Annotated in this window: 46 protein-coding genes; 26 read left to right on the top strand and 20 right to left on the bottom strand. The window is 62.9% G+C overall.

Translation table 11 applies throughout. The features are described 5' to 3' along the window. The 3 genes from AC0GNR_RS16345 to fba all read left to right on the top strand — a co-directional run. On the top strand, window positions 1-780 hold a 780-nt coding region (locus AC0GNR_RS16345), incomplete at its 5' end, for a type I glyceraldehyde-3-phosphate dehydrogenase (RefSeq protein ID WP_472901961.1). Window positions 781-790: 10 nt separating this feature from the next. Beyond that, window positions 791-1,984 carry a phosphoglycerate kinase gene (locus AC0GNR_RS16340; RefSeq protein WP_472901960.1) on the top strand — a complete coding sequence of 398 codons (1,194 nt, stop codon included), beginning with the start codon at window positions 791-793 and terminating at the stop codon, window positions 1,982-1,984. Between the two features lie 156 nt (window positions 1,985-2,140). Continuing rightward, window positions 2,141-3,208 carry a class II fructose-bisphosphate aldolase gene (gene fba, locus AC0GNR_RS16335; RefSeq protein WP_472901959.1) on the top strand — a complete coding sequence of 356 codons (1,068 nt, stop codon included), beginning with the start codon at window positions 2,141-2,143 and terminating at the stop codon, window positions 3,206-3,208. Between the two features lie 460 nt (window positions 3,209-3,668). Here fba and AC0GNR_RS16330 read toward each other — a convergent pair whose 3' ends face one another. From AC0GNR_RS16330 to AC0GNR_RS16320, 3 genes are all read right to left on the bottom strand, one after another. Next, window positions 3,669-4,283 (bottom strand): c-type cytochrome, encoded by a 615-nt coding sequence (locus AC0GNR_RS16330; protein WP_472901958.1) that lies wholly within the window; start codon window positions 4,281-4,283, stop codon window positions 3,669-3,671. Window positions 4,284-4,356: 73 nt separating this feature from the next. Continuing rightward, entirely contained in the window at window positions 4,357-5,637 is a 1,281-nt protein-coding gene (locus AC0GNR_RS16325) for an FCSD flavin-binding domain-containing protein (protein WP_472901957.1), read from the bottom strand. 11 nt (window positions 5,638-5,648) lie between these two features. Continuing rightward, complete coding sequence (locus AC0GNR_RS16320; RefSeq protein WP_472901956.1) at window positions 5,649-5,957, bottom strand: c-type cytochrome; 309 nt, start codon at window positions 5,955-5,957, stop codon at window positions 5,649-5,651. A gap of 382 nt (window positions 5,958-6,339) precedes the next feature. Between AC0GNR_RS16320 and AC0GNR_RS16315 the strand changes: the two genes are divergently transcribed. The 11 genes from AC0GNR_RS16315 (at window position 6,340) to AC0GNR_RS16265 (ending at window position 15,720) form a co-directional block, all read left to right on the top strand. Next, the gene (locus tag AC0GNR_RS16315; RefSeq protein ID WP_472901955.1) at window positions 6,340-6,756 is read left to right on the top strand and encodes an ArsR/SmtB family transcription factor; all 417 of its coding nucleotides are present in this window, start codon (window positions 6,340-6,342) and stop codon (window positions 6,754-6,756) included. A 64-nt stretch (window positions 6,757-6,820) separates the two neighbouring features. Continuing rightward, complete coding sequence (soxC, locus tag AC0GNR_RS16310; RefSeq protein ID WP_472901964.1) at window positions 6,821-8,092, top strand: sulfite dehydrogenase; 1,272 nt, start codon at window positions 6,821-6,823, stop codon at window positions 8,090-8,092. After that, window positions 8,092-9,180 (top strand): c-type cytochrome, encoded by a 1,089-nt coding sequence (locus AC0GNR_RS16305; protein ID WP_472901954.1) that lies wholly within the window; start codon window positions 8,092-8,094, stop codon window positions 9,178-9,180. The genes soxC and AC0GNR_RS16305 overlap by 1 nt, the downstream gene beginning before the upstream one ends. A 106-nt stretch (window positions 9,181-9,286) precedes the next feature. Further along, window positions 9,287-9,625 carry a c-type cytochrome gene (locus tag AC0GNR_RS16300; RefSeq protein ID WP_472901953.1) on the top strand — a complete coding sequence of 113 codons (339 nt, stop codon included), beginning with the start codon at window positions 9,287-9,289 and terminating at the stop codon, window positions 9,623-9,625. Between the two features lie 34 nt (window positions 9,626-9,659). Further along, complete coding sequence (gene soxY, locus AC0GNR_RS16295) at window positions 9,660-10,115, top strand: thiosulfate oxidation carrier protein SoxY (protein ID WP_472901952.1); 456 nt, start codon at window positions 9,660-9,662, stop codon at window positions 10,113-10,115. A 58-nt stretch (window positions 10,116-10,173) separates the two neighbouring features. Beyond that, complete coding sequence (gene soxZ, locus AC0GNR_RS16290) at window positions 10,174-10,485, top strand: thiosulfate oxidation carrier complex protein SoxZ (RefSeq protein ID WP_472901951.1); 312 nt, start codon at window positions 10,174-10,176, stop codon at window positions 10,483-10,485. Between the two features lie 123 nt (window positions 10,486-10,608). Beyond that, complete coding sequence (gene soxA, locus AC0GNR_RS16285) at window positions 10,609-11,376, top strand: sulfur oxidation c-type cytochrome SoxA (protein ID WP_472901963.1); 768 nt, start codon at window positions 10,609-10,611, stop codon at window positions 11,374-11,376. Between the two features lie 15 nt (window positions 11,377-11,391). After that, on the top strand, window positions 11,392-12,042 hold the full coding sequence (gene soxX, locus AC0GNR_RS16280) for a sulfur oxidation c-type cytochrome SoxX (protein ID WP_472901950.1): 651 nt from the start codon (window positions 11,392-11,394) through the stop codon (window positions 12,040-12,042). 126 nt (window positions 12,043-12,168) lie between these two features. Further along, the gene (gene soxB, locus AC0GNR_RS16275; RefSeq protein ID WP_472901949.1) at window positions 12,169-13,893 is read left to right on the top strand and encodes a thiosulfohydrolase SoxB; all 1,725 of its coding nucleotides are present in this window, start codon (window positions 12,169-12,171) and stop codon (window positions 13,891-13,893) included. Window positions 13,894-14,019: 126 nt separating this feature from the next. Continuing rightward, the gene (locus tag AC0GNR_RS16270) at window positions 14,020-14,703 is read left to right on the top strand and encodes a CoA pyrophosphatase (RefSeq protein WP_472901948.1); all 684 of its coding nucleotides are present in this window, start codon (window positions 14,020-14,022) and stop codon (window positions 14,701-14,703) included. An 81-nt stretch (window positions 14,704-14,784) separates the two neighbouring features. Continuing rightward, window positions 14,785-15,720, top strand: a complete 936-nt coding sequence (locus tag AC0GNR_RS16265) for a CobD/CbiB family protein (protein ID WP_472901947.1) — start codon at window positions 14,785-14,787, stop codon at window positions 15,718-15,720. Window positions 15,721-15,746: 26 nt separating this feature from the next. Here the strand turns inward: AC0GNR_RS16265 and rsgA are convergent, their stop codons facing one another. Genes rsgA through AC0GNR_RS16250 form a run of 3 tightly spaced genes read right to left on the bottom strand, consistent with a single transcriptional unit; the run spans window position 15,747 to window position 18,391 of the window. Further along, window positions 15,747-16,733: a ribosome small subunit-dependent GTPase A gene (gene rsgA, locus AC0GNR_RS16260; RefSeq protein WP_472901946.1), complete on the bottom strand. Its 987-nt coding sequence runs from the start codon at window positions 16,731-16,733 to the stop codon at window positions 15,747-15,749. A gap of 32 nt (window positions 16,734-16,765) precedes the next feature. After that, window positions 16,766-17,086, bottom strand: a complete 321-nt coding sequence (locus AC0GNR_RS16255) for a 4a-hydroxytetrahydrobiopterin dehydratase (RefSeq protein WP_472901945.1) — start codon at window positions 17,084-17,086, stop codon at window positions 16,766-16,768. Between the two features lie 15 nt (window positions 17,087-17,101). Next, entirely contained in the window at window positions 17,102-18,391 is a 1,290-nt protein-coding gene (locus tag AC0GNR_RS16250; protein ID WP_472901944.1) for a M48 family metallopeptidase, read from the bottom strand. Window positions 18,392-18,491: 100 nt separating this feature from the next. Between AC0GNR_RS16250 and orn the strand changes: the two genes are divergently transcribed. The 3 genes from orn (at window position 18,492) to AC0GNR_RS16235 (ending at window position 23,131) form a co-directional block, all read left to right on the top strand. Continuing rightward, a complete protein-coding gene (gene orn, locus AC0GNR_RS16245) occupies window positions 18,492-19,094 on the top strand; it encodes an oligoribonuclease (RefSeq protein ID WP_472901943.1) in 603 nt (200 codons plus the stop codon). A gap of 105 nt (window positions 19,095-19,199) precedes the next feature. Beyond that, window positions 19,200-20,786: an inorganic phosphate transporter gene (locus AC0GNR_RS16240; RefSeq protein WP_472901942.1), complete on the top strand. Its 1,587-nt coding sequence runs from the start codon at window positions 19,200-19,202 to the stop codon at window positions 20,784-20,786. A gap of 404 nt (window positions 20,787-21,190) precedes the next feature. Further along, window positions 21,191-23,131, top strand: coding sequence for a DEAD/DEAH box helicase (locus AC0GNR_RS16235; RefSeq protein WP_472901941.1), 1,941 nt, complete (start codon window positions 21,191-21,193; stop codon window positions 23,129-23,131). A 129-nt stretch (window positions 23,132-23,260) separates the two neighbouring features. Here the strand turns inward: AC0GNR_RS16235 and AC0GNR_RS16230 are convergent, their stop codons facing one another. From AC0GNR_RS16230 to AC0GNR_RS16215, 4 genes are all read right to left on the bottom strand, one after another. Then, window positions 23,261-23,863 carry a response regulator gene (locus AC0GNR_RS16230; RefSeq protein ID WP_472901940.1) on the bottom strand — a complete coding sequence of 201 codons (603 nt, stop codon included), beginning with the start codon at window positions 23,861-23,863 and terminating at the stop codon, window positions 23,261-23,263. A gap of 228 nt (window positions 23,864-24,091) precedes the next feature. Continuing rightward, window positions 24,092-24,910, bottom strand: a complete 819-nt coding sequence (locus tag AC0GNR_RS16225; protein WP_472901939.1) for an OmpA family protein — start codon at window positions 24,908-24,910, stop codon at window positions 24,092-24,094. 16 nt (window positions 24,911-24,926) lie between these two features. Continuing rightward, window positions 24,927-25,742 (bottom strand): motility protein A, encoded by an 816-nt coding sequence (locus AC0GNR_RS16220; protein ID WP_472901938.1) that lies wholly within the window; start codon window positions 25,740-25,742, stop codon window positions 24,927-24,929. Between the two features lie 88 nt (window positions 25,743-25,830). Then, window positions 25,831-26,742 carry an NAD(P)-dependent oxidoreductase gene (locus tag AC0GNR_RS16215; RefSeq protein WP_472901937.1) on the bottom strand — a complete coding sequence of 304 codons (912 nt, stop codon included), beginning with the start codon at window positions 26,740-26,742 and terminating at the stop codon, window positions 25,831-25,833. A gap of 96 nt (window positions 26,743-26,838) precedes the next feature. On the opposite strand from AC0GNR_RS16215, the gene AC0GNR_RS16210 reads away from it, so the two are divergent. Continuing rightward, window positions 26,839-27,723, top strand: a complete 885-nt coding sequence (locus AC0GNR_RS16210; protein ID WP_472901936.1) for an alpha/beta hydrolase — start codon at window positions 26,839-26,841, stop codon at window positions 27,721-27,723. A 196-nt stretch (window positions 27,724-27,919) separates the two neighbouring features. Here the strand turns inward: AC0GNR_RS16210 and AC0GNR_RS16205 are convergent, their stop codons facing one another. Then, window positions 27,920-28,897 carry a GMP reductase gene (locus AC0GNR_RS16205; protein WP_322303625.1) on the bottom strand — a complete coding sequence of 326 codons (978 nt, stop codon included), beginning with the start codon at window positions 28,895-28,897 and terminating at the stop codon, window positions 27,920-27,922. Window positions 28,898-29,144: 247 nt separating this feature from the next. On the opposite strand from AC0GNR_RS16205, the gene AC0GNR_RS16200 reads away from it, so the two are divergent. Continuing rightward, window positions 29,145-31,574: a UvrD-helicase domain-containing protein gene (locus tag AC0GNR_RS16200; RefSeq protein WP_472901935.1), complete on the top strand. Its 2,430-nt coding sequence runs from the start codon at window positions 29,145-29,147 to the stop codon at window positions 31,572-31,574. 168 nt (window positions 31,575-31,742) lie between these two features. Here the strand turns inward: AC0GNR_RS16200 and AC0GNR_RS16195 are convergent, their stop codons facing one another. Continuing rightward, the gene (locus AC0GNR_RS16195; protein WP_472901934.1) at window positions 31,743-32,717 is read right to left on the bottom strand and encodes a porin; all 975 of its coding nucleotides are present in this window, start codon (window positions 32,715-32,717) and stop codon (window positions 31,743-31,745) included. 493 nt (window positions 32,718-33,210) lie between these two features. Then, the gene (locus AC0GNR_RS16190) at window positions 33,211-33,489 is read right to left on the bottom strand and encodes a hypothetical protein (RefSeq protein ID WP_472901933.1); all 279 of its coding nucleotides are present in this window, start codon (window positions 33,487-33,489) and stop codon (window positions 33,211-33,213) included. A gap of 249 nt (window positions 33,490-33,738) precedes the next feature. On the opposite strand from AC0GNR_RS16190, the gene AC0GNR_RS16185 reads away from it, so the two are divergent. The 3 genes from AC0GNR_RS16185 (at window position 33,739) to AC0GNR_RS16175 (ending at window position 38,828) form a co-directional block, all read left to right on the top strand. Beyond that, complete coding sequence (locus AC0GNR_RS16185; RefSeq protein WP_472901932.1) at window positions 33,739-35,679, top strand: phosphate transport regulator; 1,941 nt, start codon at window positions 33,739-33,741, stop codon at window positions 35,677-35,679. Continuing rightward, on the top strand, window positions 35,676-37,349 hold the full coding sequence (locus AC0GNR_RS16180; protein ID WP_472901931.1) for a PEP/pyruvate-binding domain-containing protein: 1,674 nt from the start codon (window positions 35,676-35,678) through the stop codon (window positions 37,347-37,349). Before AC0GNR_RS16185 ends, AC0GNR_RS16180 begins: the two co-directional genes overlap by 4 nt. A 63-nt stretch (window positions 37,350-37,412) precedes the next feature. After that, complete coding sequence (locus AC0GNR_RS16175; protein WP_472901930.1) at window positions 37,413-38,828, top strand: bifunctional enoyl-CoA hydratase/phosphate acetyltransferase; 1,416 nt, start codon at window positions 37,413-37,415, stop codon at window positions 38,826-38,828. Window positions 38,829-38,972: 144 nt separating this feature from the next. Here AC0GNR_RS16175 and fabI read toward each other — a convergent pair whose 3' ends face one another. The 5 genes from fabI to AC0GNR_RS16150 all read right to left on the bottom strand — a co-directional run bounded on the left by fabI (window position 38,973) and on the right by AC0GNR_RS16150 (window position 44,797). Beyond that, window positions 38,973-39,731 carry an enoyl-ACP reductase FabI gene (fabI, locus tag AC0GNR_RS16170; RefSeq protein ID WP_472901962.1) on the bottom strand — a complete coding sequence of 253 codons (759 nt, stop codon included), beginning with the start codon at window positions 39,729-39,731 and terminating at the stop codon, window positions 38,973-38,975. A gap of 128 nt (window positions 39,732-39,859) precedes the next feature. Then, window positions 39,860-41,038 (bottom strand): acetate/propionate family kinase, encoded by a 1,179-nt coding sequence (locus AC0GNR_RS16165; protein ID WP_472901929.1) that lies wholly within the window; start codon window positions 41,036-41,038, stop codon window positions 39,860-39,862. Window positions 41,039-41,051: 13 nt separating this feature from the next. Beyond that, window positions 41,052-42,854 carry a PHA/PHB synthase family protein gene (locus AC0GNR_RS16160; protein WP_472901928.1) on the bottom strand — a complete coding sequence of 601 codons (1,803 nt, stop codon included), beginning with the start codon at window positions 42,852-42,854 and terminating at the stop codon, window positions 41,052-41,054. 143 nt (window positions 42,855-42,997) lie between these two features. Further along, a complete protein-coding gene (locus AC0GNR_RS16155) occupies window positions 42,998-43,774 on the bottom strand; it encodes an alpha/beta fold hydrolase (protein WP_472901927.1) in 777 nt (258 codons plus the stop codon). 9 nt (window positions 43,775-43,783) lie between these two features. Beyond that, window positions 43,784-44,797: a M14 family zinc carboxypeptidase gene (locus AC0GNR_RS16150; protein WP_472901926.1), complete on the bottom strand. Its 1,014-nt coding sequence runs from the start codon at window positions 44,795-44,797 to the stop codon at window positions 43,784-43,786. Between the two features lie 179 nt (window positions 44,798-44,976). On the opposite strand from AC0GNR_RS16150, the gene AC0GNR_RS16145 reads away from it, so the two are divergent. The 3 genes from AC0GNR_RS16145 (at window position 44,977) to AC0GNR_RS16135 (ending at window position 46,799) form a co-directional block, all read left to right on the top strand. After that, window positions 44,977-45,105, top strand: a complete 129-nt coding sequence (locus tag AC0GNR_RS16145; protein WP_472901925.1) for a hypothetical protein — start codon at window positions 44,977-44,979, stop codon at window positions 45,103-45,105. After that, the gene (locus AC0GNR_RS16140; RefSeq protein WP_472901924.1) at window positions 45,074-45,238 is read left to right on the top strand and encodes a hypothetical protein; all 165 of its coding nucleotides are present in this window, start codon (window positions 45,074-45,076) and stop codon (window positions 45,236-45,238) included. Before AC0GNR_RS16145 ends, AC0GNR_RS16140 begins: the two co-directional genes overlap by 32 nt. Before the next feature lie 418 nt (window positions 45,239-45,656). Next, a complete protein-coding gene (locus tag AC0GNR_RS16135) occupies window positions 45,657-46,799 on the top strand; it encodes a glycerophosphodiester phosphodiesterase family protein (RefSeq protein WP_472901923.1) in 1,143 nt (380 codons plus the stop codon). Window positions 46,800-46,851: 52 nt separating this feature from the next. Here AC0GNR_RS16135 and AC0GNR_RS16130 read toward each other — a convergent pair whose 3' ends face one another. Both AC0GNR_RS16130 and AC0GNR_RS16125 read right to left on the bottom strand, forming a co-directional pair. Continuing rightward, window positions 46,852-48,714: a bifunctional metallophosphatase/5'-nucleotidase gene (locus AC0GNR_RS16130; protein ID WP_472901922.1), complete on the bottom strand. Its 1,863-nt coding sequence runs from the start codon at window positions 48,712-48,714 to the stop codon at window positions 46,852-46,854. A 151-nt stretch (window positions 48,715-48,865) separates the two neighbouring features. Then, window positions 48,866-51,037, bottom strand: a complete 2,172-nt coding sequence (locus AC0GNR_RS16125) for a PhoX family protein (protein ID WP_472901921.1) — start codon at window positions 51,035-51,037, stop codon at window positions 48,866-48,868. A gap of 229 nt (window positions 51,038-51,266) precedes the next feature. On the opposite strand from AC0GNR_RS16125, the gene AC0GNR_RS16120 reads away from it, so the two are divergent. Beyond that, window positions 51,267-51,397, top strand: a 131-nt coding sequence (locus tag AC0GNR_RS16120) for a helix-turn-helix domain-containing protein (protein ID WP_472901826.1), incomplete at its 3' end; no start/stop codon positions are given.

Here is a 51,397-nt window from a genome sequence, read left to right as displayed (position 1 = left end):
CGCCTGACGCAAGAGCGCGACCCCGCCAACCTGAAGTGGAACGAAGTCGGTGCCGACATCGTGGTCGAGTCCACCGGCCTGTTCCTGGACAAAGTCACCGCCCAGAAACACCTGGACGCCGGCGCCAAAAAAGTCATCCTGTCTGCGCCCTCCAAAGACGACACCCCCATGTTCGTGTTTGGCGTGAACGACAAAACCTACGCCGGCCAGGCCATCATCAGCAACGCCAGCTGCACCACCAACTGCCTGGCCCCTGTGGCCAAGGTGCTGAACGACAAATGGGGCATCAAGCGCGGCCTGATGACCACCGTGCACGCAGCCACCGCCACGCAAAAAACCGTGGACGGCCCGAGCAACAAAGACTGGCGCGGTGGCCGCGGCATTCTGGAAAACATCATTCCCAGCAGCACCGGTGCCGCCAAGGCCGTGGGCGTGGTCATTCCCGAGCTGAACAAGAAGCTCACCGGCATGTCTTTCCGCGTGCCCACCTCCGACGTGTCGGTGATCGACCTGACCGTGGAGCTGAACACCGAAGCCACCTACGCTGAAATCTGCGCCGAAATGAAGGCCCAGAGCGAAGGCGCCCTGAAGGGCGTGCTGGCCTACACCACCGACAAAGTGGTGGCCACCGATTTCCGTGGCGAAACCTGCACCAGCGTGTTCGACGCTGATGCCGGTATCGCGCTGGACAGCACCTTTGTGAAGGTGGTGGCTTGGTACGACAACGAGTGGGGTTACTCCAACAAGTGCCTGGAAATGGTGCGCGTGGTTGGCGCGTAAGGAGCACGGCATGAAGTTTTTGAGATTCAGCGATGTGTGCGCCAGTGGTTTTGCGCGCGACAAACGCGTCTTCATCCGCGCCGACCTGAACGTGCCGCAAGACGACGCCGGCCGCATCACCGAAGACACCCGCATCCGCGCCAGCATCCCCGCCATCCAGATGGCGCTGGACGCGGGTGCCGCCGTCATGGTCACCAGCCACCTGGGCCGGCCCACCGAAGGCGAATTCAAACCCGAAGACTCCCTGACCCCCGTGGCCGCGCGCCTGGGCGAGCTCATGGGCCGCTCGGTGCGCGTGGTCGCCAATTGGGTGGATGGCGACTTTTCGGTGGCGCCCGGTGAGGTGGTGATGTTGGAAAACTGCCGCCTGAACAAAGGTGAAAAGAAAAACAGCCCCGAGCTGGCCAAGAAACTCGGCGCCCTGTGCGACATCTTCGTGCACGACGCGTTTGGCACCTCGCACCGCGCCGAAGGCACCACCTATGGCATCGCCGAAACCGCGTCCATCGCTTGCGCCGGCCCGCTGCTGGCGGCTGAGATGGACGCCATCGGCAAAGCATTGGCCGCGCCAAAGCGCCCGCTGATCGCCATCGTCGCCGGCAGCAAGGTCAGCACCAAGCTCACCATCCTGCAAGCGCTGGCGAAAAACGTGGACGGCCTCATTGTGGGTGGCGGCATTGCCAACACCTTCATGCTCGCGGCGGGTTTGAAGATTGGCAAAAGCCTGGCCGAGCCCGACCTGGTGGGTGAAGCCCAAGCCGTGATCGAAGCCATGAAAGCGCGCGGCGCGGCGGTGCCCATTCCCACCGACGTGGTGACCGCCAAGACCTTCAGCCCCGACGCTGTGGCCACCGTGAAAGCCGCCACCGACGTGGCCGACGACGACCTGATTCTGGACATTGGCCCAGAGACCGCGGCCTTGCTGGCCGAGCAACTGAAAAAGGCCGGCACCATCGTGTGGAACGGTCCGGTGGGCGTGTTCGAGTTCGCCGCGTTTGAAAACGGCACCAAGGTCATTGCGCAAGCCATTGCCGAGAGCAGCGCCTTCAGCATCGCCGGTGGTGGTGACACGCTGGCGGCCATTGCCAAGTACGGCATTGAGAAGGACGTAGGCTACATCTCCACCGGCGGTGGCGCGTTCCTGGAAGTGCTGGAAGGCAAGACGCTGCCGGCTTTTGAGGTGCTGGCGCGGCGCGCTGAATGAGACCCTTGCTGACGGGCCCCCACCCCCGCCCTCCCCCAGAGGGGGAGGGGGTCAGTCGGGGAGAGCCCCGTATTCGCTCCTTCCCCCCCTGGGGGAAGGCTGGGATGGGGGCTCCCCGAACCTTTTTTTCATTGATCCATCGACCGGAGACTTTCCATGGCCCTGATATCCCTTCGCCAACTGCTCGACCACGCGGCAGAGCACCACTACGGCCTGCCGGCCTTCAACGTCAACAACATGGAGCAGGTGCAGGCCATCATGCAGGCGGCTGACGCGGTGAACAGCCCGGTCATCTTGCAGGGTTCGGCCGGTGCGCGCTCCTACGCGGGCGAGCCGTTTTTGCGCCACCTGATTTCGGCCGCGATCGAGATGTACCCGCACATCCCCGTCTGCATGCACCAGGATCACGGCGCAACGCCCGCCATTTGTGCGCGCTCCATCCAGTCGGGCTTCAGCTCGGTGATGATGGACGGCAGTCTGCTGGCCGACGGCAAGACGCCGTCGAGCTACGAGTACAACGTCAACACCACCAAGCAGGTGGTGGATCTGGCCCACGCCTGCGGTGTATCGGTGGAAGGTGAACTGGGCTGCCTGGGTTCGCTGGAAACCGGCAAGGCTGGCGAGGAAGACGGCCACGGCGCTGAAGGCGAAATGGACCACTCGATGCTGCTGACCGACCCCGATGAAGCCGCCGACTTCGTGAGCAAGACCCAGGTGGATGCGCTGGCCATCGCCATCGGCACCAGCCACGGCGCCTACAAGTTCAGCAGCAAGCCCAGCGGCAAGGTGCTGCGCATCGACCGCGTGAAAGAAATCCACCAGCGCATTCCCAACGTGCACCTGGTCATGCACGGCTCCAGCAGCGTGCCGGAAGACTGGCTCTCCATCATCAACCAGTATGGCGGCGACATGGGCGTGACCTACGGCGTGCCGGTGGAAGAGATCGTGGAAGGCATCAAGAACGGCGTACGCAAGGTCAACATCGACACCGACCTGCGCATGGCCAGCACGGGGGCTATTCGGCGGCATTTGGCCGAAGACCGCAAGAACTTCGACCCGCGCAAGTTCTACAAGGAAGCGACCAAGGCGATGCAGGCGATTTGTGCGGCGCGCTACGAGGCGTTTGGTGCGGCGGGCATGGCGTCGAAGATCACGCAGGTGTACAGCTTGGAGGCGATGCAGAAGCGGTATGACTCGGGTGCGTTGGTGGCTCGGGTCGCTTGAGCCTCTTTGTCGTGGATCTTTTTCTTTCGTGGCGAGCCGGGTCTCGGCCCGGCGGCCGACTCACTTTCTTTTGCTTCGCCAAAAGAAAGTAAGCAAAGAAAAGGCGAGCCGAAGTCCGGGCCGCTGCGCGGTGCCTTGCGCTGCTCGGTTCGAGCGGGGTCGGGCTGAACTCGCTGCGCTCAGACAACGCCCGCCCTGATCCGCTCGCCCCTGCGCTGCTCAGCCCGGCCACACGGCGAAGCTCTGGATCGGGATCGGGCTTCCCCTCCGGGGTGAAATGCCCCAACCCAGGATGCGGTGGAACCGGCTATGCCGGGCAGCACGCATCGCCCCTTGAGGGGCGGAGAGGTTACGCGCAGCGAACAAGCGACGGGGGTGGGGCCAGTGCCAACCGGCTATGCCAGGCCACTCGCATCGCCCCTGGGGGGGTGACGCGCTGCAAGCGCGGCGCGGGGGGAGCCTACTTACTGCTGACGTACTCGGCGACGGCTGCCATCTCCAGCTCCGTCATCTTCTCCGCCACCACATGCATCACCACGTTGTCGTTGGTACGGTCGCGTTTGTTGAACGACTTCAGCTGCGTGTGGATGTAGCCCGAAAACTGGGTGGCCAGGCGGGGCAGGTTGGCGGCACCTTCGGCGTTCGTGCCGTGGCAGCTGACGCAGGCTGGCACACCGCTGAACTTGTTGCCGTTGTGGTACACGTAGCGGCCCATGGCGGCCAGCTGGGGGTCTTTGGCCTCTTCGCGCGGCAGGCTCATTTTTTCGTAGTACTTGCCCAGCGCCAGCATTTCGTCGGGTGTCAGCTTGGCCACCATCTCGTTCATGGCCGAGCTCTTGCGCTGGCCACTCTTGAAGGCTTCAAGCTGTTTGGCGACGTACTCGGCGTGCTGGCCAGCCAGCCGTGGAAAAGCCTCGCTGGTGGACTCGCCCTGTGCGCCGTGGCAGAGAAAGCAGGAGCCGCCTGCAATCTTCTTGGCGCGGGCTTCGTCGGCTTGTGCCCAGGCGCTGGTGGGTGCCAACAACGCTGCGGCAGCGGCGATGCTGGAGAGGAGGAGAGGACGATTGGCCTTCATTGCATAACCTCAGACTGATATTTGAAAGCGAAAAAAACGCCCCGCTGTGACAACGGGGCGTCTTTGAAGTTCATCAGGCCAGTGTGTCAGCCCAGATGTTGCGCGCCCAGGCGAGGGCGTACCGACCTTCCAGTTCACTGGCCGCGCTCGACACACCACCCGAGCCGGGCACCGTCAGCATCGTTTTCTTTTCCGCGTCGTAGCGGTGCACGCTGGCCACGTGGACCACGTCTTCGTCGGTGACGAAGCTGTAGCAGGTGTTGGCATAAATAGGCATGCTCGGCGCTTCTTTGCCGGCCAGCAGCGAGACCACCGCCGCAGCGCAGGTTTTGCCGTGCTGGTTGGCCATGTGACCGGACTTGGGCATGCCCGGGGCGATCTGGATCGCGTCGCCCAGCACGTGGATGTTTTTGTGGGCCTTGGACTCAAACGTCAGGAAGTCCACTTCGCACCAGCGGTTGTTGGCCGTGGCCAGGCCGGTCTTCACGGCAATGTCACCGGCGCGCATGTTGGGTACCACGTTGGCCACAGCGGCTTTGAAGTCGTCGTTGAACTCAAACTTCAGCGTGTTGGTGGCGGCGTCCACATCGGTGACCTTGTGCTTGGGCCGGTACTCGATCATGCCGTCGTAGTGGTCCTTCCAGGCCTTCATGAACAGACCCTTCTTCGACTGGATGTCGTCGTTGGCGTCGAAGATCACAACCTTGCTCTTGGGCTTGGCCTTCTTGAAGTAGTTGGCCACCATGCAGGCGCGCTCGTAGGGGCCGGGCGGGCAGCGGTAGGGCGCCAGCGGAATGGACAGGGCGTAGACGCCGCCGTCGGGCATGGCTTCGAGCTGCTTGCGCAGGGCCACGGTTTGCGCGCCGGCTTTCCAGGCGTGCAGCACCTTGTCTTTGGCGGCCTGGCTGGCCATGCCGGGCAGGCTGTCCCACATGAAGTCGATGCCGGGCGACAGGATGAGCCGGTCGTAGGGCAGTTCACCGCCACTGGCGAGTTTGACCATGCGCTTTTCAGCGTCGATGCTGGCCACCATGTCGCGCACCACCCTCACGCCGTGGCGCTTGGTCAGGTTGTCGTAGGGCGTGGTGATTTCTGCAATCGTTTTGCTGCCCTGGATCACCAGGTTGGAGATGGGGCACGAGATGAAGGTCTCGTTGGGCTCGATCAGCGTGACGTCGATGCCGTAGTCCGAAAACATGCGGACGTACTTCGCTGCGGTGGCGCCACCGTAGCCGCCACCCACCACCACCACCTTGGCGCTGCTGCCGCCCATACCGGCGCAACCGCCCAGCAAGCCCAGACCAGCCACAGCCGAGCCAGCGCCCAGCGTTTGTACAAATTGACGACGTTTCATGGTGGGGCTCCTTATTTCTTCTGGGCAGCAAAGTAAGCTGCGATCTGACCGAGTTGTTCGTCGGAGTAGCCCTTGGACAGCTGGTGCATGATGGTTGCGGGCTTCTTGCCGGTCTTGAAGTCCAGCATTTTCTGCAGCAGTTCGTCTTTGTCCTTGCCCGCCAGTGACTCCATGCCCTGGAGCGCCCGCCCATCGGTGCCATGGCAGTTGGCACATGCCGCTGCCCAGACGCGGACCTGGTTGACCTGGGCTTGCGCCCCCGCAGCGGCGAGGCACAAAGCACCCGCAGCCAGCCACTTCATCGATTTGACCATCATCATCTCCAGAGGTTGGTTTTGATTGAACACCGTCTAAAACTGTAGCAGACCCCTGCAACTGTCATAAGCATCAGTAATTCCGCATATTTAGATGTTTGATGCTAGCATCGGCCCCCCAGCGACTCCAGCCCGTGAAAACCCTAGCGAATTAAGGGCGTTCAGTGCCGCTCGCGTCAGTGTGAAGTCAGCTTAAAACGGCCGGCCGGAATGGGCTTTTTTGAGGTGTGTGGGGTGCTGCGGCTGCTTGCGGTGCGTGCTGTTGCGCCGCGCCAGTGACCACCGTTTGTCAGATTTTTGAGGGAATCCGGGTTTACACTAATCGGTATATCAGCATTCAATCATATAGTTTGAACGATCAAAACAAAGCCTGACCGGAGAACCGCTGGTGGATGAACTGCATGAGGTGTTTGAGTCTGTGGCGCGCTATTTCAGCGTGCTCGGCGAGCCCACGCGCTTGCGCATCTTGCATGCGCTGTGCCAGGAAGAGCGCTGCGTGAACGACATCCTCAAGGCTACCGGGCTGGCGCAGGCCAACGCTTCGCGCCACTTGGGCCTGATGTACCAGGCGGGCATGTTGTCGCGTCGCCGCGATGGCAACCAGATTTTTTACAAAGTGGCCGACCCGATGTACGTCGAATTGTGCCGCGCGGTGTCGGTGCAAGTGGCTGGGCGCATTGAAAGTGCGGCCAACGCTCGCGAGAGCTTCAACCATTTCGTCGATGACATGACTCCCCGCCCAAGCCAGCCGGCCCGGGCTCCTCACACAAACCCCCTCAACCAGAAGGAAAAAGCAAGTGTCTAAAGACCTGAGCGAAGTCATTGGGCGCGTCCTCCCCGCGCCTGAGAATCACCTGAGTGCCGAAAAAATGGAAGAGGCCCGCAAGGCGCGCCGCAGTTTCATGGGCAAGGCCCTGGCCATGGGGGCTGGCGTGGCCGCGACCACCACCGCCACGACGCGTGCCATGGCGGCCGAGGGCGAAGAAGCGATCTTGAAGCTGCCTGCGCACACCGTGGGCCTGGGGCAGCCCGTGGCCATGGAAGGCTATGGCAAGCCCAGCAAGTGGGAGGGCAACCTGCAGCGCCGTGAAAGCCCGGGTCTGACCCGCGTGTCGCAGGCTTCGGTCAGCTTTACCCCGCTGCAGGGTCTGTTTGGCATCATCACGCCCAGTGGTTTGCACTTCGAGCGCCACCACCAGGGCTGGTGGGACATTGACCCCAGCAAGCACCGCTTGATGATCAACGGCCTGGTGAAGCGCGAACGGGTGTTCACCATGGACGACCTGATGCGTCTGCCCAGCGTGTCGCGCATCCATTTCATTGAGTGCGGCGCCAACTCGGCACCCGAGTGGGGCAACGTGGCGCTGCCTTCGGTGCAGTACACGCACGGCATGGTCAGCTGCTCGGAATTCACCGGCGTGCTGCTGTCGACGCTGCTGGAAATGTGTGGCTACGACAAAAAGAATGGCAAGTACGTGCTGGCCGAGGGTGCCGATGGCTCCTCCATGACCCGCACGATCGCCATCGATCAGGCCATGGACGACTGCCTGGTGGCCTGGGCGATGAATGGTGAAATGCTGCGCCCCGAAAACGGCTATCCCCTGCGTCTGGTGGTGCCTGGTGTGCAAGGCGTGAGCTGGGTCAAGTACCTGCGCCGCATCGAGGTGGGCGATATGAAGTACGCCACGAAAGACGAGGCGGTTCACTACATCGACCACATGCCCGATGGCACGCACCGCCAGTACACCGGCATTCAGGAGTGCAAGTCCGTCATCACCACACCGTCGGGCAGCCAGACGCTGTTGGACAAGGGTTTCTACAACATCACGGGTTTGGCCTGGTCGGGCCGTGGTGCCATCAAGCGGGTGGACGTGAGCGTGGACGGTGGACGCAACTGGCGCACCGCGCGCATGGAAGGGCCCGTGCTGCCGAAAGCCCTGACCCGTTTCAACATTGACTGGGTGTGGGATGGCAAGCCAGCCATTTTGCAGAGCCGTGCGATCGATAGCACCGGCTACGTGCAGCCCAAGATCAACCAGCTGCGTGCCGTGCGGGGCACCAAGTCCGTGTACCACCAAAACGCCATTCAGTCCTGGAAAGTGTCTGAGAACGGTGAAGTCTCCAACGTGCAGGTGTTCTGATGAAATCCTCATTCAAAATTTCCACTCCCGCTGCGGTCGTGACCCTGGCCCTGGCCTTGTTGGGCTCCGGTGCTGCCGTGGCCCAGACCCAGCCTTGGCACAACATTGGCCGCGACGCCACTCCCGCCGAGGTGAAAGCCTGGGACATCGATGTGCGTCCCGACTTCAAGGGTTTGCCTGCTGGCGCTGGCAGCGTTGCCAAAGGCGAAGAAGTGTGGGAGGCCAAATGCGCCTCTTGTCACGGCAGCTTTGGTGAGTCCAACGAAGTGTTCACCCCTATCGTGGGCGGTACCACCAAGGCCGACATTGAGCGTGGCCGTGTGAAAAACCTGGAGGAGGGCGGCAGCTTCCCCCAGAAGACCACGCTCATGAAGGTGGCCACGCTCTCCACCATCTGGGATTACATCAACCGCGCCATGCCCTGGAATGCGCCCAAGACGCTGACCACCGACGAGGTGTACGGCGTGACGGCCTATATTCTGAGCCTGGCTGAAATCGTGCCGACCGACTTCACCCTCACCGACAAGAACATTGCCGAGGTGCAAAAGCGCATGCCCAACCGCAATGGCATGGTGTTCTACGAGCCGCTGTGGAAAGTCAACGGCAAGGGCGATGTGAAAAATGTGGCGTGCATGAAGGACTGCCCGGTTGAAACGACCATCCGATCCTCCTTGCCCGACTTTGCCCGCGACGCGCACGGCAACATTGCCGAGCAAAACCGCATCATTGGTCCCGTGCGTGGCGCCGACACGACGAAGCCTGCTCCCAAAGGCCCCGTCGGTTCTTCTGCCTTGCCCGCACCGGTGGTGGCTGCGGCACCAACCGCAGGCGGCAGCGACCCCAAGGTTTTGCTGAATGCCAACAGTTGCACGGCGTGCCATGGCATGAAGAGCAAGGTGGTGGGTCCCGGCTTCAATGAAATCGCCGCCAAGCACAAAGGTCGCGCAGATGTTGAAGCTTATTTGATCGACAAGATCAAGAACGGTGGTTCAGGCGTGTACGGTGCTGTCCCGATGCCGGCTCAACCGCAGCTGAAGGATGCCGAAGCCAAAGCCATTGCGCAGTGGATCGCTGCAGGTGCGAAATAAGGGGGGGCAAGAACATCTTCTCAGGAACCGTTGATCCGCTGGTGCATCTTAATATCAGCATTTACTCGTAAACCCCAACTTCTTTAAGTCAAGGAGACCTTAAGCTATGAAAATGATGACGAAACAACTTGCTTTCGCTATAACTACGTTGCTGGCCATGTCCGGAGCCTACGCGATGGACGCCGCTGCCGCCAAGGCGCTCGCATCCAAGAGCGCTTGCCTGGCTTGCCATGCGGTGGACAAGAAGCTGGTCGGTCCGTCTTACAAAGACGTGGCGGCCAAGCACAAGGGTCAGGCCGATGCCGAAGCCAAGGTGGCTGCACGCATCAAGTCGGGCGGCTCCGGCATGTACGGTCCTGTCCCCATGCCTGCGCAACCCAATCTGAAAGACGACGAGTTGAAACTGCTCGCCGCCTGGATTCTTGCCGGTGCCCCCGACAAGTAAACTTTTCACATTTTTCTTTTACCAGGAGCTCAACATGAACAAATCACGCCGTGTCGCCCTCAAGACCACCGGGGCGTTCGCCACACTGGTGTCGCTGGGCATCATCACCCAGAGCCAGGCCCAGGCCGCTGTGGACCACGCCAGTTTCCAGGTCAAGACCCTGGAAGATGCGCTCAAAGCCATCGGTGGCACCGCCGCCACCAGCGACCAGGTTTCTGTGGTGTCCCCCGACATCGCTGAAAACGGCGCTGTGGTGCCCGTGGGCGCCACCAGCAAGCTGCCCAACACCACCGAGATGTACCTCATCGTCGAGAAGAACCCAACCCCGCTGTCGGCTGGCTTCATGATCCCTGCGGGTACCGCGGCTGACGTTCAGACCCGTCTGAAGATGGGTCAGAGCACCAACGTGATCGCCGTGGTGAAGGCCGATGGCAAGCTGTTCTCGGCCAGCAAAGAAACCAAAGTGACCCTGGGTGGCTGCGGCGGCTGATCGCCCCCATCAACCAAGTCACCGTACAAACCTTTCATTGAAAACTTAGGAGTCCATCATGGCAGATCCGATGCGCATCCGTGCCGCCCTCGCTGGCGACGAAACCACCGTTCGTGTGCTCATGTCCCACCCCATGGAACCCGGTACCCGCAAAGACGCGTCCGGCGCTACCATCCCCGCCCACTTCATCAAAGACGTGGAAGCCACCAGCGCCGGCAAGACCGTGCTGAAGGCCATGTTCAGCGGCTCTGTGTCGCAAAACCCCTTCCTGTCCTTCAAGTTCAAGGGCGGCGCCAAGGGTGACAAGGTCGTGGTGAAGTGGACCGACAGCAAGGGTGAAACCCGCACCGACGAAGCCGCTATCGCCTGATTGGTGCATGGTGCAAACGGCCAGCCTGCGAAGTCTGGCCGTTTTTGATTTTTCAATGCAAAAAGAAGGAGACTCCAGATGAAGAAATCCGTGGCCAAACGCCTGCTTTTGCTGTCTGCCGTCATGTCCGTCGGACTGTCTGCTGCACACGCACAGGGCACTGCCGCTGAGGGCATCGCCAAATACCGTGAAATGCTGGCCGACGGCAACCCTGCCGAGCTGTTTGAGATGAAGGGCGAAGAGCTCTGGAAGCAAAAGCGTGGCCCGAAGAATGTTTCGCTGGAGCAATGCGATCTGGGCAAAGGCCCCGGCGTGATCGCTGGTGCTTTCGTTGAATTGCCCCGTTATTTCAAAGACACGGGCCGGGTGCAGGACCTGGAAACCCGTTTGATCACCTGCATGGAAACCTTGCAGGGATTCAATGCGGCCGAAATTGCCAAGACGCCTTTTGGCCGCGGTGAAATGGCCAACGTGACGGCGTTGGCCACCTATGTGGCGACCGCTTCCAAGGGCATGCGTTTCAACCTGCCGCAGGCGCATGAACAAGAGAAAAACATGTACGAGGTGGGCAAGCGCCTGTTCTTCGCACGCGGCGGTCCGCACGATTTCGCTTGCTCGTCCTGCCATGGCGTTGATGGCGGTCGTATCCGTCTGCAAGACCTGCCCAACCTGACCAAGAATCCCGGAGATGGGGTTGGTTTTGCCGCTTGGCCCGCTTACCGCGTGTCGAATTCGCAGATGTGGGGCATGCAGTTGCGTTTGAACGACTGCTACCGCCAGCAGCGCTTCCCCGAGCCCAAGTTCGGCAGCGACGCCACCATCGCGTTGGGTGTGTACATGGGCGTCAATGCCAAGACCGCCGAATCCATCGTGCCGGCCATCAAGCGCTGATCAGGAGACACCGACATGAAAACCACCATGAAATTCGCACTCATCCCTTTGGCCGCCCTGGTGCTCGCGGGTTGTACATCGTCGCCCTCAGGTGCTGACTACGACAAAATGACCGCCGATGTGGTGAAAGCGTCGTTCCAGGACCGTGGCATTGCCAAGCTCGACCGCCTGCAGCAAGACGACGCCAATCGCGAGTGCAGCGCTGCCGATGTCGCGGGCAAACCGCTGGACGAAAAGGTGGCCAAGGCCATCGAAGAAGCCAACCTCAAGACCGTGAAGTGGCCCAGCGACGGCAAGTTTCTCGGCGACTGGAAAGAGGGCGAAAAAATTGCCCAGAGCGGTCGCGGTTTGACGTGGAGCGATGCTGCGGGTTCGGCCAACGGCGGCAACTGCTACAACTGCCACATGATCGGCAAGGAAGAAATTTCCTTCGGCAATCTTGGCCCCAGTCTGTACAACTATGGCAAGCTGCGCGGCGTGACCGATCCGAACGCCGCGGCCTCCAAGGCTATTGTCGAATACACCTGGGGCAAACTTTGGAACGCCCGTGCCTACAACGCCTGCTCACAAATGCCGCGTGCCGGCCACATGGGTATCTTGAACGAAAAGCAGATTCAGGACGTAATGGCGCTCCTGCTGGATCCCGCTTCACCGGTCAACAAGTGATCATGTGATGTGGCTTTGCGCACAGGACGCCTGACCTGCGCGCATGTCCCGGCCAGCTTCGGTTGGTCGGGCATTTCGACTAAAAATTTGGTGCAAATATCAGTAATCAATTGTTAAGGAATGTTTATGAGCTTCAGTCGTCGTGAATTCATGCAGGTGCTCGCCGTGGCCAGTGCGACCGGTATGGCCATCGGCCAAAAAGACGTGCTGGCTGCCGCGCCCGGCGCGGGCGAGCGTTTGTACGACGTGCCCAAATTCGGCAATGTCAGCTTCTTGCACTTCACCGACTGCCACGCTCAGTTGCAGCCCATCTATTTTCGCGAACCCAATGTGAATCTGGGGGTGGCCGAGGCGCTGGGTCGCCCGCCGCACATCGTGGGTGAGGGCTTGCTCAAGCATTACGGCTTCAAGCCCAACACGGCCGAAGCGCACGCGTTCACCTACCTGAACTTCTCGCAAGCCGCCAAGACCTTTGGCAAGGTGGGTGGTTTCGCCCACTTGGCCACGCTGGTTAAGCAGATCAAAGCCAGCCGCCCCCATGCCTTGCTGCTCGACGGTGGCGACACCTGGCAGGGCAGTGCCACTTCGCTGTGGACCAACGGTCAGGACATGGTTGACGCGTGCAAGCTGCTGGGCGTGAACATGATGACGCCCCACTGGGAATTCACCTTTGGTGCCAAACGGGTTCAAGAGGTTGTCGAAAAAGACTTCAAAGGTCACATCGACTTCCTGGCGCAAAACGTCCAGACGTCCGATTTCGGCGACCAGGTGTTTGCGCCGTATTCCATGCGCGAAATGAACGGCGTGAAGCTGGCCGTGATTGGTCAGGCGTTCCCCTACACCCCCATTGCCAACCCGCGCCACATGGTGCCTGACTGGTCGTTCGGCATCCAGGACGAGCACATGCAGAAGATGGTGGACGAGGCGCGCTCCAAAGGCGCGCAGGTAGTGGTCGTGCTGTCGCACAACGGCATGGACGTGGACATCAAGATGGCTTCGCGCGTGCGGGGCATCGACGCCGTGCTGGGCGGCCACACCCACGACGGCATGCCCGCCCCCGTGATCGTGAAAAACAGCGGTGGCCAGACCCTGGTGACCAACGCCGGCTCCAACAGCAAGTTTCTGGGCGTGCTCGACTTCGACGTGCGCGGTGGCAAGGTACAAGACTTTCGCTACAAGTTGCTGCCCGTGTTCTCGAACCTGCTTCCGGCAGACAAAGAGATGCAGGCCCACATCGACAAGGTGCGCGCGCCTTACAAAGAAAAGCTGGAAGAAAAGCTCGCCGTTACCGAAGACCTGTTGTACCGCCGCGGCAACTTCAACGGCTCGTGGGATCAGGTTATTTGTGATGCGCTGATGGACGTCAAGGGTGCTGACATGTCGTTCTCGCCTGGCGTGCGTTGGGGCACATCGCTGCTGCCTGGTGACGTGATCACCTACGAGCGCATGATGGACCAGATGGCGCTGACCTACCCGGCCACCACGCTCAACGAATTCACCGGCACCCAGATCAAGGAAATTCTGGAAGATGTGGCAGACAACCTGTTCAACCCTGACCCGTACTACCAGCAGGGCGGCGACATGGTGCGCATCGGCGGCATGCAGTACAGCTGTACCCCGGGTGCGGCGGCCGGCAAGCGCATCAACAACATGACGCTCAAAGGCAAGCCCATTGACGCCGACAAAAAGTACAAAGTGGCCGGTTGGGCCTCGGTGCAAGAAGGCGTGCAGGGCGAGCCCATCTGGGATCTCGTTTCGGGTTATCTGCGCGACAAGAAGGTGATCAAAGGCGTCAAGATCAACACGCCCACCATCATCGGCATGGAAGGCAACCCGGGTATCGCTGCCTGATCCGGTCCGCTCCGCCAAACGAAGCCGCCAGCCGCACCGGCCTGGGGGCTTTTTTGTCTGTGGAACCTACCTGGCAGTCACCGAGGCGGCCGCTGTGCCAGCCCGGCAGACCTTATGCTTGGCGCCATGCTCAAGCCTTTGCCCATTTTTGATCCGCGCCAGGTGCCTGTGGTGCAAGGTGCGCAGGCCGATGGCTTGTGTGCGCCTGCCGCCCACCGGCTGACGCCGCAGGGTTTGCGCCAGCTGTTCGCCAGTCCGCCCATCTGGACGCCCGAGCTGCGGGAGGAAAAGATGTTTGCCGACCGTGCGCCGGCCCAGGCGGCGGTGCTGCTGCCCCTGGTCATGCGCGAGCAGCTGATGCTGATCTTGACGCAGCGCACGTTGCATTTGTCTACCCACTCGGGGCAAATTGCGCTGCCGGGTGGCAAGCTCGACGCCACAGATGCCAGCGCCACGGCGGCGGCGCTGCGCGAAACGCACGAAGAAATTGGCCTGCCACCCGAGCGCGTGGAGGTGCTGGGTACCTTGCCGGTGTATGTCACGGGCACCGCGTTCACCGTGACACCCGTGGTGGGGCTGGTGCAACCGGGATTCGCCTTGCAGCCCAACCCGCAGGAGGTGGACGACGTGTTTGAGGTGCCGCTGGCTTACCTCATGAACCCGCTGCACCACCGTCGCCACGCCTGGACATTTAAGGGGGTGGTGCGCGAGTGGTATTCCATGCCTTACCAGGACGGCGCCCAGGAGCGCTTCATCTGGGGCGCCACGGCCGGCATGTTGCGCAACTTCTACCGCATGCTCAGCGCATGAGTGGCCAGGGGTGGCCGTTTGGGCGGTCTCTGAGGGGGCCACCGGCACGGCGGTCGGCACCTGCGCCGCTATGATGACGCCATGAGTTTTTTCGCCATCCTGATCGCGCTGTTGCTGGAGCAGGCCCGCCCGCTCGCGCACGACAACCCGGTTCACGCGGGCTTGCGTGGCTGGGCCCGCATGGTGCGCCGCAACCTCGACGCCGGACAATCGGCCCACGGCTGGACGGCCTGGGCGCTAGCGGCGGGCGTGCCCGCGCTGGTGGCGGGTCTGGTTTACTGGGGACTGTGGCAATTCAGCACCGTGCTTGCTTTTGTGTGGATGGTCGGGGTGTTGTATGTGACCCTGGGTTTCCGGCAGTTCAGCCACCATTTCAGCGAGATCCGGCAGGCGCTGGACGTGGGCGACGACATGGCTGCGCGGGAAAAGCTGGCGCAATGGCTGCAAGTGGACGCCAGCAGCCTGCCCCGCACCGAGCTGTTGCGCCAGGTGATCGAGCATTCGGTGCTGTCGGCCCACCGCCATGTGTTTGGTGTGCTGGTTGCGTTCGTCGTGTTCTGGGTGCTTGGCCTGGGGCCTGCGGGCGCGGTGCTGTACCGCATGGCCGAGTACCTGTCGCGCAACTGGCGCGCTCGCCCCGACGGCACCCCCAGCGAAGCCTTGCGCCGTGCCGCCGCGCTGGCTTGGCAATGGGTCGACCACCTGCCAGCCCGCGTGACGGCACTGGGCTTTGCCATTGTGGGCAACTTTGAAGAAGCGGTGGCGAGCTGGCGGGGTGACGCCGAACGCTTTGCACCGGGCAGCGACGGTGTGGTGCTCGCCGCCACGTCGGGCGCGCTCAACGTGCGGCTGGCGTCGCAGCCGGAGAGCGCCGATCCCATTGACGATGCCGACAACAGCTTGCGCCCCGAGCCCCAGTTGGCGCATCTGGGTAGCGTGGTGGGCCTGGTGTGGCGCACCGTGGTGCTCTGGATGCTGCTGCTGGCTTTGTTGACGCTGGCCCGGCTGGTGGGCTGAGCGCAGACGCCTCCGCTCTCAGCCGCTCAGTAGCGCCGCTTGTTCGACAGTTCGTCGAACAGTTCCCGGTAGATCTGGTAGCGGTAAGGGTTGATGGCCAGGGCATCGTTGGCCGAAGGCTCGTCACCGGTCTGTACATGCGACACCACGGCGCAACCGGGTTCGTGCAAATGGGTGCAGTTGTAAAAACGGCAGGTGCCCAGGTTGGCGCGCAGGTCGGGCATCAGGTGCGCCAGCTGCATGGGTTCGATGTGGTTGAGGCCAAATTCCTGGAAACCTGGCGAGTCGATCAGGGCGGTCTGGCGTTGCTCGTCCACCCAATACCAGGTGGTGCTGGTGGTGGTGTGCTTGCCCGAATTGAGCGCGCGAGAAATTTCACCGGTGAGCGCTCGCGCGTGCGGCACAAGCCGGTTGACCAAGGTGCTTTTGCCCACGCCCGAAGGTCCGAGCACCAGGGTGCGTTTGCCGGCCAATCGGGCTTGCAGCTCGTCCAGCCCGGCTTCGGTGGTGGCGGCGGTTTCACCTTTGAGGCGCAAGGGCAGTACCGCACAGCCCATGCGGCGGTAGGGCGCCAGGCGTGCCCAGGCGCGGTCAAAGCCCGGCTGCACGTCGCTCTTGTTGAGCACGATCAGCACGTCGATGTGCTCGGCCTCGGCCGCGATCAGCGCGCGCGCGAGTTGGCTTTCTGAAAACTCGGGGTCGGCTGCCACCAGCACGAGTATCTGGTCCAGGTTCGCCGCAAACGACTTGGTCCGCATCTCGTCCTGGCGGTAAAACAGGTTGCGCCGCGTCTGCACGCGCTCGATGCTGCCTTCGTCGCCCGTGGTCTGCCACAGCACCTGGTCACCCACGACGACTTGGCTCTTTTTGCCGCGGGGGTGGCAAATGCGGCGTTCGCCGTCGGGGCTTTCCACCAGACAGTGCCGCCCGTGGGCCGCCACCACCAAGCCTTCAGTCGGGGGTGTCGTCGCAGCGCTGGCCCCAGCGGGCTGCGGGGTGTGGTTGCGCTTCAAGCGGTGCGCCCTGCGGGTGTGAGGCGGTGCATTCAGGCTTTCAGCAGGGCGTCAACCGCCGCCGCACAGAAGAAGTCGCTCACCGAAATGCCGCCCACGTCGTGCGTGTTGAAGCGCACGGTGCAACGGCTGTAGCCCAGGGCCAGGTCGGGGTGGTGGTCTTCGCGGTGCGCCACCCAGGCCAGCGCGTTCACGAAGGCCATGGTTTCGTGGAAGTTGGTGAAGGTGTAGGTCTTCTCCAGCGCGCCGTCGATGAGCTTCCAGCCTTGGGCGGCATCGCCGTTGAGCTGGGTGAGTTGCGTCACGATTTCGGTGGCCGACAGGGCGCGGCGGTTTTGGTGAATGGGGTTCATGGTGTCGGTGTGCCTTCAGGCAGGCGTGGCGGTGTGGGTGGGGCTGGCGGCCAGCAGGCGGGCCAGGCGCTCGCTGGCGGGCGGGTGCGAGTAATAAAACCGCGCGTAAACCGGGTCGGGAGTGAGCGTGCTGGCATTGTCCTTGAAGAGCTTGAGCAATGCGCTGGCCAGATCCGCCCCATTGGTCTGGGCCATGGCGTAGGCGTCGGCTTCAAATTCGTGGCTGCGCGACATGCCTGCCATCAGCGGTGAAAGGAAAAAAGTGAGCAGAGGCACCGCCATCATGAACAGCAGCAGGGCCAGGGCGTCGTTGGGTGCATCCAGCGCCGGCATGACGCCCAGCCCGGTGTAAAACCAGGCTTGTCCAGACAACCAGCCCAGCAGCGCGAAGCCCAGCAGGCTCAAGCCAAACATAAGCGCAATACGCTTGATGATGTGGCGGCGTTTGTAGTGGCCCAGTTCGTGCGCCAGCACGGCATCAATTTCGGCCGGGTTGAGCTGCTGCAACAGGGTGTCAAAAAACACCACGCGCTTGGCGGCGCCAAAACCGGTGAAGTACGCGTTGGCGTGGGCGCTGCGCTTGCTACCGTCCATGACAAACAAGCCCTTGGCCGCAAAGCCGCAGCGCTGCATCAGCGCGTTCACACGGGCCTTCAGCGTTTCGTCTTGCAGCGGCTCAAATTTGTTGAACAAAGGCGCGATCACTGTGGGGTACAGCACCAGCGCCAGCAAGTTGAACGCCATCCACACGCCCCAGGCCCAGAGCCACCAGGTGGCGCCTGCCGCGCCCATGAGCCACAACACCAGCGCTGCGATGGGCAGCCCCACCAGGGCACCCACGAGCGCGCCCTTGACCAGGTCACCCAGCCAAAGGGAGAGCGTCATTTTGTTGAAGCCAAAGCGCTCTTCAATGCGGAACGTGGCCCACCACCCCAACGGCAGCGTAATCAGCCCGCCAATGAGCGTGAAAGCTGCCAGCAAGGCCAGTTGTTGCACCATGCCGCCACCCAGTGCGCCCAGCAGCGTCTGGTTGAGCCAGTCCAGCCCGCCCAGCAGCGTCCAGCCGAGCAGCAGCGCGGCGTCAATGGCCAGCTCCAGCAAGCCAAAGCGCGACTTGGTGATGGTGTAGTCGGCCGCCTTTTGGTGGGCGGGCAGTGAAATGGTGTGGCTGAAAGCCGCCGGCACGGTGCCGCGGTGCCGGGCCACATGCCGTATCTGGCGGCTCGCCAGCACGGTGCGCGTGATCAGGCTGAGCACCAGCAGGGCGCAGAAGACGGCGGTGAAAATCAATGATTCGGTGTCCATGCCAGCGAGTCTATCGAAGACCGTACCCGCCGCGGCGCACGGACCACAGGTTTCCCCTCGCTCCGGCGGGCGACTGTGCCGGATCGGCGAAAATCACGCCATGACATCGACCAACCCCATTGAAATTCCCGCCGCCGCGACCCCGGCAACTGTGCCTACCTTGGTCAAAAGTGACCAGAACCTGGTCTGGATCGACTGCGAAATGAGCGGGCTCGACCCGGAAAAGGAGCGCTTGCTGGAAATTGCGGTGGTGATCACCGGCCCGCAACTGACGCCCCGGGTGGAAGGCCCGGTGCTGGTGATTCACCAGAGCGACGCCGTGCTGGGTGCCATGGACAACTGGAACAAGGGCACGCACGGCCGCAGTGGCCTGATTGACAAGGTACGCGCCAGCACCGTGACCGAAGAGCAGGCGCAGGCCGAGTTGCTGGCGTTTATTGGCAAATACGTGCCCAAAAACAGCTCGCCCATGTGCGGCAACACCATTAGCCAAGACCGCCGCTTTCTGGTGAAGTTCATGCCCAAGCTGGAGGCGTATTTTCACTACCGCTGCCTGGACGTGAGTACGCTCAAAGAATTGGCCAAACGCTGGAGCCCGGCGGTGTACGACGCGTTTAAAAAGCACCAGAAACACACCGCCTTGGCCGATGTGCACGAGTCGATTGACGAACTTGAGCACTACCGCACGCACTTTTTGCGCTGAAGCGCGCCCATCTGGCTGGTGCTGCAAGGTGTTGGCTTGGGCCCCGCCGATGTGGCGCGGGCTGCGTGCAGCATGTCAAAATTGAGACAATTGCGCGAATTTTCTATGACAAAAAAATCCAAATCCCGTTTCGTCTCGAAGTACCAAGACGTGCTGCAACTCGGCGCGGCCGTTTTGTTCCTGATCCTGGTTGGTGTGTACGCCTCGCTCACCGGCGCCTCCACGGTGGGTCTCGCGTCGTCGGCCGTGTGGCTGCTGATTGTGGCAGCGGCTGTGGGCGCTTACATGGCCATGAACATTGGCGCCAACGATGTGGCCAACAATCTGGGCCCTGCTGTGGGTTCAGGCGCCATCACCATGGGCTGGGCCATTCTGATCGCCGCGGTTTTTGAAGTCTTGGGTGCCATCGTGGCCGGGGGCGAGGTGGTGGGCACCATCAAGGGCGGCATCATCGACGCAGATCAAATTGCCGACCCCAGCCGGTTCGCCTGGGTCATGTTTGCGGCGCTGCTGGCCGGCGCGCTCTGGCTGAATCTCGCCACCGCAGTGGGCGCACCCGTGTCCACCACACACTCCATCATTGGCGCCGTCATGGGCGCGGGTATTGCTGCGGGTGGATGGGGCCTGGTCAACTGGAGCACCATTGGCGCCATTGTGGCGAGCTGGGTTATTTCGCCCCTCATGGGCGGCGCCATTGCGGCGGGCTTCCTCTACGTCATCAAGCGCAGCATCACCTACCGGGCTGAAAAAACCGAGGCGGCCACCCGCATGGTGCCGTGGCTCATCGCTGTCATGGTGTGGGCCTTTGGCACCTACATGATGCTCAAAGGTCTGGGGCAGTTGGTCAAGGTTGGCTTCGTGACGGCGCTGCTGGCCGGTGTGCTCATGGCCGCTGTGGCCTGGGCATTGGTCCGCAAGCCGGTGGCGCGCATGGCGGCACGCCAGGACAACAGCAAAGATGGTGTGAACCGCTTGTTCACCTGGCCGCTGGTGTGCTCGGCCGCATTGTTGAGCTTTGCCCATGGCGCCAACGACGTGGCCAACGCCATTGGCCCCCTTGCGGCTATTTACGAAGCGGTGAAGTCGGGCGCAGTGGCCACCAAGGCCGCAACGCCCCTGTGGATCATGGTGCTGGGTGCGCTGGGCTTGGCCATTGGTCTGGCTTTGTATGGCGCCAAGCTGATTCGCACCGTGGGCAAGGAAATCACCGAGCTGGACAACATGCGTGCGTACTCTATTGCCATGGCGGCCACGCTCACCGTGATCGTGGCGGCCCAGCTGGGAATGCCGGTGTCCACCACGCACGTGACCATTGGTGCGGTGTTTGGTGTGGGTTTTCTGCGCGAGTTGCTGAAGGTGAACTACGCCAAGATGGAGGCCGTGGTGTTTGCGGGCCACCAGGGCCAAGACCGGGCCGAGGTTGAGGCGTATCTGCAGCGCTTCGAGGCGGCCGAGGTGTTGGAGAAAAAACGCATGCTGGCCGACATGAAGCGCCGAACCAAAGCACGCGAGGAGGCCGAAGGCGCCCTGTTTGCCAAGAGCGAGCGCAAGGCCCTGAAGAAAGCCTACAAGCAGGAAATCGTCAAACGCTCGGCGGTCATGCGCATCGTGGCCGCCTGGATCGTGACCGTGCCGGCCACCGCGGTGCTGGCGGCCATCCTCTTCCACATCGTGGCAGCCGTGCTCAGTTGAGCCGCGTGTAAAAATAATTCTAGGGTTTTCCCTAAAATCTGCCATAATCAGTGGCTGCGCAGGAAACTGCGCATATTGTGCATCTGCCTCACACTCAGAGTCCTGATGCCGTCGGGAAGCCAATAGCCAAACCGCTCAAGCTTCCCCAATGACGGCCACGACCGTGACAGCCACCCACCTTCGGCGGGTCTTCACGGTTGATGTTTATCTCCAGGGCCCATGCGCCATCCTCTGCCAGATTCCTGATCTGACGAGCGGCGCTCTTCGTTTGATGGTTGATGTTTTTGCCAACCACGAATGAAGCAGCCTGACCCTGCGGCACCGGCTTTGCCCGTCTGCCTGGAACAGTTCCCGCTTTGCTCGATCACGTGCGCGCCATTTTTTTGCGCACAGGATGATGGAACATGAACGACTCACTGGATTTCTCCGACAACACCCGCGACGAATTTTCGCCTGCGCAAGACGCTTTTATCGCTGAAGTGGCCGACGTGGCCGTGGAAGCCGCTCCTGAAACCGACGCTGTGGCCGACGCCGCACCGGTGGTAACCGAGCCCAACGGCTTTGAATTGCTGGGCCTGGCGCCCGAGCTGGTGCAAGCCTGTGTCGACTTGGGTTACACCAAGCCCACCCAGGTTCAAAACAATGTGGTGCCCAAGGCCATGTTGGCCGAAGGCGAAGCCCGTTTTGCCGACCTGATGGTTTCCAGCCAGACCGGTAGCGGCAAGACCGCTGCTTTCTTGCTGCCCGTGCTGCACACGTTGCTGCAACAGCAAGCCCAGGCAGAAGCCCAAGAGCGCGCCGACTTCGACCGCTCCGTGGCCGAAGCCCTGGCACGCGGTGAAGTTGCCCCCAAGCGCCCCAAGCGCAAAGACCCCACCAGCGCACGCAACTTCAAGGCCGCCACCCCCGGCGCCCTGATCTTGTGCCCTACCCGCGAACTGGCCCAGCAGGTGGCGCAAGACGCCATCGACCTGGTGCGCCATTGCCGCGGCCTGCGCATTGCCAACGTGGTGGGCGGTATGCCTTACCAGGTGCAGATTGCACGCCTGCAAAACGCCGATCTGGTGGTGGCCACCCCTGGCCGCTTGCTGGATCTGCAGCGCTCGCAGCAAATCAAACTCGACAAAGTGCAGTTCCTGGTGGTTGACGAAGCCGACCGCATGCTCGACCTGGGCTTCTCCGACGACCTGGCCGATGTCAACGACATGACCAGCCAGCGCCGCCAGACCATGATGTTCTCGGCCACGTTTGCCCCCCGCATTCAGCAGCTCGCCATGCGCGTGATGCACGACGGCGGCAAGCACGTCCAGAAAATCCAGATCGACAGCCCGCAAGAGCAGCACGTCAACATCCAGCAAAAGCTGTTCTGGGCCGACAACGCCCAGCACAAGCGCACGCTGCTCGACCACTGGTTGCGCGACACCACCATCAACCAGGCCATTGTGTTTTGCAGCACGCAAATTGAATGCGACGGCCTCGCCACCGACTTGCAACAGTCCGGCTTTGCCGCCGTGGCCTTGCATGGCGCACTGAGCCAGGGCATTCGCAACCGCCGCCTGATGGCGCTGCGCGACGGCCAGGTGCAGATTCTGGTGGCCACCGATGTGGCGGCCCGCGGTATTGACGTGCCCACCATCACCCACGTGTTCAACTTTGGCCTGCCGATGAAAGCCGAAGACTACACGCACCGCATTGGCCGCACCGGCCGTGCCGGCCGCGATGGTCAGGCCATCACGTTTGCCGAAATGCGCGACCGCCGCAAGATCTTCGACATTGAAGCCTTCACCCGCCAGCGCATTGCCGTTGAAACCATCCCTGGCATGGAGCCGCGCCAGCGCGCTCCGTCCGCCGAGCCGTTTGGACGCGGTGGTGCCCCCGGTGGCCGCCCAGGCGGCCGTGGCAACAGCAACGACCGCTTTGCCGACCGCCGTGGCGCGCCAGCACCGCGTGGCCCGCGTTTCGAAGGCCGTGGTGACGCACCGCGCTTTGAAGGTCGCGGTGATGCGCCTCGCTTCGAAGGCCGTGGTGATGCACCCCGCTTCGAAGGCAACCGTTTCGAGCGCGAAGCCCCTCGCAGCGAAAACCGCTTTGACAACCGTGGCGACAGCCGCCCTGCAGGCCGTGGTTTTGGTGACAAGCCGCCAGCACGCGCTGGTTTCGGCGCCAAGCCAGCTGGTTTCTCCAGCTTTGGCCGCCCAGACAGTCGCCCCGACACCCGCGGTGGTGACCGTTTCAGCGACCGCGGCAACTCCGAGCGCGCTGCCATGCGCGGTGGTGAGTTCGCTCCCCGCCGCCCTGAAGGTGGCGCACCGGCTCGCCCCGTGGCGCGTCGCAGCCCACGCTGAGTGCACCAAAGGGCCCTCGGGCCCATAAAAAAGCCGGACCTTGTGTCCGGCTTTTTTTTGCCTGTGCGGGTCTGACTCGGCGGTCGAACAGCGAGGGCGCTGTTCAGCACAGCCTTGCGGACAAGGCTGTCAGATCTGAGCAGCCTTGAGTTGTCTGGTCGCCACCAAGGCAGACAAAAAACCATGCAGCCACCGCAGGTCCAGCGGCTTTTTCAGAAACACCGTGTCGGCTGGCAGCCCGCCCTTGGCCTTCACTTCGCCCTCGCTGAGCCCTGAGATCGCCACCAGCAGCATGGAGGCAAACGCCGGGTTGCTGCGCAGCGAGTGCAGCAACTCAAAGCCGTCCACGCCGGGCATGCTCAGATCGGTCAGCAACACATGCGGTCGCAGCGTCCCAATTTGTAGCAGCGCTTCCACCGCAGAAGACATCAGCGTGCAGGACAAAGGCAGACCCCACTGTTCGGTTGCGGCACGCACCACTTCCAGCGTCACCAAGTCGTCATCGACCACCAACACCCGCAGCATCGGGTTGCTTTCAGGGCCGCTTGAGCCCTGGTTTCCGTGCCGGGCTTGGTAATCGCGCAGAGACTGGTTGGCAATACGGCGGTGGCCGCCTTGGGTTTTCCACGCCTCAAGCTCGCCCCGTTCCACGAGCGACTGCACGGTGCCCACCGACAGGCCGAGCATGCGAGCTGCTTCAAAAGTGCCACAGTAATCGGAAGATGTAGACATGTGTTGAACCGACAAAATTAGATAGATCGTCTTATTTTGACATTTTTCTATTGTTGTTTGCACATTTTGTGTACTGAACGCGCCATTGCGTTCGGGTTGAGAAAGGGGAGGGGCCAATCCTGCAAACCTGGTGCGGTGTTTTGGTTCCCCGGTCAGTGCCACCAAACGATCCTCCAACCTCGGTGGGAAGGCTTTGAAAGCCGCGCGCCTCAGGGAAGGTCACCCTACCTACCGCGGTATCTCCATCGTCAACTCCACCCGCCGGTTGAGCGCCTTCTCCGAAGGACTCTGTGCATCGCTGATCGGGCGGGTATCGGCATAGCCAGTGGCTTGCAGCCGCTGCGGTGCAATGCCGCGCTCAATCAAATACCGGGCCACGCTGGCGGCGCGGCCGGTTGACAGCTCCCAGTTGGACGGGAACCGCTCGGTCTGTATGGGGACGTTGTCCGTGTGGCCTTCGACCACCAGGCGCAGCTCGGGTTGGGCGTTCAGCACGGGCAGTAGGGTGTCCAGCACCGAAAGCCCGCCCTGGGCCAGACTGGCGGCGCCGGAGCTGAACAAGATTTCACTGCTGATACGAAGGCGAACGCCGGTGTCGCTTTTCACCACTTCAATATCTTTGCCCAGCTGCTCCAGCGGCAGCCCGGCCAGGGGATCGGTGGCGGCGGGCAGCGCCACCGGCAGGGGCACGGGCGGCACGATGTCGGGCGACACCTGGGTGGGCACCGGTGCTGCGGCCACGGGGTCTGGCTGCGGGTGTTCAGCGTCGGTGGTGGTTTCGCCGTTGGGCGGCCCGGCCAACGACAGCATGACCACCATCATCACCAACAGCAGGGTGATGACGTCCAGGTAGGTCATCAGCCAGCTTTCTTCTTGCGCTTCCATCACGGGCTCGATGTGCCAGCGGTTGGCCGTGTGGCGTGGGCGTGCGCTGGGTGGGGGTGCGTGGTTTGGCGCTGGTTGGTTGTTAGTTAGCGCTGCGTTGGGCGGCGTGTCAGGCGCTGCGCCAAACGCGTTGTCACGCTCAAGCGGGTCCAGGGTTTTCATGGGTCAACGCGCCTGCTCAGGTGGGCCGTTGGCCGGCACCGTATCCTGCAGCGTTGCGCTGTCCGTCGTAAATTTCATCGTCGTAGCGGGCTGCAAAGGTTTTGAGCGTTTCGCGCATCACGGCTGGGGTGCGGCGGTTGCACATCATCGAAATGCCTTCCATGACCATGTTCATCAAGATCAGGCGCTGTTCGGTCCGGCGCTCCAGCTTCACCGCCACCGGTTTGAACACCAGGTTGGCCAGCAGCACGCCGTAAAACGTGGTCATGAGGGCAATACCGAGTTGCTTGCCAATCGCGTTCATGTCGCCTGCACCCAGTAGGTCCATGAGGTTGATCAAACCCAGCAAGGTGCCCAGCATGCCAAAGGCTGGCGCGTAGTTGGCCATGACGCGAAACAGCTGGGCTTCAGCGGTTTCTTTGGCCCGCATGCGGGTGATACGCCATTGCAGCAGGTCCAAAATGTCGGTCTCTGGCGTGCGGTCGATGATGAGCTGCACGCCGGTGCGCAGAAACGGGTTGGTCACCTGGGCCAGCGCCTGTTCAACGGCGCGCAGATCGCCCTGGATCCACAGGCGCGACATGCGCACCAGCTCGTCAATGTCTTTGCTGGTGTTGAGCCGGTCGTGGCGAAACACCGTACCCACCAGGTGGAAAATCCGCAGCACCTCGCGCAGCGGGTAGCTCAGAAACGTGGCGGCCAGCGTGCCGCCCAGCACGATGGCCAGGCCCGGCACGTCGACGAACAGCATCGGGTCGTCCACAGCGAACAGCAGCACCACCGCGAGAAACGCGGTGCTGACCAGAATGCCGATCAGGGTAGAGGGATTCAAACGGAACGCTCCAGGGAAAAGATCACATCATTTTCCTTGGGGCGGGTGCCGGCCAAAGGCCGGAACAGGGTGGTTTTTTGGGTGCTCTTCAGCGCATACCGTTGCGCTGCGCCAGCTCAACAAACAGGGCCGAGTGGTCCAGGTCGCCCAGCCCGTGTTCGGTGGCTTGGGCAAAGAGCTGTTCAAACAGGCCAGTGATGGGCGCTTCAAAGCCAATTTCGCCGGCCGTGGCCAGCGCGTTGCGCATGTCTTTGAGCTGCACGGTGATGGCCGCGCGTTTGGTGAAGTCGCGTTCAACCATGCGCTGGCCATGCACCTGCAAGATGCGGCTGTCGGCAAAACCGCCGGTGATGGCTTGCTTGACCTTGGCCATGTCGGCGCCACCTTTTTCGCAGAGCAACAGGGCTTCGGCCACTGCGCCAATGGTGATGCCCACAATCATCTGGTTGGCCAGTTTGGCCAGCTGGCCGGCGCCGTGTGGGCCCACATGCGTGGGGCGCCCCAGCAGTTCCAGCAGCGGCTGTGCGCGCTCAAAGTCGGCGGCTTCCCCGCCCGCCATGATGGCGAGCGTGCCTTGTTCAGCGCCCACCGTGCCGCCCGACACGGGGGCGTCGAGGTGCTGCACACCCTGTGCTTGCAGCCGGGCGGCGTGCTCGCGTGCCTGGCGCGGCTGTATGGACGACATGTCCACCACCAGCGTGCCCGGGCGCAGGGCAGGGGCGGCGCCTTGGGCTAACAGCACGTCTTCCACCACGGCGCCGTTTTCCAGCAGCGTGATGACGATGTCGGCCTGGGCCACGGCTTCGGCCGGTGTTTCAGCCACACGGGCGCCGAAGGGCAGCAGGCGCTCGGCCTTGGTTTTCGAGCGGTTCCACACGCTCACGGTGCAACCGGCTTCACACAAGCGGCGCGCCATGGGAAAACCCATCATGCCGATGCCGAGCACGGCCACCTGGGCCGGTTGTTGAGAAGGTTTCTGGGACGCGGTAGAGGTGTTCACGTGGGTCTTCTTCGGGTGGTCGATGGGGTCTGCAAGAGAGGCGTTTTGAAAATTGTAGGTGGAGTGTGGCGGGGGTGCGTGACACAATGCCGACGCATGAAAGCCCCCCAACGCCCCGACCCGGCCTGGCTGGACAGCCAGTACAACAACCGCGCCCTGGTGCCCGAGCACGCGAGCCATTTTGAGCGCTGGGCCCGAGATTCCGCCGCGGCCCGAGCCGATGGCGATGCCCTGCTGGACGTGGCCTACGGGCACGGCAACGGTGAAACGCTGGACATTTTTCCCGCCGCGCGCCAGCCGGGCACGGCGCCCGCACCGGTGCTGGTGTTCATTCACGGCGGCTACTGGCGCAGCCTGGACAAAGCCGACCACTCGTTTCTGGCACCGCCTTTTGTGAAGCAGGGCGCCTGCGTGGTGGTGCCCAACTACGCGCTGTGCCCGGCGGTCACCATTCCAGACATCACGATGCAAATGGTGAAAGCGCTGGCCTGGGTGTACCGCCACATCGCCACCCATGGCGGTGACCCGAGCCGTATCACGGTGGTGGGCCATTCGGCCGGTGGGCACCTGGCCGCCATGCTGCTGGCCTGCCAATGGCCCACCTACCAGGCCGACTTGCCAACGGCACTGGTGAAAAACGCGCTGTCTATTTCAGGCCTATACGACCTGGAGCCGCTGCGCCACACACCGTTTTTGGCCGACTCGCTGCGGCTCACGCCCGAGCAGGTGAAGCAAGCCAGTCCGGCGCTGCTGCCGTCGCCTGTGGTGCATGGTGGGCGCGGGGTGCTTTACACCGTGGCCGGGGGCAACGAGAGCGCTGAGTTTTTGCGCCACAACCAGTTGATCCAGCAGGTCTGGGGCCGCGGTGTGGTGCCAGTGTGCGAAGCCCTGCCGGGCCTGAACCACTTCAGTGTGTTGGAGGCGCTGGTGCAGTCCGGGCACCGGTTGCACCAGCTGGCACGCCAGCTGCTGAAGGCGTAGGCCCAGCCCTGTCCGGCGCGACGTGCTTGACGCCAGGATGCGGTGGAACCGGCTTGGCCGGACCACTCGCATTGCCCCCTGATGTGCTGAGGGCTGCGGCTCCAAGTCTGCCCGCGCAGATTTGGACAGCCCGACGTGACGTCGGCTCTGCCGGTGGTGCGGCCTGCAAGGCACGCCGCAGGCGGCGCGGGGGGCCCTACATAAACAGGTGTTCACCGGCGTTTTCGCCGCCCAGCACCACGTAGTTCACCTTTTTCAAGTCCGCCAGCTTGGTGCCGCCCGAATAGCTGATGGAGCTTTGCACGTCCTGCTCCATTTCAATCAGCGTGTTGGCCAGCTTGCCCTTGATGGGCTCCAGAATGCGCTTGCCTTCCACGTGCTTGTATTCGCCCTTGTTGAAGTCGCTGGCCGAGCCGTAGTATTCCTTGAACAAGGCGCCGTCCACCTCCACGGTTTTGCCGGGTGACTCTTCGTGGCCGGCAAACAGCGAACCGATCATGACCATGGACGCGCCAAACCGGATGCTCTTGGCAATGTCGCCATGGCTGCGGATGCCGCCGTCGGCAATGATGGGCTTGGTGGCCACGCGGGCGCACCACTTGAGCGCGCTCAGCTGCCAGCCGCCAGTGCCAAAGCCGGTTTTCAGCTTGGTGATGCACACCTTGCCCGGCCCCACGCCCACCTTGGTCGCGTCGGCGCCCCAGTTTTCCAGATCAATCACGGCTTCGGGCGTGGCCACGTTGCCGGCAATCACGAAGCTGCTGGGCAGCTTGCCTTTGATGTAGCCGATCATGTCGCGCACGCTGTCGGCATGGCCGTGGGCAATGTCGATGGTGATGAATTCCGGCACCAGGCCCTCAGCCGCCAGCGTGTCCACCGTGGCGCGGTCGGGCGCTTTCACGCCCAGCGAAATGGAGGCATAAACACCCTTGGCATGCATGTCGCGCACGAACTGCACGTTGTCCAGGTCGAACCGGTGCATCACATAAAAGTAGCCGTGTTGCGCTAGCCACAGGCTGATGGATTCGTCCACCACCGTCTTCATGTTGGCGGGCACCACCGGCAGGCGAAACTTGCGCCCTCCCAGCTCCACGCCCGCGTCGCACTCTGAACGGCTTTCCACGCGGCATTTGCGCGGCAGCAGCAGGATGTTGTCGTAGTCAAAAATTTCCATAAAAACCAGGCTCCAGAAAACTGTTGTGTGTGAACAGGGAGAGCGCTTGGCTTGGGTCCGGTCTTCTGTCCGGCCGGAACCCATCCGGCCAAAAAGAAACCGGGCGCAAGAATCTTGGGCCCGGTGATCGATTCTAGGCGCAACCAACCAGCAGCAACAGGCCGTGTGACCCGTGGCGCCCATATAGGTTTTATACAGATGGGCGTATACCCGGCGCGCGCAGGCTGGCCTTCCTACAATCAAGCGCATGTTGTTTGAAGAATCCGTCTCTCCGTCCCCGCTGCTCGCGGGCCTCAATGCCGAACAGGGTGCCGCCGTGACGCTGCCCGCCGAGCACGCGCTCATCCTCGCGGGTGCCGGCTCGGGCAAAACCCGCGTGCTCACCACCCGCATTGCCTGGCTGCTGCAGACCGGGCAGGTCACGCCGGGCGGCATTTTGGCGGTGACCTTCACCAACAAGGCCGCCAAGGAAATGATGACCCGGCTGGGCAGCATGCTGCCGATCAACGTGCGCGGCATGTGGATCGGCACCTTTCACGGCCTTTGCAACCGGTTTTTGCGCGCCCATTACAAGCTGGCCAACCTGCCGCAGACGTTTCAGATTCTGGACACGCAAGACCAGCTGTCGGCCGTGAAGCGGCTGTGCAAGCAGTTCAATGTGGACGACGAGCGCTTTCCGCCCAAGCAGATTCAGTATTTCATCAGCGGCTGCAAAGAAGACGGCCAGCGCCCAGCCGACGTGGTGGCCCGCGACGAAGAGACGCGCAAGAAGGTCGAGCTTTACGCGCTTTACGAAGATCAATGCCAGCGCGAAGGTGTGGTGGATTTCGGTGAGCTGATGCTGCGTTCGTATGAAGTGCTGCGCGACAACGACCCGGTGCGCGAGCACTACCAGCGGCGCTTTCGGCACATCCTCATTGACGAGTTTCAAGACACCAACCGCCTGCAATACGCGTGGATCAAGATGTTCAGCGCGCCGCCGGTGGAGGGCTTGAGCGGCCCCGGCAACGCCGTGTTTGCCGTGGGCGACGACGACCAGAGCATTTACGCGTTTCGCGGAGCACGCGTGGGCAACATGACCGACTTTGTGCGCGAGTTTCGGGTGCGCCACCAGATCAAGCTGGAGCAAAACTACCGCAGCGCCAGCAACATTCTGGATTCGGCCAACGAACTCATCAGCCACAACAGCCACCGCCTGGGCAAAAACCTGCGCACCGACGCCGGTGCGGGCGAGCCGGTCCGTGTGTTTGAAGCCACCAGCGACTTTGCCGAAGCGCAGTGGATGGTGGACGAGATGAAGCAGCTCGCGCGCGAAGACATGCCGAAAACCGAAATGGCCGTGCTTTACCGCAGCAACGCGCAAAGCCGGGTGGTGGAAACCGCGCTGTTCAACGCCGGCTTGCCGTACCGCGTGTATGGCGGTCTGCGCTTTTTTGAGCGCGCCGAAATCAAGCACGCGCTGGCCTACCTGCGCCTGCTGGAAAACGCCAATGACGACACCAGCTTCATGAGGGTGGTGAACTTCCCGCCGCGCGGCATTGGGGCGCGCAGCATCGAGCAGTTGCAAGACGTGGCGCGCAGCTCGGGCTGTTCGCTGCACGACGCGGTGAGCGCCGTCACCGGCCGGGCCGGCGTGGCCATTGGCGGTTTTGTGGCCAAGCTCGATGTGCTGCGTGAGCAAAGCGTGGGCATGACGCTGAGCGAAATCATTGAACTGGTGCTGGAGCACAGCGGCCTGCTGGAGCACTACCGTGCCGAGCGCGAAGGGCAAGACCGGGTGGAAAACCTGGAAGAACTGGTGAGCGCGGCCAAGAGCTTTGTGGGCATCGAAGGCTTTGGCCGCGACGCCGTGGCGCGCACGGTGGATGCGCAGGGGCAGCCGCTCACGCAAAGCCCGGCCAGCCAGGGGCTGGACGCCTCGTTGCCGATGCTCGACGAACCGCTGGCGCCTGACGCCGACACCGGCGAAACCATGAGCCCGCTCGCGGCCTTTCTCACGCACGCGGCGCTGGAATCCGGCGACAACCAGGCCCAGGCCGGTCAAGACGCGGTGCAGCTCATGACGGTGCACGCCGCCAAGGGCCTGGAGTTTGACTGCGTGTTCATCACCGGCATGGAAGAGGGTTTGTTCCCGCACGAAAATTCCATGAACGACCGCGACGGGCTGGAAGAAGAGCGCCGCCTGATGTACGTGGCCATCACCCGCGCACGCAAGCGCCTGTATCTGAGCCATTCGCAAACGCGCATGCTGCACGGGCAGACGCGCTACAACCTGAAGAGCCGCTTTTTTGACGAGCTGCCAGCCGCCTGCCTGAAGTGGCTCACGCCGCAGCAGCCCGCCTGGGGTGCGGGCGGTGGTGCTGGTGGATCGGGCGGCACAGGCAGCTGGCAAAACGGCAAGCGCAGCTTTGGCGCTGCACCGGTGTTGCAGCCGTCATGGTCGCCCGGGTTTGCCGAGCGCGGCGACCCCAAAGGCCTGGGCCAAAACGCGCCCGAGCCCGACCGCGGCACCGACGTGAAAGCCGGCAAAAAGGTGTTCCACAACAAATTTGGTGAGGGCAAAGTGCTGGCCATTGAAGGCGCCGGCGCCGACGCCCGCGCGCAGGTGAACTTTTCTCGCCATGGGGTGAAGTGGCTGGCGTTGAGCGTGGCCAAACTGACGCCTGTGGACGACTGACTTGCGGCGGTCTGCTGCGCGTTTCGTCGGTGGGGGCCACAAAAAAGCCGTGACCGGCGAGCCGGTCACGGCATAAAAAATCACGCGGTCTCTGATTGCAATTGCTTGCTCCGCGCAACCTTGGAGAAAAAAGCAGATGGCACGCCCTCGGCGCGCCATTCGTTTACATCAGAAGTCGTGGCGCACGCCCACGGCGTAGCGCTGTGTATCGACCTGCTTGACGCCAGCAGCGGTTTTGCGTTCGTTGGTGCGGTAACCAGCGTACACGCGGGTGCGCTTGGACAGGGTGTAGGTGGCGCCCAAACCGAAGCCGTTGGCTTTGAGGGTGGTGGTGCCGTTGACTTCGGTCTCGCTGTTGGCATAGCCAGCCGACAGGCTGACTGCGCCCAGTGGCACGGTAACGCCCACCGAGATTTCGCTGTCGTCACCCGCGGTTGCGGTAGCACCATCACGCATGTTGTAGCCTGCCGAAATGCTGGCCACGCCCAAGTTGTAGGAGCCAGCCACCGTGGTGTATTTGTTCTTGGTCTTTTCGTCCTGGTGGCCCAGAGCGACGTTCAGCGCGCCGGCCTTGTAGCCAACCATGAATCCCACCAGGGTGTCATCTGCGCCAGCGGTTTGTTCGAAAGCATAGTTCACGCCGCCATACACACCGCCCATTGACGGCAGGTCGTAGCGCAACATGTTGGCGAAACGGCTGGAGAAGTCGCCACCCGAGCTGAACACACCATTGGAAGCCGGTGTGAACGAAGAGTCGAACACATCGCTGCTGTAGGCCAAAGCGCGGACATCGTCGAGCACCGTGGTCATGCGACCGGCGCGAACCTGACCAAAGCCACCCGACAAGCCCACGGTGGACGCACCGTGGAAAGTCGTTGCGTTCGTGTACTGACCGGTGGACAGGTTGATGCGCTGCTCCAGCTGGAAAGTGGCCTTCAGGCCGCCACCCAGATCTTCGGTACCGCGAAAGCCCAGGCGCGACGTGGTCAGGCCGCCGTCAAACACTTTTGATTCGCTGGACTTGCCAAGCGTCTTTTCAGCGCCCACTGCGAGGTCGGCGCGGCCATAGATGGTCACAGAAGACTGCGCCAGTGCGGCACCGGAAGCGGCCAGAACGGCCAGAGCGATAAGGGATTTTTTCATGAGGGTTTCCAAAAAAGTTTGTCGCAAGGTTTTTTGACTCGCGCCCGTTGCCGATTGCAATCAGGTGAACGTATTGAAACAACCAAACAAAAAATCTCTGTGACACAAGCCGTATTTGCCCTAAGTGTTGCGGTTTGGCAACTTGGTGTGTTCGGGGCTTGCGGTTTCAACCCTGGCCGAGCGGGTGTCCTGTGATGCTGCGCGCTTTGAGCAGCCTGAAAAGACGTTGGGGTGGGTGCAACCAGGCTGCTGCCCTCGTGGTGTCATGAAGTGAGATGGCTTGGCGCTGTCGCGAGGCAGAAGCCCAAGTTGCTGATCAAGCGCAGGCCTGCTGGCACTGAATCCGAGGGGTGAACCCTGTGGGCAGGGGTTTCAACAAGGTGGGGTTTTGAAGGATCCGCAGGCCTTGATGCGGCTGCGGATCAAGCAGCCGGCGAAAGCGGCTGCTTGGGCGCGAAGGCTGCTGCTGAAGGTTTAAACGGCGGGTTTACCGTTACGGTTTGGCTGCAGCCTTGCTTGGCTCGTCCGGCAGTTCGCCCACTTGCACAGAGATACCCAGCAGCACCGCTTTGCTGGTGTAGTAGCGGTCCAGGCGCCATTCGCTCAGCAGCTCCAGGGCAAGGCCAAAGTCGTCGTAATCGAGTTGGTACAGGTCCGAAAGCTTGAAGGGCTCTTCCGACTCCAGTGCGACCACCAAAGCCGACAGAATTTTGGCCTCGGGTTTGCCAGGGTTGCGCTCGATCAGCTTGCGGGTTTTTTTCAGTGCTCTCATAAACGGCCTCTGGCTCTCAACGGTTGATACAGGCGGATGAGGTCTATTTGCCTCGTCTTTGCCACTTGTGATGGAGCATAACCAGCGCCACGCCCTGTGTGATGACAAAACAGTGGCAGTTTCGTGACGAGCAGGGCGAGGCAATAGGCACCTGGGCTCCCGGCCTGATACCGGTTGATACAGCGTTTGTCACTGTGTCGCCACAAGCGATCTGCAACATCAGCCGGTAGCCAATCGCACAGGAGTTGTATGGAAAAAGAAAATGCAGTGGCCTCACTGGGTCAGGCCACTTTGTTGCTGCCCGCCTGGATCAAGGCCGCCTTGCAGGCCAACGACCGACTCAAGCTTTATTTGTCGGTGTTGCAGTCGGCGGCGCAGCGTGCCGCCAACCCGGCCGCCAGCTCGCCCGACTGGACGCGCGAGATCGCCCACCTGGGCCTGCGCGATGCCTCTTGGCTCAAAGACGTGGCCACGACGGCCTATTTGCAAGACCAGACGCTGATCGTGCCCGAGCTGTCTCTGTGGCTGGAGGCGCTGGCTTCGGACCTGAACCTGATGGCTCGGCCGCTGTGCGACGTGCCCGAACACAGAGACGCGCCCCTGGCGGCCCGGCGCGACCGCTGGCTCAAGAAGATCGAAGACCTCATTGACGAGGAAGGTTTGAGCGCCCAGGCGCTGAGCGATCTGACACACGGCAACCGCCACGGCAGCGACAGCTTCCATCTGCTGGTGATGGACCTGCACAAGCAGCTGAACAACATGGCGGTGGCGGTGGCCACGGAGGATGTGGACGGCGCCCACGTCTGGCAGGTGGACGACGCAGACCGCCCGCTGATTCGCGCTTTCATGCGCGGGCTCGCGCGCACCGCTGCGCTGAAGTTCAACCACCCGGGCCTGGACACCGCAGTGACCCGCGATGGAAACCGCCTGCTGATTCAAAACGACATTGGCACCAACGACGCGCATGTGCTTGTGATTGAAGTGGAGGATCGAAGGATCCACCTGACCTATTCAGACCTGCACGTGGCGCGGTTCGGGTTCTTCCAGCAGATGCTGGAGGGCATTGGTTTTGAATGGACGGTTTTCGACCCACGCACCACGGAAGGACTGAACCAAGGCAAGCCTTACCAGGTGGGCAACGCGGTATTTGCGGCGGCCGACGATGAGGCGTTGCAGGAGGCGCTGGAAGCCGTGGCTTCGCGCATTGTGTTCGTGATTGACTGGAACCGCGCTCGCAAGCGGCTGCAGGAGTTCGTGCGCAAACCGGTGGCCGTGGCCGTGCTGCGTTTTGCGGCCGAACAGGATCTGGGCCACATGGCCTGGTTGCTCGCGGGGGGTGAACAGCTGGTGTACGAGGCCATGCAGGCGGTGGACGGAGACGCCTTTCGCATTGGCGACCGCCTCGACCAGGTGTTGGGCGAAGCCGCCACTCAAGCGTTTTTGCAAGACCTGCTGCGCGTGGCCAGCGTGAAACTGCGCGAACAGCAACCGGTGGCGTTGATTGCGGACGAAGCCCGGTTGCTGCTGGCGCGGGTACTGCAGCGCCGTACCTTTGAGTTTGATTTGCTGGCCGAACACGCGGCCTTTTGCCATGCGCTGGCGCTGGCACTGAGCGAGGCGCTGGAGTTTGCCAACAACACCACCGAAGGCGTGCAGCGCGCCAAGAAGTGGGAGCGCAAGGCCGACCACCTGCTGATGGAAGCGCGGCGCCGCGCCGAGCGCCAACCACGCTGGCTGCCCGTGGTGCAACTGCTGGATGAAATGGACGACATTGCCGACGCGCTGGAGGAGGCGACCTTTATCCACAGCATGACGCTGGCACTGCCCCTGACCGGGCTGCCGCCGGCTGTGAATGCGGTGCTGGGTGAGTTGGCTGACACCACCCTGGCCGCCATCCAGGACCAGATCAAGGCGATTGAAATTGCGCGCCACATGAGTGAGCACACCGAGCCGTCCGACAGCGAGGCCTTCTTGCTGGCGCTGTGGCGCATGCTGCGCGCCGAGCGCATTTGCGATGACCTGTTGCGCACCGCCCGCGCGCGCATCGTGCAGAGCCTGCACGCCACACCGGCCTTGTTTTCGCTGGCCACCGAACTGGCCGCCACCATCGAGAGCGCCACCGACAGCCTGCTCACGGCCGGCTATGCGCTGCGCAAAATGGTCTTCAACAAATCAGGAATGTCTGCATGAACGCCACGCACCATTGGCCCAAACATTTCTATCTGGTCGCGAGCGGCCAGACCCCGCCGCACCACAAGCCCACACCCGAGAACATGGGTTCCAAGGCGCACAACCTGCTGCGCATGGCCTCCATTGGCTTGCCGGTGCCTGCTGCGCTGGTGATTGGTACCCACTTCACGCGCTCGCCCGAAGACTGCATGCTGCCGCTGTTCAGCGTGGGCCTGCCGGCCCTGGAGTCGGTCACCGACATGGTGTTTGGCGATCCGCGCCAGCCCTTGATTGTTTCGGTGCGTTCAGGGGCGCCCGTGTCCATGCCCGGCATGATGGAGACGCTGCTCAACGTGGGCCTGTGCGAGGCCACGCTGCCGGGCCTGTTGCGCCAGACGGGCAACCCGCGTCTGGTGTGGGATGCCTACCGCCGCCTGATCGCCACCTACGGCGAGGTGGTGGCCGGTTTGCCCGGCGCCTTGTTTGAAGAAGAGATTCGCCGCACCACGCAGGGACGGGACGAGCGGCTGCTCGACTTCAGCGACCTGCGCGATCTGAGTCGGCGTTTTCTCGCGATGTACCTGGAACACGCGGGTGAGCCGTTTCCCCAAGAGGTGCGTGCCCAGTTGAGCGGGGCGGTGCACGCCGTGTTCGCCTCGTGGCAGCTGCCCAAAGCCAAAAGCTACCGCGAGATGCATGGGATCGATGACGCGATGGGTACCGCGGTGACCATTCAGCGCATGGTGTTTGGCAATTCGGGCTGTCACTCGGGCGCGGGTGTGGGCTTTACCCGCGACCCCACCAGCGGAAGCAACCAGATGTGGGTGGACTTTTTGGCCAATGCTCAGGGCGAGGACGTGGTTGCTGGGCAGCGCAACGCGCATGGGCACGCCGTATTGGCCCAGGCTGCGCCGGACGCCTGGAACGAACTGCAGGCCACCGCGCTGCGGCTGGAGCAAGAGTTTGAAGACATGCAGGACTTTGAGTTCACCGTGCAGGACGGTGCGCTCTACATGCTGCAGACGCGCTCGGGCAAGCGCACGCCGCTGGCTTCTGCCCGCATCGCGCTGGACATGCTGGATGAGGGGCTGATCAAGGCCGAGCAGGCGCTGGAGCGCACCGCGTCTTTGCAGGACGCTGAGCTCGCTACGCAGCGCCTGGTGACGCAGGACGCAGAGACGTCTGAGGCGGGGCCGGTGGCACCGCTTGCCCAGGCTACGTCGGCTTGCAACGGCGTGGTCAGCGGCGAGATTGCGCTGGACGCCCAGCGCGTGCAAGAGCGCAGCGCCGCCGGTGTGGCGGTGGTGCTGGTGCGCCAGGACGCCCAGACCAGCGACATCGCCGCGCTCGACGCCGCGGCTGGCCTGCTGACCCACCGCGGTGCGCGCACTTCGCACGCAGCGGTGGTGGCCCGCCAGATGAACCGGGTGTGCCTGGTGGCCTGCGACGCCTTGCACATCGACGAGGCGCGCCGGGTGGTGCGGCTGGGTGACCGCGAATTCGACGAAGGCGACCTCATCACGCTCGACGGCAACGAGGGCCTGGTGTACGCCGGCCAGGTGGCTGCCGTGGGTGTGGTCGACGAGGTCTTACTGGCGCGGCTGGCTGCGCTGCGCGAGGCCTCGGGCCTTGGCCCGGCCCACAAGCCCGGGAAACACAAACACCAGCACCCGCATCAGCACCACGCTTGAGCCGCCACACAACCCGTCAAACCGGCCAAACCGGTCGATACCCCCCTCACTGAGATCCACGCCATGAACCTGGGAAACGATTTTGTCGAGAACCACACCTTTGAAGAGTTGCAGATCGGCCAGACCGCTCGGTTGCTGCGCACCCTGACCCCGCAAGACATCCAGGCCTTTGCCGCGGTCTCCGGAGACACCAACCCCGCGCACCTGAACGCCGAGTACGCCAACGACACGCTGTTTCACGGTGTGATCGGCCATGGCATGTGGAGCGGCGCCTTGATTTCTGCGTTGCTCGGCACCCAGTTTCCCGGCACCGGCACCATTTACCTGGACCAGGCGCTGCACTTTTCGCGCCCGGTCCGCATTGGTGACACCTTGACGGTGAGCGCGACCGTGATCGCCAAGGACGAGCACAAGAAAGTGGTTGAACTGGCCTGCGAGGCGGTCAACCAGAAAGGCGAGTGTGTGGTCAGCGGCGTTGCGCGGGTGCTTGCACCGGCACACAAAGTGCGCATGCCCCGGGGCAGCGTGCCGCGGATCCAGGTGTTTGATCCGGAAGCCCGCTTCAACGACCTGCTTGCCATGGTCCGAACCCTGCCAGCGGTGCGCTGTGCCGTCGCACACCCGTGTGACGAAGGCTCGCTCAGGGGCGCGGTGGACGCCGCAGGCTATGGGCTTCTGGTGCCGGTGCTGATTGGGCCCGAGGCCCGCATCCGGGCGCTTGCCGACACCCTGGACCTGGATCTGAACGGCATGGACATTGTGAACATGCCGCACAGCCATGCGGCAGCCGAACACGCCGCAGCCATGGCCGCCGACGGTGACGTGGCAAGCCTCATGAAGGGCAGTCTGCACACCAACGAGTTCATCAACGCCGTGCTGGCCCGCCGGGAACTGCGCACCGGCCGGCGCATGTCGCACGTGTTCCGCTTCGACGTACCGCTGTACAGCAAGCCCTTGCTCATCACCGACGCGGCTCTCAACATCCGCCCGACGCTGGAAGAAAAGGCGGACATTCTGCAAAACGCCATCGACTTCGCCCGCTTGATGGGGGTGGAGTTGCCGCTCGTGGCCTTGCTGTCGGCCGTGGAAAACGTCAGTTCCAACATGCCATCCACACTGGACGCCGCAGCGCTTTGCAAGATGGCCGATCGTGGCCAGATCCGGGGCGGTTTGCTGGACGGTCCACTGGCTTTTGACAACGCCATTTCCGTCGAAGCAGCGCTGATCAAAAAGATTGATTCCCCGGTCGCAGGGCAGGCAGACGTTCTGCTCGTTCCCGATCTGGAAAGCGGCAACATGCTGGCCAAGCAGCTCGAATACCTCGCCGGTGCGACCGGCGCCGGCATCGTGCTCGGAGCCAGCGTGCCGATAGCCCTCACCAGCCGGGCCGACGGCCCGCGGGCACGTGCCTCGTCAGCGCTGCTGGTGCAGCTGGTGGCGCACCACGGCAAAGCGAGTGGTTTGAAAACCGGGGTTTGAAGCGCTCTGGCGGCTTGCAGGGGCCCCAATCGTTGGGACTGTCCTGTTTCTGGTTTATCGCCCGGGCCGTGATGGGCGCGCTGGTCGCTGTAGGTGCGTGGCGCGCGCGCCTTTCAGGCAAAGCCCCGGGACGCGCGCAAAGCCTCAAGCCATGATGTGCAGACCCGCGTCCACGTAGATCACGTCGCCGGTCATGCCCGACGCGCCACCGCCCACGAGGAAGGCCACGGCCCGCCCCACTTCGGCAATGTCCACCAGCCGGCGCCCGGGCGCGCGGGTTACGGCCATGTCGATCAGTTCGTCAAAGTGCGCAATACCCGACGCAGCGCGGGTGCGCAGCGGGCCTGGCGAAACGGCAAACACCCGGATGTCTTTTTCGCCCAGCTCCTTTGCCATGTAGCGCACGCTCGATTCCAGAGCGGCCTTCACCGGGCCCATGAGGTTGTAGTTGTTCACCACTTTGTCGGCACCGTAGTAGCTCATGGTGATCAGCGCGCCGCCGGGGTTCATGATGGGTTCGGCATGGTGTGCCATCTCGATAAAGGAGTGGCAGGACACCTGCATGGCCTGCAAAAACCCCGTCTGCGAACAGTCCATGATGCGGCCGTGAAGGTCTTCGCGCGGGGCGAAGGCGATGGAATGGATCACGAAATCGATGGAGCCCCACGTCTGCTCGATGGTGTCAAAAACCGCCTTCATTTGCCCTGGCTGGGTCACATCCAGCGGCAGCAACAGTGCCGCGTCAATTTGCCGGGCCAGGGGTTCAACGTGTGGCTTGGCCTTGTCGTTGAGATAAGTCAGTGCAATGTCCGCACCAAATGCCCGCAGCTTGGCCGCGCAACCAAAAGCAATGCTGTCGCCGTTGGCCACCCCGACCACCAAGCCCCGCTTGCCTTTGAGCATGTCACCAATGCGGGTGTTTTCGTCCCATACCTTGGGCAAGGGATCGATGGAGTTGGCGTCGGTGAACATGGTGTTTTCCTGGTGTTTAAAAATTTTAGGTGGTCTGGCTGCGCGCTGGCGCTTGTGCGCTACAGCGTCAGCAGCTCGGCTGCATGTTCGGCGAGCATGCGCTCTTCGTCGGTCCTGAAAACCAGCACCCGCACACGCGATGTGACGTCGCTGATCACGGTGTCGTTTCGCTGGTTGGCTTCGGCGTTGATGTGGATACCCATCCAGCCCATATCGGCCAGCATCGCGGCGCGCACGGCAGCGGCGTTTTCTCCAATGCCGCCCGTGAGCACCAGGGCGTCGAGCCCTCCCAGGCAGGTCGTCAGGCCGCCGATCTCGCGCCGCGCTCGGTCTGCGAAGTACGACAACGCCTCGCGGGCGGCGGCGCTGTCTGACGCTTGCAGGGCGCGCACATCGTGCGTGAGGCCAGACAAGCCCTTGAGGCCCGATTGTTTGTAGAGCAGATCGCTGATGGCTGCTGCGCTCATGCCTTTTTCTGCCATCAGGTACAGCACCACGCCGGGGTCCATCTGGCCGCAGCGCGTGCCCATGGGCAGGCCGTCAAGGGCTGTGAATCCCATGGTCGAGGCGACCGAGCGGCCGTCGCGCATGGCGCACATGGACGCGCCGTTGCCCAGGTGCGCCACGATCACCCGGCCATGGCCGAGCACCGGGTCGTAAGCGCTTAGCCGGCGGGCGATGAACTCGTAGGACAGACCGTGAAATCCGTAGCGCCGTATGCCTTCGTCGTAGTAGCTTCGCGGCAGTGCAAAGGTGTCGGCCACAAAGGTGTGGTGGCGGTGAAAGGCTGTGTCAAAGCAGGCCACTTGCGGCACGCCAGGAAACGAACCGCGCGCTGCCTGTATGCCGGCCAGGTTGTGTGGCTGGTGCAGCGGTGCAAGCGGCACCAGACGCTCAAGCTGGGCCATGAGCGCATCGGAGATCACCGCGGGCGCCACATGGTCCGTGCCACCGTGCACCACCCGGTGGCTCACTGCGGCCAGGCGTGCACCCGCGTAAACCTGGTCCATCCATTCAAGGATGGCCTGAACGGCCTCGGCATGCCGCGTGGGGCCGGGTTTGAAACTGAAGCTGTGCGCGTCTTGCGTGGCCGATGCGGCGGAAAACCTGGCCCTGGCACCCAGGCCTTCGACCTGACCCGTGGCCAGCAGGGGCAAGCCGTCGCTTGCCGCGTAGGTTGCAAACTTGACAGACGATGAGCCAGCGTTCAGGGTCAGCAGAAGGGGAGTGGCTGCCACGTTCGGTTCCGGCTCAGTCGCCGTGGCGCAGCATCACGTAGCGCCCGGGGGCGGCGCCCAGCGCGGGGTCAACCAGGGGCTGGCGGGCATCGGTCAGTTCACCGCTGCCTTGACCCTGCATCCAGCCGCTCCAGGCTTCCCACCAGCTGCCCTGTCGCTGCGCCGCGGTGACTTCCCATTCGTCCGCAGAGCAGCGGTGTGTGGCCCGGGCGGTGGTTTGCATCTGGTAGTGGCGCCCTGCATGGCCCGGTTCGGACACAATACCCGCGTTGTGCCCGCCGTTGGTGAGCACGAAGGTCACGTCGGTGTCCACCAGCTGGTGTATCTTGAACACCGAGCGCCAAGGCGACACATGGTCCTTGACGGTGCCGACGGCGAACACCGGCACATCGATGTCGCGCAGCGAGACCGCCTGCCCCTCGAACGGGTAGCGGCCTTCGGCCAGATCGTTGCCCAGGAACATGCGGCGCAGGTACTGGCTGTGCATCACGGCCGGCAGGCGCGTGACATCGGCGTTCCAGGCCATCAGGTCGTTGCTGAAGGGCTGTTCGCCCAGCAGCACCGAGCGGGTGCGCTGCCCCCACACCAGGTCGCGCGAATGCAGGAACTGGAACGACCCGGCCATTTGCCGGCCGCTCAGAAACCCCTGCTCGGCCATCATGTCTTCCAGCATGTCCACCTGGGCGGTGTCGATCAGCACGCCCATCTCGCCGGGTTCGGAAAAATCGGTCTCGGCGGCCATCAGCGTCAGGCTGGCCAGGGGTGTCTGCGGGATGTCCGGGGTCTCAAGGCGCTTGAGTGCTGCGGCCGCGATGGCGGTGAACGTGCCGCCCAGGCAGTAGCCGGCCAGATGCACCGGTTGCTGCGTGGCCGCGTGCACATGGCCCAGCGCATCGAGCACGCCCAGGCGCACGTAATCGTCCAGCGTCAGCAGGGCGTCGTCTTCGTCCGGGTTGCGCCACGACACGATGTACACCGTGTGCCCATTGGCCACCAGCCAGCTCACCATGGAGTTGTGTGGCGACAGGTCCAGGATGTAGAACTTCATGATGCAGGACGGAACGATCAACACCGGTTCCTTGTGCACCTGCTGGGTGGTGGGCAGGTACTGGATCAGCTCCATCAGCTCGTTGCGCAGCACCACCTGCCCGGGGGTGGTGGCCAGGCCATGGCCCGGGCTCAGTGGCTGCGCGTCCAGGTGCAGCGGGGTGAGCCCATGTCGCTGGCGCCATTCGTCGGCAGCTTGGGCCATGCCCGTGACCAGGCTTTGGCCGTGGGTGCTCGCGGCCTTGCTCAGCGCCTGCGGATTGGACAGGAGGCAGTTGCCGGGCGAAACCATGTCCAGCCATTGCCTGGAAAGAAACTGCATTTGCTCGCGCGAGTGCGGCTCCATGCCGCGCAGATCGGCAGCGCTTTGCCACCAGCGCTCCCAGGCCACGTTGGCCGACGCCATGCTGCTCCAGGGCCACTGGTTCCATGCCGGGTCGTCAAAGCGGGTGTCCTTGGGCTGCGACGCGTTGTGGGGTGCGTCGGCCTCAGCGGCGGCTTCCTGGCCATTCAGCGGCGCGGGTACCAGCCGGGACGCAGCAGCGCGCAGCGATTCTTCGGCCCAGGCCAGTGCGAGTAGCTGGGCCTCGGTACCCAGGCGGGCTTGCGTGCCCGGCGAAACCGTCAGATTGAGGAACCAGTCGGTCCACGCGCGGGCGACTGACACGGGCGACAGCCCGGCGCTGGCCCGGGCCAGCGCCGCATGGGCAAACTGGTCCAGGGCTTCTGCGGCTTGGTGGAGCTGCTGGGGGGTGTGTTGAGGTGACATGTTCAAAATGCTACCGGCCCTCTGTGTCAGGCGTTTGAAAAAGCGCCCGTGTTTCAGAAAGCTTGCCGGGGCGGGGTGGTTACCCGGCGCGCGGCTGCGTGGCTGCTCAGGTGCCAGCCACCGTGCTGCGTGGTGTCGTCGCGTCAAAAGGGCGGCCGTGCCCCGCTGGCCGTTTGGTGCATCCATTGCTGCACCTGGGTTGCCACCCACTGGGGAGCATCCAGCGGCAGATCGTGCCCGGCATCCGGGTGGACGGCCAGCTGACAGTTCCAGGCCCTTGCCAGCGCGACTGAGCACCGGGAGTCCACCAGGTGGTCTTGCTGGCTGGTCAGCAGCAAGACCGGTGGGGCGGGCGCTGTGGTGGGCGCAAGGAAGCGGGCCGCTGCGGTGAGTTGGCGCAGGGCGTTGGCTCGGGACACCGGCCTTTGCAGCCGCACCTTGACCCAATCGGGCAACACACGGCGGTGCTGCTCGGCGTGGTTGCTGGTCATGCGCAAAATGCCGTGTTCGACAGCCTCAACCGAGAGGGACGGCGTGGCCAGCTTGAGCAGGCCAAGGTAGTTGCGCGGCAGCAAGCGCCGGTAAAAGGGGCTGAAGGGGCGCACGCTGGTGTTGATCAGCACACACCCGGCCACCTCGGCCGGCGCGGTGCGGGCCCACTCGATCGCCACCATGGCACCCAGCGACATGGCCAGCAGATGCACAGGCCCGCTGACGCCACGGCGCGCCAACGCTTCACGGCAGGCGTCTGCCATGGCGCCAACCGTCCGGGGGCTCTGTTGCCGGTGCAGCAGCCCGTTGCCGGGCAGGTCCAGCGCAATGATCTGTGATTCCGGGAAGCGTTTTTGAAACTTCTCGGGAAACGAGCCCCAGTGGGCGGTTTCCCGTGTGAGGCCTCGCAAAAAAACCCAGGTGTCCATGGCGCGCAGTCAATACCAGTGGGTCAGCGCGCTGGCGTGGCGTGCCGCGCGCTGGTGGGGTGTTGGCATCCACCGTTCGTGGCTGGCGGCGGCGCGCACCAGAAAGTCGAGCAGCGATAGGTGGCGCCTGAGCACCCGCTGCAGTCGGTGACCAATCAGCGGGTTGAAGATGCCGTTGCGCGAAAACAGTTGCCGGGGGTTTTTCTTTATCCACAGCCAGGAGCCCATTTCCAGCGTGAGCGGTAAAAAAGTGCGCGCGGGATCGTGACAGGCCTGAAGGTAGAGGTGATCCCACAGATCGCCATGGGCCAGGTACTGGGCGCTTTGGGGCTCAATGATATAGGGGTGGTGGCTGTGCGACTGTTCAAAGATTTCCTGCAGTGCGTGCAGCTCGGCCAGGTGCGGTATGGGGCTGCGTGTGTGGGCAAAGGGAAACCACAGGCGGTCGCTCACGCCGAAGCCCGAGTGGCAGTCGATGGCCAGACTCACGCTCCGCGTCAGCAGCTCACGGTGGACCACCTCGCACACCGCCTGGTTTTCCGCTTCCATCGGCTCGCCCAGCCGCCCCCGGTACCAGGGCAGTCCGGCACTCAGTCGCTGGCCCCCCATCAGGTAGGGCACTTTTTCCAGTGCGTCCACGGGTGCGTTGCGCATCAGGTCCACGCCACGCGGGTTAGCGCGGGTCGCGGACCACATGCCGCCGGGGTTGACGACGGGCATGAACACCAGCCTGACCTGTTCCAGTTGCCGGTGCAGCATCGTGTCCCAGCGCAGCCGCATCACCAGGTGCTGCAGATAGGCGGTCACGACCTGCGCGCCAATGCGTTCAAGCCCATGCACCCCGCCAAAGAAGCCCACAGCCGGCACGTCGGGGCTGGGGTTCCCGAGGCAGATCGCATACACGGGAAAGCGGTGGCCCGCCGCCACCGACACCTCGCGCACCACCTCCACCTGAAGGTGGGGTGCGCCCTGTTCTACGATTTTTTCCAGCGCGGACAACTCGGGCAGGGCGTTCTTGTGCACAGCAAAAAAGAGGTTGGGGGTGTGCCCGTGAAAGACGGCGCAGCGCGCTGAGCATAACGCCTGACCATGCCGTTTTGAGGGGCAGCAAGGTGCCACCATAAACGTCATAAAAGTGACCTGAAATATTCACACAGACGCGTTAACTTGGCCGCACATTCACACGATGTCAGGAGTGCCTCATGGTCTGGAAACTGCTTGGTCTGCAGCATCTGCTGGACGCCCTGTTTGACGACGGTTGGTGCCGACTGTGCCTGCCAGAGACCGATGGAAGCTTTTATGAAGAACACTTCGGAACGCTGGAAGACTGACCCGCTGCAGCTCGTCAAGCGCATCGGCTTGATCGGTTGCAGCGTGGTGTGCGGCATCCTGGAGTTGTTTGCACTGCAACGCTCGCGCTACCTCGCGCGGCGCGCTCGCAGCCACTCCGCCTGGAACCGCTGAGGCCCTGAACCCAGCTGCCCGCCAGCTGTGCGCGGGGTGCCTGGGTTGCGCGCTTGAATCTGCCGCGAGCACCTTAGCGCTGGTGAATCACTCGCACCTTTGCGCGCGGAGAGGTGCTCCCGCCCAAGCGCGAGCGTGCGCCTGCTTTCTGTTGACCCAGCGCGACCATCCAGCTAAAACGGCTGCACCGCCGCACCTTTGCCACACCCCTGCCACATGCGGTTTCTAGCATGAAGCAGCACCGCCTTTCGCGGTGCTTGGCTCCAGTCATCGTTCCTTCCATTCAAGGGGTACTTTCATGCGACATCTGATTGTTGGTTTTGCTCTGCTGAGCGTTGCCGCGGGTTCGGTCCTGGCTTCGCCGCCTGAGCACAAGAAGGGGCAGCGCGCTGAGCGTCCTTCTCATGTGCAGCTGGGTATGCGTCCCTTTTTCCTCGTCGATGACATGAGCGACAGCCCGCTCAAGCAGCGGCTGCAGCAGTGTGGCCAGCGGGGTCAGTTCAAAGCCAGCGACTTCTCCATTGGTCACCGCGGAGCGGCCATGCAGTTCCCCGAACACACCCTGGAGTCTTACACCGCAGCGGCCCGCATGGGTGCCGGCATTGTGGAATGCGATGTGACCTTCACCAAAGACAAAGCGCTGGTCTGCCGCCATGCGCAGAACGATCTGCACACCACCACCAACATTCTGGTGACGCCGCTGGCGGCCAAGTGCACCCAGGCTTTTGTCCCCGCGACGCTCGATGCCAACGGCAAGCTCGTCACGCCCGCCAAAGCCGAGTGCCGAACCAGCGACATCACCCTGGCCGAGTTCAAAACCCTGCGTGGAAAAATGGATGCCTTTAACCCGGCAGCCCGCACACCGCAAGAATACCTGGGCGGCACGGCCAACTGGCGCACAGACCTCTACTCTGGCCCCAGCAGCGGCACACTCATGACACACGCGGAGAGCATCGAATTGTTCAAGACGCTGGGGGTGAAGATGACGCCCGAACTCAAAAGCGCCAGCGTCGAGATGCCGTTTGACGGGTTCACGCAGCGGGACTATGCACAGAAGATGGTTGATGAATACAAGCGCGCGGGCGTGCCGGCGCGCCATGTGTGGCCGCAGTCGTTCAACATGGACGATGTGCTGTACTGGGTAGAGAAAGAACCCGCGTTTGGCCGCCAGGCGGTTTACCTGGATGACGCCAACACCGTTGCCGACCTGCCCAGTGCCAACGATCTGGTGGGTTACAAAAGCGCGGGCATCAACATCGTCGCGCCGCCCATCTTTGCATTGCTGAGCACCGATGCGTCCGGCCAAATTGCGCCCTCGGCCTATGCGCGCAACGCGCGTAACGCCGGCTTGGGCATGATCGCCTGGACGCTGGAGCGCTCAGGTATTTTGGCCGATGGCAACAACGGCTATTACTACCAAACCTTCGACTCGGCCATCAAGACCGAAGGCGACATCTTTCGTGTGCTCGATGTGCTGGAACGCGACGTGGGCGTGATGGGTGTGTTTTCCGACTGGCCCGCCACCACCACGTTCTACGCAAACTGCGCCGGCTTGCGTTGACCGTTTTCTGCCCCTGTCCTCACGGGCCAGGGGCATTTCAGGCGGCCCGCATTCAAGGCAGCACGACGCCGCTGGCGGTGGTTACCCTCTGGTGCGAATAGTTGGCTGGTGCTGGGCGGCTGATGCTGCCCTGCGCCAGCACATAGTCAACAAAGGTCTGGGTGTAGAGCAGGTAGTTGTTGACGTAATTTCCGGTGGCGTAGATGGCGCCGAAGGTGGTGTAGCCGTCTTTGCCGCTGGCGATGAAGTCGTTGGTGGCCACGGTGTAGGTGCGAGCTGGGTCAATGGCGCTCCAGACACCGGTGCTGCGGTTGCGCACTTGCACATTGCTGAAGCGGCTGCCCTTGGCCCGGCTCATGTCCATGTCCCAGCGCAATGCCGCTGCGTAAGGGTGCGAGCCGCTGGACTGGGCGCTGTCCAGGTGGTTGGACACCGCATCTTCCAGCGCATTCACCAGCTGCTGACCGGTCATCGGCAGCTCCACCAGCACGTTGGTGAAGGGGAGCAGGGTGAAGGCCGTGTCCATGCTCAGGGTGCCGGCTGGCACTGGGACGCGCACGCCACCTGCGTTCTGAATCGCCACATCGGCGCGCAAGCTACCCGCCAGGAAGGACTCTGCCACCACCTGCGCAGCATCGCTCCCCCGTGCCAGTGTGTTGGCCACTTCGCAGCCGGCCGTGCCTCCAGACCGGTTGGTGCTTTCACCGGGCACCCGAACCAGGCACAGTGCCTCGCTGGCGGTGCCAATGGTTTCTGCCCTTTTGGCAGCCACCTGGCTGGAGAAGCTCGCCAACGTGAGCGAAGCCACGGTGTCTGGCTCCACCACGCGCACCGTGGGCACCGTCGCCAGCGAGCGAATGATCTGCAGGCGGGTGGCATCGTTCACAGCCACAAATGCGCCAGAGCTGTCTTTGCGCCGGAAGTTGGAGCCAATCAGCAGCGAGGCCTGGCCTTCACACGCATCCACTTCGCCACGGTTGTTGAAGCGCAGGTTCAGCTCGCCCAGAGCCTTGCTGTATTCCCAGGCTTGCACCACGCAGACGGTCTTGCCGTCTTTGTTGGTGACGCGGGTGGGGTAAGCGCCCGAGCTGCTCAGGCCCAGGGCTGTGAAGTCGCCCAGTAGGGAGTGCGAGTCGCCGCCCACGATGGCGTCCACGTCGGTCAGTTGGGCGGCCAGCGCCCTGTCGGCTTCAAAGCCCTGGTGCGTGAGCAACACAAAGTGGCGAATGCCCTGCGTTTTGAGTGCGTCGATGGTGCGCTGCGCGGCCTCGGCTTCGTCTTCAAACACGGTGGTGTCCAGCGGGCGCGAGGAGTTGGTGGTCTTGCCCTTGATGTCAATGCCAATGACCGCGATCTGAACGCCGCCAACGGTTTTGATCGTGTAGGGCCGAATGTAGCCCTCGGCCAGCGGTGTGCCGGCCTGCGGCTTCACGTTGGCGGCCAGCACCGGTGTCTGGCAGGTGCCGCTGCGCAGGAAGTCCAGAAACCTTTTCAGCCCCGCATCGCTGTCGTCAAACTCGTGGTTGCCCAATGCAAAGGCGTCAAAGCAAACTGTGTTCATCAAGGCAGCGTCGGCCTCGCCCTTGAACAGCGTGTAGTACAGCGAGCCCGTCATGGCATCGCCCGCATGCAGCTTGATCACGTCTTGCCGATTGGCGTAGCCCGCAAAGGCGGTGGTGACCCGGGGAAAGCCGCCCAGCTCCACCTGTGTGGCCACGCCATCCAGCACCAGCTCGGTGTTGGAGAAGGCATCAAGCTGGGAATGGTGGTCGTTGATGTGAGCCAGTGTCACGTTTATTGCGGCGAAACTGGGTTCGGCGACGGGCGCTGGGTCGGAACCGCCACAAGCGCTCAGCGTGGTGACCATCAGCAACGAGATCAAGGACTTGGGAAGGGAGGGATGTAGCTGTTTCATGGCGCAATGGGTTGGTGAATACCTTTTCGATGCTGCAGTTCATTTGTGTAGGCCCCTTGACAGAACTGTGAAGAAAAAAAGCGGCCCGAAGGCCGCTTGAAGCCAGCCATTGAAGGCCGGCGTTTCCGAGTTGTTGCTACCGGTCTTGCGGTCAGGTGCCGATCACGCCGCCGTCATTTTTTGTGATCACGATGGTGGCTGAACGCGGGCGTTTGCCGGCGCCGTAGCCAGCGCTGGCAGGCCATTGGCTTTCAAACTTGCCAGGGTCGTTCACGTCGGCCATGGCGGTGTTTTCGCCGGGGTGCTGAATGTTCACAAAGATGGCGCGGCCATCTGGCGTTTCACACCAGCCCGTAATTTCAGCGCCCTTGGGGCCGACCAGAAAGCGCGCCAGCGTGGTGGGCGTCGGGGTTTTGCCCATATAGGTGGTGACTGCCTTGTCGCCGTGCTTGACGGTGCGCGCACTGCCGTCGCCGAGCTTGCCGGGAATAGCGGCCAGCATCATGCAGTTGGTCTTGTCGGTGTAGGCGCCGTCGTCGGTCTGGATCCAGCAGATGCCGGTGGCCGGGCTGAACACCAGGCCGTCAGGCGACGACATGTCGTTCTCGTCGGTCAGGCTCGACAGATTGACGGTCGCCTTGTCGGCTCCAGCTTCCGCGCCGAACACATAGATGTCCCACTTGAAGGTGTCACCGGCTGGCGTGGTATCGGCCATGCGAACGATGTGGCCGTTGACGTTGCCTTTCTGTTCCCGGCTGCCCTTCATGTCGGTGTACATGCGGGGGTTGACCGCGTCGGTGGTGGCGGCGGTGCGGTTGCTGTTGTTGGTCAGCGTGATGTAGACCTCGCCGGTGCGCGGGTTCACGCCGCCCCACTCGGGACGGTCCATCTTGGTGGCGCTCACGGCGTCTCCAGCCAGGCGCGTGAAAATAGCCACGTCGGCGTCGCTCTTGAACTCGAAGTACGAACTGTTGGCGATCACCGGGTTGTTCATCGACAGCTCGACCCATTCGCCGGAACCGTCTTCCTTGAAGCGGGCGACGAACAGGGTGCCTTTGTCTAGGTACTTGTCGCCAGCAGCCAGGCGGTTCGATCCGCTAGCGTCTCTCGGATCCCATTTGGCCGCAGAGACGAATTTGTAGATGTATTCGCCGCGCGCGTCGTCACCCATGTAGGCCACGATCGGCTGGCCCGACACCGGCTTGGCGAAGGCCACGCTTTCGTGCGCGAAGCGACCCAGGCCGGTGCGCTTGCGCATGGGGGCCTTGGTGTCGTAAGCGTCCACTTCGACCACGTAGCCGAAGCTGTTCATTTCGTTGCGGTAGTCGTCCTTGGCCGATGCGCCAATGGCGCTGTTGTTCCAGCGCACGAAGCGGTCTTCGGTGCCACCGCTTTCCCAGCCGTGGCGGCTGGCGGTGCCGGCGCGGCGGCCGTAGCGTTTGAGCGCCTGCACCTGCTTGTCCTTCTTGCGCGCGTCGTCGTCTTTGGCGTCGCGGGTGAAGTAGCCGAACCAGTTTTCTTCGCCGCTCACAAACGTGCCCCAAGGCGTCTTGCCGGTACCGCAGTTGTTCAGAGTGCCGCGGCACTGGGTGGCGTCGGCGCTGTACTTGGTCACCAGGTGTTCGCTGCCGCGCGCCGGGCCGTGAATGGCTGCGGGCGTCATGGTGGTGATGCGGCGGTTGAAGTTCGAGTTCGCCTTGTATGCCCACTGCTTGCCGTCTGCTTGCACTTCAACGAAAGACAGACCGTGGATCGCCAGCTCTTTGTCCACTTCAGACGCAGGACGCGGCAGCGTGGACGCGCCGCCATTGGCGTGAATGAAGAACGAGGCCAACTTCTCGTCGGTCGTGGCTTCGTGGTTCACACCCAAGATGCCGCGGCTGTTGAAGCTGTCAGATGCCTTGCCCGATGCGTCCAGACCGAACCACTCCATGCCGTCGTGGTGATCGCCAGCGCGCTGATCAAACGCCGTGTCGGTGCCGTCGTTCTTGAAGGCCGGCACGTTCGTGGCCAGCGGATCGCCCAGGGCGTAAAGGATTTGCGCGGTGTAGCCATCGGGGATGCTCACTGTGTCCGCAGTGGTTTTGGCCACGGGCTTGAAGCCTAGGCTGTTCAGCGCGGTGCCTGCGGTGCCGCCGCTGCCGGTGGTGGCGCAGCCCGTGAGGGCTGCTGCACCCAAAGCAGCGCCGGCCATGCCCGTGCCCTTAAACAGGCTGCGGCGGCTCAGGCGCGCGTCCAGCACCTGTTCAAAGGCGGGGTTGCTGGTGGTGTTGGAGTCTTCGTCGTTGAAGTCGATGGCGGGGTGGTGGGCGTCGTGGTTCATAGGGACAGAGTCTTGTGAAAAGGTAAAAGTCCGAGGCAGTGTCTGAAGGTTGTGTGAAACCTTCGTGACGCCCAGGCGCTAAAGCGGTTACGGGGCGGATGAACCGCCCCGCAGTGTTGATTCATTTCCAAAACTGGGCCATTTCGGGACGAGTTCACGTTGAAATCTGAGCCACGTTGCCGCTCTATCCTGCTGAATTTTTCAGCACGGAGGAGCAGGAGTGATCAACGTGAGCACATTGAGCAAGTTACGCCGCCTCGTGCTGAGGCAGGACGTGTCGGTGCGCGAGGCCAGCAGGCGCCTCGGTATCTCGCGCAACACAGCCACCAAGTGGCTCAAGGACGGCCAGATGGCCGAGCC

This window comes from Hydrogenophaga sp. LT287 (genome assembly GCF_055702805.1).
The sequence above is the reverse complement of the archived record's forward strand: the minus strand, read 5'-3'. Positions and strand labels throughout refer to the sequence as shown.

Excerpts from the sequence above, each read along its gene's own strand:
- AC0GNR_RS16155 (WP_472901927.1), bottom strand. The coding sequence starts at position 43,774 with ATGGACACCTGGGTTTTTTTGCGAGGCCTCACACGGGAAACCGCCCAC.
- fba (WP_472901959.1), top strand. The coding sequence starts at position 2,141 with ATGGCCCTGATATCCCTTCGCCAACTGCTCGACCACGCGGCAGAGCAC.
- AC0GNR_RS16230 (WP_472901940.1), bottom strand. The coding sequence starts at position 23,863 with ATGTCTACATCTTCCGATTACTGTGGCACTTTTGAAGCAGCTCGCATG.
- AC0GNR_RS16200 (WP_472901935.1), top strand. The coding sequence starts at position 29,145 with ATGTTGTTTGAAGAATCCGTCTCTCCGTCCCCGCTGCTCGCGGGCCTC.
- AC0GNR_RS16240 (WP_472901942.1), top strand. The coding sequence starts at position 19,200 with ATGACAAAAAAATCCAAATCCCGTTTCGTCTCGAAGTACCAAGACGTG.
- AC0GNR_RS16330 (WP_472901958.1), bottom strand. The coding sequence starts at position 4,283 with ATGAAGGCCAATCGTCCTCTCCTCCTCTCCAGCATCGCCGCTGCCGCA.
- soxZ (WP_472901951.1), top strand. The coding sequence starts at position 10,174 with ATGGCAGATCCGATGCGCATCCGTGCCGCCCTCGCTGGCGACGAAACC.
- AC0GNR_RS16325 (WP_472901957.1), bottom strand. The coding sequence starts at position 5,637 with ATGAAACGTCGTCAATTTGTACAAACGCTGGGCGCTGGCTCGGCTGTG.
- AC0GNR_RS16300 (WP_472901953.1), top strand. The coding sequence starts at position 9,287 with ATGAAAATGATGACGAAACAACTTGCTTTCGCTATAACTACGTTGCTG.
- AC0GNR_RS16250 (WP_472901944.1), bottom strand. The coding sequence starts at position 18,391 with ATGGACACCGAATCATTGATTTTCACCGCCGTCTTCTGCGCCCTGCTG.
- AC0GNR_RS16190 (WP_472901933.1), bottom strand. The coding sequence starts at position 33,489 with ATGAGAGCACTGAAAAAAACCCGCAAGCTGATCGAGCGCAACCCTGGC.
- AC0GNR_RS16255 (WP_472901945.1), bottom strand. The coding sequence starts at position 17,086 with ATGAACCCCATTCACCAAAACCGCCGCGCCCTGTCGGCCACCGAAATC.
- AC0GNR_RS16340 (WP_472901960.1), top strand. The coding sequence starts at position 791 with ATGAAGTTTTTGAGATTCAGCGATGTGTGCGCCAGTGGTTTTGCGCGC.
- AC0GNR_RS16160 (WP_472901928.1), bottom strand. The coding sequence starts at position 42,854 with ATGTCACCTCAACACACCCCCCAGCAGCTCCACCAAGCCGCAGAAGCC.
- AC0GNR_RS16235 (WP_472901941.1), top strand. The coding sequence starts at position 21,191 with ATGAACGACTCACTGGATTTCTCCGACAACACCCGCGACGAATTTTCG.
- AC0GNR_RS16125 (WP_472901921.1), bottom strand. The coding sequence starts at position 51,037 with ATGAACCACGACGCCCACCACCCCGCCATCGACTTCAACGACGAAGAC.
- soxC (WP_472901964.1), top strand. The coding sequence starts at position 6,821 with ATGGAAGAGGCCCGCAAGGCGCGCCGCAGTTTCATGGGCAAGGCCCTG.
- fabI (WP_472901962.1), bottom strand. The coding sequence starts at position 39,731 with ATGCTCAAAGGCAAGCGGGGCTTGGTGGTCGGGGTGGCCAACGGCGAC.
- AC0GNR_RS16205 (WP_322303625.1), bottom strand. The coding sequence starts at position 28,897 with ATGGAAATTTTTGACTACGACAACATCCTGCTGCTGCCGCGCAAATGC.
- AC0GNR_RS16135 (WP_472901923.1), top strand. The coding sequence starts at position 45,657 with ATGCGTCCCTTTTTCCTCGTCGATGACATGAGCGACAGCCCGCTCAAG.
- soxX (WP_472901950.1), top strand. The coding sequence starts at position 11,392 with ATGAAAACCACCATGAAATTCGCACTCATCCCTTTGGCCGCCCTGGTG.
- AC0GNR_RS16195 (WP_472901934.1), bottom strand. The coding sequence starts at position 32,717 with ATGAAAAAATCCCTTATCGCTCTGGCCGTTCTGGCCGCTTCCGGTGCC.
- AC0GNR_RS16210 (WP_472901936.1), top strand. The coding sequence starts at position 26,839 with ATGAAAGCCCCCCAACGCCCCGACCCGGCCTGGCTGGACAGCCAGTAC.
- soxA (WP_472901963.1), top strand. The coding sequence starts at position 10,609 with ATGTCCGTCGGACTGTCTGCTGCACACGCACAGGGCACTGCCGCTGAG.
- soxB (WP_472901949.1), top strand. The coding sequence starts at position 12,169 with ATGAGCTTCAGTCGTCGTGAATTCATGCAGGTGCTCGCCGTGGCCAGT.
- AC0GNR_RS16265 (WP_472901947.1), top strand. The coding sequence starts at position 14,785 with ATGAGTTTTTTCGCCATCCTGATCGCGCTGTTGCTGGAGCAGGCCCGC.
- soxY (WP_472901952.1), top strand. The coding sequence starts at position 9,660 with ATGAACAAATCACGCCGTGTCGCCCTCAAGACCACCGGGGCGTTCGCC.
- AC0GNR_RS16305 (WP_472901954.1), top strand. The coding sequence starts at position 8,092 with ATGAAATCCTCATTCAAAATTTCCACTCCCGCTGCGGTCGTGACCCTG.
- AC0GNR_RS16140 (WP_472901924.1), top strand. The coding sequence starts at position 45,074 with ATGAAGAACACTTCGGAACGCTGGAAGACTGACCCGCTGCAGCTCGTC.
- AC0GNR_RS16185 (WP_472901932.1), top strand. The coding sequence starts at position 33,739 with ATGGAAAAAGAAAATGCAGTGGCCTCACTGGGTCAGGCCACTTTGTTG.
- AC0GNR_RS16175 (WP_472901930.1), top strand. The coding sequence starts at position 37,413 with ATGAACCTGGGAAACGATTTTGTCGAGAACCACACCTTTGAAGAGTTG.
- AC0GNR_RS16270 (WP_472901948.1), top strand. The coding sequence starts at position 14,020 with ATGCTCAAGCCTTTGCCCATTTTTGATCCGCGCCAGGTGCCTGTGGTG.
- orn (WP_472901943.1), top strand. The coding sequence starts at position 18,492 with ATGACATCGACCAACCCCATTGAAATTCCCGCCGCCGCGACCCCGGCA.
- AC0GNR_RS16180 (WP_472901931.1), top strand. The coding sequence starts at position 35,676 with ATGAACGCCACGCACCATTGGCCCAAACATTTCTATCTGGTCGCGAGC.
- AC0GNR_RS16225 (WP_472901939.1), bottom strand. The coding sequence starts at position 24,910 with ATGAAAACCCTGGACCCGCTTGAGCGTGACAACGCGTTTGGCGCAGCG.
- AC0GNR_RS16145 (WP_472901925.1), top strand. The coding sequence starts at position 44,977 with ATGGTCTGGAAACTGCTTGGTCTGCAGCATCTGCTGGACGCCCTGTTT.
- AC0GNR_RS16130 (WP_472901922.1), bottom strand. The coding sequence starts at position 48,714 with ATGAAACAGCTACATCCCTCCCTTCCCAAGTCCTTGATCTCGTTGCTG.
- AC0GNR_RS16320 (WP_472901956.1), bottom strand. The coding sequence starts at position 5,957 with ATGATGATGGTCAAATCGATGAAGTGGCTGGCTGCGGGTGCTTTGTGC.